Genomic DNA, 57,671 nt, shown 5'->3' with positions numbered 1-57,671 from the left:
GCGGCGGGAAGACCGAAGCCGCTTTCGGGGCTGCCGAGCTCATCGCGGCTGCACTGGGGGCACAGGGCCTGGTGGTGGCACTGCCCACTCAAGCGACCGCCAATGCGATGTTCGACCGTCTCGCCACATGGCTGCCGAACCAACCGCGCAAACCCTACGAGGCCGCTGCATGGGCCATCACCCTGGGGCATGGCAAGGCGATGCTCCAGGGCAGCTACGCCGCCATGATCGAGGAGGTTCGCCAGTTCGAAGCAGAGTTGGTGCGCAGCGATCAGGTCGCCGTCATGTACGACACCGAAACCGACGGGGAACCACCGTGCAATGCAGTCGCCCACCAGTGGTTCCTCGGCGCACGTCGCCGATTGCTGGCGAACTTCACCGTGGTCACCATCGATCAGATCTTGATGGCCGCCCTGCAACGCAAACATCTCGCGCTGGCTCACATCGCCCTGTCAGGCAAGGTCGTCGTCATCGATGAGGCCCACGCCTCCGACGACTACATGAACGTCTACCTGGATTCGGCTCTCAGCTGGCTCGGAGCGTACGGCGTTCCCGTCATCGTGTTGTCGGCAACGCTCACCACGGAGCGACGAAACGCCATGCTTGCGGCCTACGCCCCACAACGGCGTCGGGAGATCGAGGAGTTGGTCATCTCCGAGGAACACTACCCCCTCATCACGACGCTGCCGTCGTCGTCTGCACCGATTCGCACCTGCGTGGTCCCGGACCCGAATCCTCCACGCACCGTGTCCTGGAGCTGGCATCCCACCTCACTCGATGACGTCGTCGCGACGCTGACCCGATGCCTGTCGAACGGGGGCTGTGCACTGGTGGTCCGCAACACCGTCAAGGATGCACAGGAGACAGCCCGAGCTCTCGACACCGCTGGCCTTGGACCGGTGCTGCTCAATCATGCAGGTTTCATGTCCGCCGACCGTGCCGCCAATGACCACGAGCTCACCGAACTGTTCGGCCCTGGGGCAGGAGAGGAACGTCCGCACCGTCAGGTGGTGGTGGCAACACAGGTGGTGGAACAGTCCCTTGATGTTGACTTCGATGTCCTGATCACCGATCTGGCCCCGATGGATTTGTTGCTGCAACGGATCGGTAGGCTCCACCGTCACCCCCGAAGCCGTCCGGAAGGGCTGGAGCAGGCCCAGGTCCTGATCCTCGCCGATGACGACGGCTCCCTGCCAACAGGCAGCTCCGGCTCCCACATCATCTACGGCGACCATCATCTGCTCAGAACTGCTGGCACTCTGATCCTGCACGGAGAAACATTGGCCCTTCCGACCGACATCTCTCCGCTGGTTCAGAAAGCACTGGGCCATGAACCTCTCGGTCCCGTCGATTGGCAGTCCACCCTGCAGACAGCAGCTGAGGAGCACAGGAAGCTCCAGGATGGAGCACGCCACAAGGCCAGCACCTGGGTACTGCACCCCTACTCAGGGCGTGGTCCGGGCCATCTCGGCGAATGGATCGACCTCGCGAACGACCCCAAGGAGGCGCAGATGGGTGCCACCGTGCGTGACACCGATCCTTCACTCGAGGTGATCGTCGTTCCCCTCACTCCTGATGGCTCCGCCGCGATACGTCCACCCTGGCACACCGCTGATCCCAGCGTCGCAGAAGTGTTGGATGTCTCCACCCTGCCGAGCGACGACATCGCAAGGGAAATCGCGACCTGGGCGGTACGGCTACCCAGCAGGATCGTGCGCTGGGATCTCGACGAGTGCATCGCCGCCATCGCATCCGATCCACGCGTCAAACGCTGGGCCTGGAGAAAGCACCCGCTGCTCAAAGGGGAGTTGATCTTGCCCATGCAACAAGAAACAGAAGGAGGTTCAACCTTGCACGCAGAGATCAGGGTGGGAACCAGAATCCACACCCTCAGCTACTCACCCGAGAGAGGAATGGAGGTGACCACTGAATGAGTTTCAACCTGACTTCAGAACCTTGGATTCCGGTACTACGGGACGACGGAACGTCAGATCGGGTGTCGCTGCGTGAGTGCTTCGCCGAAGCAGACCAGATCAGGCGTCTCAGCGCAGAACTGCCGACCCAGTCCTTCGCTGTCCTCCGGATGCTGTTGGCCATCATTCATGATGCCATCGGAATTCACTGGGAGTCCGACCTGGAGGACATGCACGAGACGGGACTCGATCTGTCCCGGGTCGACGCCTACCTCAACGAATACGAGGACCGGTTCGACCTGTTCCACCCCACCCGCCCCTTCATGCAGGTGGCCACACTGAGGACGGCGAAGAATGAGGCTTCGGGGTTGGAGAAGCTCATCAGCGATGTCCCCAACGGCGACCCTTTCCTCACGACCCGCGCTGGGACTGGTCTCGCCCGGGTCGACGCAGCAGAGGCGGCTCTGTGGCTCATCCACTGTCACGCCTTCGACCCGAGTGGTATCCGCTCAGGAGCCGTCGGTGACCCGGAAGTCAAGGGAGGAAAGGGCTACCCCATCGGCCCGGGATGGTCTGGTCAGATCGGCGGCGTCATCCTGCATGGCAGACACCTTGCAGAGACGTTGTTGTTCAACCTCGTCCCCACGCCGGAGAGCCTGGATGATCGTCCGGTGTGGGCACGTGACGACGTCCAAACCGAGCGGCGGGAACTCGAAGCCCAGCCTCGCGGCCCCGTGGACCTGTTGGCCTGGCAGTCGCGTCGCATCCGCCTGGTCGGCGATGCCGAGAACGGGGTGACAGGGGTGGTGCTCTGTCAGGGCGACAAGGTGACCCCGCAGAACAGACAGGGTTTGGAGGCCATGACCGCGTGGCGGTACTCGCGGCCGCAGAGCCAGAAGTTCAAACAGGCGGTCTACATGCCCCTCAAGCACGACCCTACGCGGTCGGCGTGGCGCGGCGCTCCCGCCGTGCTGTCTCGCGCCGCGGCCCCGGTGGATGGTCACGAGGCGACGCTTCAACCGACCACCACCCGGATGCTCAAGGGTCTGGACCCACTGGGCTCCAAGGACCTCAGCGCCACGCTGGAGCTGGTGGGCATGGAGTACGGCCCGCAGGAGGCCACCGTCGCCGAGCTGTACCACGACACCCTTGATTTCAGGGTCTCGCTCCTGGGCGAGAAGGCTGCCCCCGTCGTGACCATGATCCACGACGCCCTCGTCACCACTGACCAAGCGGTGTGGGAATTGGGAAGGCTGGCGAGGAACCTCGACCTAGCAGCTGGCGGCGATGAGAAGTCAGGCGTAGGTGCCACACAGCGAACACAGCTGGCTGCCTGGTCCGCCCTCGACGTTCCCGCACGGGAGTGGCTGGCCGCCTTGACGGCCGCGACCGACACCGTCGAGGCCCACAGGGCCTGGCAGCAAGAGGTCCACCGGGCCCTCTCTTCAGAGGCCAGAAAACTCCTGACCACGTGCTCTCCGGCTGCCGTCGTCGGCCGACAGACGCGGCACGGATTCATGACAGCAGGGCTGGCGGAGAGCTACTTCCACGCTGCGCTCCGAAAGCAGCTGCCGTTGCTTGAACAACCAACTCAGAGAGGAGAAGAAGAGTGAACGAGGAGTTCACCTGTGGGAGGTTCGTGACCTCCCAGATCTTCCGACTCATCGGCCAGGATCCAACCAGCATGTCGCCTGCCGCCCGAGGTCTGCTGGCGCAGTTGCGCAGCGCCTTGGGCAAGGAACCTGCAGCAGTACCCACCGTCTGGGGCGTCACCCTCGACGGGATTCCTGACAGCCTGCCAGAGAAGCGGCGAAATCACGTGGAGACGGCAGTCCACCTGGCACTCACCCAGTTCGCCATGCACCAGCAGGGCCGGACCCGACCGATGCACTCCAAACAACCATTCGGGGTGGCCGTTCGGCAGCTGGCGGACAACATCAGTGGCGAGCTCGGGCCGCATGAGACTCCTGTGTACAAACGGTTCACCGCTCTTGCACAGTCGAGCACCTTGGCAGCACTCGAGGCGCACTCCCGTGGCCTCATCTCCCAGCTTCGCTCCCACGAGATCCCGTTCGACTACGGCCGCTACGCAGATGATCTCTACTGGTTCCAGGTCGGCCACCAGCGTGACGTCCAGCGCCGTTGGGGTCGCGATTTCCACCGTCTGACCCTCGCTCCCACCACCAACAACACCCCTGAAGGAGAACAGGCATGACCACCTACATCGAGTTTCACGCCCTGCAGTCCGTGCCTCCGGCCAACATGAACCGCGACGACTCCGGTGCGCCGAAGACCGCCATCTACGGCGGCGTCACCCGAGCGCGGGTGTCTAGCCAGTCGTGGAAGCGTGCAATGCGCACGCACTTCAACGAGACCGTCGACCCGACCTTGGTCGGCACCCGGAGCCGCATGATCGTGACCGACATCGCCAAGGCCATCACACAAAAGCGCCCTGATCTGGCGGAACGGGCCGAGAACCTGGCTGTCGATGCGATGGAAGCAGCCGGTTTCAAGCGTCCTGTTCCGAAGGCCAAGGCCAAGACGGTTACCGGAACCCCGGAGACGGGGTACCTGGTTTTCCTGTCATACCGGCAGATCGCCTCCTTGGCCGACGCCGCGATTGAAGCCAGCAGTGCTTCGAACCCCAAGGATGCGATGAAGGCCGCCAAGGTCAAGAGTCTCGTCGACGCCGGCCACTCCATCGACATCGCCCTGTTCGGGAGAATGGTCGCGGACTCCACTGACCTCAACGTCGATGCCTCCTGCCAGGTGGCACATGCCATCAGCGTCCATGAGGCCACCCCGGAGTACGACTTCTTCACCGCTGTCGATGACGCGAAGAGCCGCAACGATGCCGAAGAGGACGCTGGCGCTGGCATGATGGGCACCGTTGGCTTCATCTCCTCGACCTTCTACCGTTACGCCGTCATCAACGTGGATCAGCTCAGAGAAAACCTTGGGAACGAGGATGCCGTGGCCCTGGCCATCGAGGCCTTCACGAAGAGTTTCCTCGAGGCCATCCCGAGCGGCAAGCAGAACACCTTCGCCAACGGCACCCGACCGGCAGCACTGCTCGTGACTGTTGGTACGGGACAGCCGACCAGCCTCGTCGGGGCATTCGAGAGCCCGGTCACCCAGGATGAAGGGCTGCTGAAGCCCGCTGTGAAACGTTTGGCGACGCACGCCGGGGAGGTCTTCGAGACCTGGCGCAGGCCTGAGGTCGTGCTCGTGGCCGGGTTGCCCTCTGAGGTGACTGATCTTGCTTCTCTGGGTGAGGCCGTGCCCTTCGAGCAGCTGATCGAGGCTGTGAAGCAGCGGGTGCTGGAGGACCAGTGAGCGTCCTCAAGCTCCGCCTCGCGGGCCCACTGCAGAGTTGGGGAGCTGCCAGCCGTTTCACACGCCGCGACACCGAGGAAACTCCCACCAAGAGCGGTCTGCTCGGGCTGCTGGCTGCTGCCGAGGGCCGACGTCGCTCTGATCCGATCGAGGATCTGGTCGGCCTGGAACTCGCGGTACGTGTCGATCAACGCGGCAGCCTGCTGCGGGACTTCCACACTGCCCACCATCAGGTGACTGGCTCCTCCATGCCACTGACCGAACGGTTCTACTGGGCCGACGCTGTATTCACAGCCTTCCTCGGCGGGCCACAGCCGTTGTTGGAAGGCCTGGCTGAGGCACTCGCCGACCCGGCGTACCCGCTGTACCTCGGGCGTCGCTCATGTGTTCCTGAGGGCCGGGTTGTCCTGGGGATTGACGACGGTTCGGTGTCTGAGGCCGTTCAGGCATGTCCTTGGCAGGCTGGGCGCAGTGGCCGTCGCCGAATCCGTGACCAGCACACGGTGCGGGTGGCTGTGCAGGCGGACAGTTCCGTGTACCCGGACTTGCCGCCGTACCGCGAGTTGGACGACATCCCGGTCTCCTTCAGCCCAGAACATCGGCAGTATCGAAGCCGCATGGTCGTCTCAACCCATGTGGTACTCGACACGGGCGCAGAGAAGTCAGCTGGTTCCCCTGCCCATGACCCATTCACCGCCTTGGGAGGCGAATGATGTTTCTGACACGTACCTTCCTCAATGCCCGCCGGGCTGGCGCCCGAAAACTCATCCTGTCGCCACAGGCAATGCATGCTGCGGTTCTCTCGGGATTTCCGCCGGGCCCGGAGGAGCAACGCCCGTTGTGGCGTCTGGATTCCGACGATCCGTTGCGGCCAGCCCTGTACATCGTGAGCGAACGGTGTCCGGACCTGACTCACATCGAGGAACAGGCAGGATGGCCAACCCAACCGACCACGCAGTCAGCGGGGTACTCCGGGCTTCTCGATTCTCTCGGACAGGATCAGCAGTGGGGGTTCCGGCTGACCGCGAATCCAACCCACAGGGTGAGGTCGGGAGAGAAGTTCAAGATCTATGCCCACGTGACCGTCGCCCAGCAGACCGACTGGCTGCTGAGTCGTGCCGGAGAGCTGGGAATCGATTTCGGGAATCCGGAGTCTCCGGATTTCTTGGTGACTGAGCATCAGAGCAAGCGTTTCCGTCGCGGTGGCGGCACTGTCACGATTGGAACTGCCACCTTCAACGGTGTTCTCACCATCACTGATCCTGACAAATTGCGGCTCGCCCTGACCCAAGGCATCGGACGTGCCAAGGCATACGGCTGCGGGCTCATGACGTTGGCCAGGATCTGATGAAGGGGACAGCGCCTCCTCGATCGCAACAACTGTTCCGGGTGGAGGATCGGGTGACGTTCCTCCACCTGGAGCGTTGCACCGTGAGTCGAGACAGCAACGCGATCACCGCAACGGACCAGAACGGGACCATCCACGTTCCGGCTGCAACCGTGAGTGCGATCCTGCTCGGCCCGGGCACCCGGGTCACACATCACGCCGTGATGTTGATGGCTCAGTGCGGGGTCACTGTCGTCTGGGTCGGTGAGGCTGGGGTGCGGTACTACGCCCATGGATCTCCCCTGGCCACTTCGACTCGCCTGCTGGAGGCTCAGGCCGAGGCGGTGTCAAACACACGGAAGCGGTTGGCCGTTGCACGTCGGATGTACGAGTGGCGGTTCCCGGACGAGGTGGTGGAGGGCACCACAATGCAGCAGCTTCGCGGACGCGAGGGCGCCAGGGTGCGTTCCATCTACCGGCAGGAGTCGAAACGTACCGGGGTGGAGTGGAAGAGACGCGACTACGATCCGCTGGTCTTCGAATCGTCGGATCCGATCAATCAGGCGCTGTCCGCGGCTCATTCCTGTCTGTACGGGGTCGTACATGCCGTCGTGGTCTCGCTGGGGTGCTCTCCAGGCCTGGGATTCATCCACACCGGTCATTCCCGAGCCTTCATCTATGACGTTGCCGACCTCTACAAGGCCGAGGTGACCATCCCCATTGCCTTCGACGTAGTTGCACAGGGTTCCGACGACATCAGTGGGGACACGCGTCGGCGGGTACGCGATGCGATGCGGGAGGGGACGATCTTGGAAAGGTGTGTCCGAGACATCAAGCGGCTCCTCCTTCCTCATGATGAGATCGACTGGGACATCAACGTGATTCATCTGTGGGACGACAAGGCGGGAGCGGTGACAGGAGGTATCGACTACAGCGAGGTGGATTTTTGATTGTCCTGGTACTGAGCAAAGTTCCTCCCGGCCTGAGAGGACATCTCACCCGCTGGCTTCTCGAGGTCTCTCCCGGGGTTTTTGTCGGGAAAGTATCTGCTCGGGTACGAGATGAATTGTGGTCGCTGACAACCAGTGAACTGCGGGACGGGACAGCGATCATGATTCTACCAGCCCGAAACGAACAAGGATTTGAAATTCGGAACTCGGGTCACCGCTGGACTCCGGTGGATCTCGACGGTTTCGTCACCTTGAGGCGTCCTCCAGCCAACGACACCTCCTCACCCGCGGTCAAGGCCCCACTGCCCAAGGCCTCCCGCTACCGCTGGCTACGCTCCAGACGAAACCCATCGTAAAACGTGGCCCGTCATGGTATAGTACCTAGTCAACAAGTATGTTCCCCGCACCAGCGGGGATGATCCAGGGCCGCCTTGTTGAGTGCGTGCAGGCGCTTGATGTTCCCCGCACCAGCGGGGATGATCCTCAACGCCCTCAATTCGACGTTCGACCGTGCCGATGTTCCCCGCACCAGCGGGGATGATCCTAGCCAGCCTCTGCCAGGAGTGCCCCCCGTCCGATGTTCCCCGCACCAGCGGGGATGATCCGCTGCCGGACGACCAGGAGTTCACCGTCCAGGTATGTTCCCCGCACCAGCGGGGATGATCCGTGTTGCCACCGGAGTTGCAGACCCGATTCGTCATGTTCCCCGCACCAGCGGGGATGATCCAACAGCAATGAAACCATCAACGATTCCACCGACATGTTCCCCGCACCAGCGGGGATGATCCGGGCGAGGCTGTCCTGTGCTGGATGCTCGTAGTATGTTCCCCGCACCAGCGGGGATGATCCCGGCCCCCGCGTCGCCATCGCCTCCGCCGACATATGTTCCCCGCACCAGCGGGGATGATCCCCCTCAGCCCCTGGGGCGTGACACGGGGGACCCATGTTCCCCGCACCAGCGGGGATGATCCCCACTCTTCCACGTTCTCGACGATGGCGTCGTAATGTTCCCCGCACCAGCGGGGATGATCCCCGGTGGGCAAGGTCGCGTGCACGACCACCCGCATGTTCCCCGCACCAGCGGGGATGATCCGACGGCCCGGTCGGCGGGCACGTCGGGATGGGGATGTTCCCCGCACCAGCGGGGATGATCCGGGTGGCGATCTCAGAGCGACGCAGCCCTGCCCATGTTCCCCGCACCAGCGGGGATGATCCCGACGCCGCGATGCGTGGCGTGCCACTGAGTGTATGTTCCCCGCACCAGCGGGGATGATCCGTATTTCTCGTAAGGACGAAACGGCCCGACCGGATGTTCCCCGCACCAGCGGGGATGATCCGCGGCTCCTCGGACAGTGGAGCGGGCACACCCTATGTTCCCCGCACCAGCGGGGATGATCCGACGCGTGAGCTGGGGGCGGCGCGCCCGAAGGGATGTTCCCCGCACCAGCGGGGATGATCCTCCTGGTGCCGACGTTCAGCAGCTTGGTCTTCGATGTTCCCCGCACCAGCGGGGATGATCCCTCCTGCTGGTTGATGCCGACGACGCGCCTGATATGTTCCCCGCACCAGCGGGGATGATCCATCAGCGGAGCCGATGGAGGTCAGCAGCGATGCATGTTCCCCGCACCAGCGGGGATGATCCGTTCTCCCCCGTCGGTGTCGGCGTGCAGCTCGACATGTTCCCCGCACCAGCGGGGATGATCCCCCCGGCCGCCTGATCGCTGACCGGCCCCGGCCATGTTCCCCGCACCAGCGGGGATGATCCGACTTATGCCGGGAATGTCTGGGGTGCGATCAAATGTTCCCCGCACCAGCGGGGATGATCCGTGGTGGTGCTCATGGACGAAATAGTGTCAGCCATGTTCCCCGCACCAGCGGGGATGATCCGGTCGGAAACTCCTACGACAGCAACGCACAGCAATGTTCCCCGCACCAGCGGGGATGATCCGCCTCTCGACTCCTTCGCGGCCTGCTCGAGGGCATGTTCCCCGCACCAGCGGGGATGATCCTCCATCGGTTTCACCTCCCCTCTTGAGTTGTTGATGTTCCCCGCACCAGCGGGGATGATCCGTAGCAGGTGCGCAGCCTGATGGTGAGGGGTCGATGTTCCCCGCACCAGCGGGGATGATCCCATTTCCCCCTCTGCTGTCGCGCCAATCATTGGATGTTCCCCGCACCAGCGGGGATGATCCGCATCCGCAAGCCACGCGTGGACGGACGTTCCCATGTTCCCCGCACCAGCGGGGATGATCCGCGCCACGGCCTCGACAGGAAACCCGGCACGCAATGTTCCCCGCACCAGCGGGGATGATCCCCTCATCGTGCGGGTTGATGCAGCGGACGCCGCATGTTCCCCGCACCAGCGGGGATGATCCCGGTCTCGACAACGGTTTGGACAGACATGTCCCATGTTCCCCGCACCAGCGGGGATGATCCCTCCGCAACAAGCTGCATCACCTCACTGAGGCGATGTTCCCCGCACCAGCGGGGATGATCCTGGATGGTGTCTGTGCTGCCGGTGGCCGGGAGGATGTTCCCCGCACCAGCGGGGATGATCCCTCAGGGAGATGATGGGGCAGGTCATCGGCCTGATGTTCCCCGCACCAGCGGGGATGATCCGCTGATGTCGAGGGCGTTGCCGGGTGGCTGGACATGTTCCCCGCACCAGCGGGGATGATCCCCCTCGGTCCCCTCGGTGGGGGTGTTGATGGCGATGTTCCCCGCACCAGCGGGGATGATCCGCCCTCACCGCGTTGACGCCGTTGGGGCAGACCATGTTCCCCGCACCAGCGGGGATGATCCCGGTGCTGGATCGGATTCTCCACCGCGAGCAACATGTTCCCCGCACCAGCGGGGATGATCCGTCGTTGATGATGCTGGTGAGTTGTCGTCCAGCATGTTCCCCGCACCAGCGGGGATGATCCGACATGGGGAAGCTCCGAGAAGCTGCCTTGCAGATGTTCCCCGCACCAGCGGGGATGATCCGGTGGCGTTCTGGGTCCGGCCGAGCCGGTCGACATGTTCCCCGCACCAGCGGGGATGATCCGAAGCGCGGGACAAGGTCCGGGAGTGTTTCATCATGTTCCCCGCACCAGCGGGGATGATCCATGACCCATGCCTGCAACCAGCCCTCACGGGCTCATGTTCCCCGCACCAGCGGGGATGATCCCGGAACCTCATTACGATCACCCCGACGGAGTGGATGTTCCCCGCACCAGCGGGGATGATCCGGTTTCACCCCCATCCGGGGTAGCTGCTCAGGTATGTTCCCCGCACCAGCGGGGATGATCCCACCTTGTGTTGGCGCTCGGCGTGACCGACGATATGTTCCCCGCACCAGCGGGGATGATCCGTCCTCCTCGATTTCTGCCCCGGTGTAGTCTTCATGTTCCCCGCACCAGCGGGGATGATCCGTGGTGGTGCTCATGGACCGAAATGGTGTCAGCCATGTTCCCCGCACCAGCGGGGATGATCCGATCAGGTCGCGCCGCGCCGGATACGCGGCCGCATGTTCCCCGCACCAGCGGGGATGATCCGACGACGTGGTAGATGATCTTCCCCTCTCGGGGGATGTTCCCCGCACCAGCGGGGATGATCCCGGCAAGCTGGCGAAGGCAACCGGTGTCGGCTAATGTTCCCCGCACCAGCGGGGATGATCCCGGGCTGGTGATGGTGAGGGTCGCATGAGTCACATGTTCCCCGCACCAGCGGGGATGATCCCAACCTGAATCCTGCCGAGCGGTACGCCGCCCTATGTTCCCCGCACCAGCGGGGATGATCCTGCCGACGGGACCTCTCAGGCCGAGATCGCTGAATGTTCCCCGCACCAGCGGGGATGATCCGGCATCCCGCTCACCGACTCCCCCTGGGTCGATATGTTCCCCGCACCAGCGGGGATGATCCGTCATCCACTCGTGTCCCCAGGCGGGCTCGGGAATGTTCCCCGCACCAGCGGGGATGATCCCTCCTTGCCTCGGCCATCCGATGGATCGGATTGATGTTCCCCGCACCAGCGGGGATGATCCCTGCTGCTTGACGCCACTCATGTCCGCGGTGTCATGTTCCCCGCACCAGCGGGGATGATCCGGACTGGGTGGCCGACACGGTTGGCATTCCCCGATGTTCCCCGCACCAGCGGGGATGATCCGTGCACGACTTGCACAGTTTGGAGGCTTGACATATGTTCCCCGCACCAGCGGGGATGATCCGGCGTATCCGGTGACCGAGCCCATCGTCACCACATGTTCCCCGCACCAGCGGGGATGATCCTTGTCCCCGTTGAAATACATCCGAGGATTTCCGATGTTCCCCGCACCAGCGGGGATGATCCCGCAACGTCTGGATCGCCGACCAGCAGCCCGGCATGTTCCCCGCACCAGCGGGGATGATCCCCGATTCAACAACGTGTCTGACAGCCATGCCGGATGTTCCCCGCACCAGCGGGGATGATCCATGTCCGACGACATGACCAGTAACCGAGAGGTAATGTTCCCCGCACCAGCGGGGATGATCCAGGACCCATCATGATCTGGACCCGAGCCTTCTGATGTTCCCCGCACCAGCGGGGATGATCCGGGTGTCTCCGGGAGGGGTGCCAGTATGGGGCAATGTTCCCCGCACCAGCGGGGATGATCCGGTGACCACCACTTCCCCGATCGTGACGCGCCCATGTTCCCCGCACCAGCGGGGATGATCCGGCAGCGGGCGGGTGCGATAGCGCACCTTCACCATGTTCCCCGCACCAGCGGGGATGATCCCCTGAAGGCACATTTCCTTACCCGACTTGAGCAATGTTCCCCGCACCAGCGGGGATGATCCTCGCTGGATGAGGCGCCCGGCCCCGTCCAGCAGATGTTCCCCGCACCAGCGGGGATGATCCCGCCCGCATCGACCCCAGCCACGCGGCCCGAGTATGTTCCCCGCACCAGCGGGGATGATCCCGCCAGGTCATGCGCTCCCGGCGACACGCGACGATGTTCCCCGCACCAGCGGGGATGATCCGTGTGATGGTCTCAGGTTCGCCAGCCAGTCCGGATGTTCCCCGCACCAGCGGGGATGATCCGTGTGATGGTCTCAGGTTCGCCAGCCAGTCCGGATGTTCCCCGCACCAGCGGGGATGATCCCACTCGGGATCAGTCGAGCAAGACACTGATCCAATGTTCCCCGCACCAGCGGGGATGATCCCCGCAACCCCGAGGTTTTCGCCCCGGCGCGCCTATGTTCCCCGCACCAGCGGGGATGATCCGGGCATCGCGGACCAGTTCCGCAGCATCCTCGCATGTTCCCCGCACCAGCGGGGATGATCCGCGGCTCAAGAGGCAGCCGTGGGCGGGTGTGGTATGTTCCCCGCACCAGCGGGGATGATCCGCACACCGCCCACTCCAGGGTTTTCCCCGGCAAATGTTCCCCGCACCAGCGGGGATGATCCCAAGATCTGGAAGCGCCGCTACCGGGGGCAGGGATGTTCCCCGCACCAGCGGGGATGATCCCCCTCCCCCAATGCGACGAATCGTCCCGACGGGATGTTCCCCGCACCAGCGGGGATGATCCCGGATCGATCATCAAGCAGTGAGTCCCTTGTTTATGTTCCCCGCACCAGCGGGGATGATCCCACCACCTGCAAGACCTGACCAACTGGAAACTCATGTTCCCCGCACCAGCGGGGATGATCCGGAGATCGGCGGCCCATTTGATGGTGCGGATCGATGTTCCCCGCACCAGCGGGGATGATCCGTCCTAGGATATTGGCCATCACCACGGTTGCCAATGTTCCCCGCACCAGCGGGGATGATCCCAGCTTGGACAGGCGGCGCTTCCCTGCGGGACCATGTTCCCCGCACCAGCGGGGATGAACAGGAAAGGCCGGTTCCGAAAGACCAGCCGCAAGGTTGCTCCCCGCGTTGCGGGAACACCACTGGCTCTTCACCTCCGGTGGCTCACACCCGGAGCACAAGAGCGGAAGGACTGCCAGGTCGAGACTTGGACGGAGAACTTCATCGGACACTGCCCCCGGCCTCGCCACGGAATGCTGTCTCACGGTCCGTTGTGAGCAGTGACGGAGAGCAATCGGCAGGACTTCAGCCGCCCATCACCCCGGCGACCACGATCACGACTCCCACGACCACTCCCAGGAGGCCGAAGAACTGCATCGGGATGCCGTAGAGGGTGTGGTTGTTGCTCGTTGCCTGCCGGATGTCGCGCACCTCGCGGGCCAGCAACGCCTCGACCTGGTCGTGGCCCTCACGACGACTCGACGGGTCAGGCGCCGCCGGCGAGACCTGGAACTCTCCCGCATCCACCAGCTGCTGCAGCTGGGCGCGACGCGACGCCTCGAACTCCGCGACCCTGCGCCGCGGCCCCATCGTGTTCAGCCACATCCCCAACAGGTAGGCGCCGACCCCGCCCAGCAGGATCCCGAGCCCCGCGACCAGCGTGAACCACTGCGTGCCCACCCCGAGACCGGACGCACAGGCCAGCCCAACCCCCGCGCCCAGCAGCGGAAGTCCCAGCCCCGCACCGCCCCAGCCCCGATACACAAGGATCATGGGCCAAACCTACGCCCCGATCGGTGCCCCGTCACGCCGCGTTCCCACTCCCGCCGGTCCCCTCCCTCGACGACGGCACCGAGACCGCCTGGGCCTCCAACCCGTCGAGGGCATCCACGACGACGTCCGCCCCATCGGCCTCGATGAGCGCCATGATGTGTCCTCCGGCATCGGAGACCTGCACCTCGACGACCTGCGCCCCGGCATCGGTGACCCGGTGATCGACGTCAGCCACCGTCGCCAAGGTCGGCTGGCTGGTGGCGGGGACAACCTCGACGAGGTACAACTGGGACACGAGCAACTCCTGATGGATGAACCGTCCACGCTACGTCGCCCCGGGGTCAGGATCAATGCCCTGCCGGACCCCGGCGGTCCCCCGGATAGGGGACACCCGATCCGACACCCCGTCCCCATCACCCGAACCACATCTCCCACAACACCGCATAGCGGCCCTGCGACGCCAGCAACTCGGCGTGGCTCCCCTCCTCGACGATCCGCCCCTTCGCCATCACCACGATCCGGTCACAGACCGCCGCCTGCGACAACCGGTGCGCCACCACCAGGGCCGAGCGCCCCCGCAGCACCGCCTCCGCGACCTCCTCCAGCCACTGGGCGTCCGCGCTGCCCGCCTCCGCCGTCGCCTCGTCCAGCACGACCACCTCCGGCCCCGCCAGGTGCACCCTGGCCGGTGCCAGGCACTGCGCCATCGCCGACGACAACGCATGCCGACCCGCCCCGAGCCGGGTCTCCAACCCGTCCGGGCACTCCCGCAGCAGCACCTCCGCCCCGATCTCCCGGAGCCCTGCGACGATCCCCGTATCATCGCAGCCGGGTGCCGCCAGCGTGAGGGTCTCCCGCAGCGTCCCCTCGAACGCGTGTCCCTGCTGGGCCACCGACAGCACCCGGTCTCCCGGCGCCGCCACCCGGCTCGTCCCCGATCCGGGCCGCAGGATGCCTCCCACGGTGAGAGCCAGTGTCGACTTCCCCGACCCCGTCACCCGACGAGCAACCATCTCGCCGCCGGCACCCTGCAGCAGTGGCGCACCAGGAACCGACTGGTGCAGGCCCTCGGGATGCTCCGGGCCGGGGTCCTGATCGACGTGGCCGCGCACCGCGTCGGCTACCACGACCCGAGTGCGTTCCGCCGCGCCTTCAAAGCCCATTTCGGTGTGGCACCGAGCCGACATGCGGCGATCACGACTCCCCGAATTGAGTGAGTGAGGACTCACTCATACACTTGGCGACGTGATGTCCCGCGCCACCCCCATGCCTCCCGACGAGCGACGGGCGACCCTGATCGCCGTCACCCACCGCCTCATCCTCGACCACGGGCACGACGTCACCACCAGGCAGGTCGCCGAGGCCGCAGGGGTCGCCGAGGGCACCGTGTTCCGGGTCTTCCCCACCCGCGACGACCTCATCGTCGCCACCATCACCGATACGCTGTCCGGGCCCCGGCTGGCCACGCTCCTGGCGGACCTGCCCGAGGCCCACACCCTCGACGACACCGTCGAGGGCTGCATCGTCGCCATCGCCGACTACGCCCGCACCAACATGCAGCTGCTCAAGCATCCCGGGACCTTCCAGGACCCCAGCCCGCGCGACACCACGGCCTGCACGCCCTGGCAGACGTGGCGTGACCGCATCGCGGACCTCAAGGCCTGGATCCGCCGTCGCCTCACCCCGTTCGGGACCGAACTGGTCCCCACCCCCGCCGAGTTCGCCCACATCGTGCTCACCCTGGCGCTCGGGCACGCCCACAGCGACCACGGCCCCGACCAGCCCTCCCCGGCGATGCTGACCCGCCTCGCCCTCGACGGCGCCCGCCGCAAGGAGTCCTGATGCTGACACGTCTGATCAGACTGATCCTGACCTACCTCAGACCACACTGGGGTTCGCTCACCGCTGTGCTGGTGCTCCAGGTGATCGCGACGGCGATGGCGCTGTACCTGCCCACCCTCAACGCCCGGATCATCGACGAGGGCGTGATCGTCGGCGACGTCCCCGCCATCTGGCGCTCCGGCACCCTGATGCTGGTGTTCTCACTCGTCCAGGCGGTGGCCCAGATCACGGCCATCTGGTTCGGGGTCCGGATCGCGATGCGCATCTCCCGCGACCTGCGCGCGGACGTCTTCGACCGCTCACTCGACTTCTCCACCACCGAGGTGCGCCACTTCGGCGCGTCCTCACTGCTGACCCGCACCACCAATGACGTCCAGCAGATCCAGAGCATCGTGCAGACCAGCCTCACCATGCTCGTCGGTGCCCCCATCACGATGGTCGGCGGGTTCGTCATGGCGTGGCGCGAGGACCCCGGGATGTCCTGGATCATCGGGGTGGGGGTCGTGGTGCTGGGTGTGGCCCTGACCACCCTGGTACTGCAGGTCGCCCCGCTGTTCCAACGGTTGCAGACCAGTCTCGACGGCCTGAACCGGGTGCTGCGTGAGCAGATCACCGGCATCCGGGTGGTACGTGCCTTCGTCCGGGAGGAGTACGAGGCCGCCCGTTTCGACCGGGCCAACACCGCCCTCCACGACGTCTCCTTGAGGGCCGCCCGCCTCATGGTGCTGCTGTTCCCACTGGCGTTCCTCGTGATGAACCTCTCCCAGGTGGCGGTGATCTGGTTCGGCGGGCACCGCGTCGACGGCGGTGACATCCAGATCGGACAGCTGATGGCCTTCCTGTCCTACCTCATGCAGATCCTGATCTCGGTGATGATGTCGACGATGCTGGTGTTCATGGCGCCGCGCGCCGCGGTCTCCGCCGACCGCATCCTCCAGGTGCTGGAGACCGTCCCGAGCATCGCGGCACCGACCACCCCGGTGACACCGTCGCAGCTGAGCGGGGTCGTCGAGTTCCGTGACGTCACCTTCGCCTACCCCGGTGCCGCGGAGCCGGTGCTGGACCGCATCAGTTTCCGCCTGGAGCCGGGCCGCACCACCGCCGTCATCGGCTCGACGGGCTCCGGCAAGTCGACGCTGACCAACCTCATCCCGCGCCTGTTCGACGTGACCTCCGGACAGGTGCTCCTCGACGGCGTGGACGTGCGCGACCACGACCCTGACACCCTGTGGGCGCGGATCGCCCTGGTGCCACAGCGGCCCTACCTGTTCTCCGGCACCGTCGCCTCGAACCTGCGCCACGGCAACCCCGAGGCCACAAAGGAGCAGATGTGGGAGGCGCTCGGCATCGCCCAGGCCGCGGATTTCGTCGCCGACCTCGACGGTGGTCTGGAGGCCCCGATCTCGCAGGGCGGGACGAATGTCTCGGGCGGTCAGCGGCAACGCCTGTCGATCGCCCGCGCCCTGGTCAAGGATGCGGCCGTCAACGTCTTCGACGACTCCTTCTCCGCCCTCGACGTCGTCACCGACGCCCGGCTGCGTGCAGCCCTGGCCCCGGCGACGGCGGACCGCGCCACGCTCATCGTGGCGCAACGGGTGGCGACCATCCGCGACGCCGACGAGATCCTCGTGCTGGAGCACGGCCGGATCGTCGGACGCGGCACCCACGACGAACTGCTGGCCGACAACCCCACCTACCAGGAGATCGTCGAGAGTCAGCTGGGCATCCAGGAGGCGGCATGAGCAGCCCTGTCATCGCGAAACAACGCCCCAAGCACGGCCCGGGCCGGATCCAGAACGGCCCCGGCGGCCCGAGCGGCACGGGTGAGACCGCGGCCAGTCTCGGTCCGTCGCTGCGGCGGCTGCTGCGGCAGTTGCGTCCCCAACGGGTCGTGGTCGGCATCGCGGTCGCCTTGTCGGTGGCCTCGGTGGTGCTGTCCACGCTCGGCCCGAAGATCCTGGGGCACGCCACGGATCTGCTGCTGGCGGGCATCATCGGCAAGAACACCCCCGCCGGGATCACCAGGGAGCAGGCCATCGAGGCGGCCGAGGGGTCCGGCATGGGCGACATGCTGCGACGCGTCGACTTCACCCCGGGGCAGGGCATCGACTTCCACGCCATCGGCCTGGTCGCGCTGATCGTCGTCGGCGTCCACGTGATCGCCGGGATCGCCGCGTACCTCAGCAGTTTCCTGTTGATCGGGGCGGCGCAGCGGTCGGTGAAGCAGTTGCGCACCCAGGTGGCGGCGAAGCTGGAGCGGCTGCCGTTGTCGTACTTCGACCGGCAGCCCCGCGGTGAGCTGCTGAGCCGCACCACCAACGACATCGACAACATCCAGCAGACCTTCCAGCAGACCCTGCCCCAGTTCCTCAACTCGCTGCTGACGGTGCTGGGTGTGCTGCTGATGATGCTCTGGATCTCGTGGCCACTGGCGCTGGTGACCATCGTGTCCATCCCGTTGTCGATGGTGGTGGTGCCGTTGATCATGAAGCGCTCGCAGAAGCACTTCGCGGCGATGTGGCAGGCGACCGGAGAGCTGAACTCCGAGGCCGAGGAGGCCTACACCGGGCACTCGCTGGTGAAGGTGTTCGGCCGCAAGGCCGAGGTGGCGGCCAGTTTCCACGCCCGCAACGAGGAGCTGTACCGCTCGTCGTTCGGGGCGCAGTTCCTCTCCGCCGCCCTGATGCCCGTGATGTTCCTCGTCGGGAACCTCAACTACGTGGTGGTCGCGGTGTTCGGTGGCCTGCAGGTGGCATCGGGTGGGATGAACATCGGCGACGTGCAGGCCTTCATCCAGTACTCGCGGCAGTTCACCCAGCCGTTGACGCAGTTGGCGTCGTTGATGAACATCCTGCAGTCGGGGGTGGCCTCGGCGGAGCGGGTCTTCGAGCTGCTGGACGCCGAGGAGATGACCCCGGAGCCCGGAGGGGGGATGCAGGTGGAGCGCGGCGAGGTGGTCTTCGACCATGTGTCGTTCTCGTACTCACCGGGCAGGCCGCTGATCCGCGACCTGAACCTGGCGGTGCAGCCCGGTCAGACGGTGGCGATCGTCGGTCCGACGGGGGCGGGCAAGACCACGCTGGTGAACCTGCTGATGCGGTTCTACGACCTGGATGCGGGCCGGATCCTGCTGGACGGGGTGGACATCGCCACCGTCGACCGGGCGAGACTTCGGGCTGACATCGGGATGGTGCTGCAGGACACGTGGCTGTTCGGCGGCACGATCCGCGAGAACATCGCGTACGGCAGACCGGGCGCGAGCGAGGAAGAGATCCTGGCGGCGGCGAAGGCGGCCTTCGTCGACCGGTTCGTGCACTCCCTGCCGGAGGGCTACGACACGGTGATCGACGAGGAGGGCAGCAACGTCTCCGCGGGCGAGAAGCAGCTCATCACCATCGCCAGGGCGTTCCTGTCGGAGCCTGCGCTGCTGATCCTGGATGAGGCCACCTCGTCGGTGGACACCCGCACCGAGCTGCTGCTGCAGCAGGCCATGTCGGCGCTCCGGACGGGACGCACGTCGTTCGTGATCGCGCACCGGCTGTCCACCATCAAGGACGCGGACCTGATCCTGGTGATGGCCGACGGTGACATCGTCGAGCAGGGCACCCACGACGACCTGCTGGCCGCGAAGGGCCGCTACTTCGAGCTGTACCAGTCGCAGTTCGACGAGGCGGAGGAGTGATCGAACCTTTCGGCGGCTCCACACGTTGGGCAGGTGAGGGCAACGCAGCCCCGTGCTCACGGAAGGAGTCACTGAGATGTGTCGGAGAACTCTGTCGGCGACGGCGACCATCGTGGTCCTGCTGGGGATGGTCGCCACACCCCACTGGGCACTGGCCGATGACAATCCGTGCGACCCTGCCAACGGCAGGTACATCTGCGACGGCAGCGAGGACCAGCCCGAGGGTGACCGCCACCCCTGGAGACCCCCGAAGCTGCCGGACACCGGAGTGGCCGACCTCCCCGGCATCGTGCTGACACCCTGAGGGCTGTTCGGGGAAGCGATTGAGACGCCCTTGACCGGAGGGCTCGCTGTTCCCTGAACAAGCCTCCCTGGTCCGTGGGAGCCCTCCACGCATCGGACTGACACCCTGCCGGGAGCCTTCCACTCCACCCTGCACCCACCTCCACCCATCAACCTTGCCACCTCCACCCTGTGGTTTCGCCTGCCTTGTGACGGGTTTGCCTGCCTTGAGGAGGAAACGCCTGCCCAAAATCGAATTGCCTGCCCAATAAGACAGGCAATTCCGAACAAGACAGGCGAGCTGAAGTCAGGACAGGCGAACCGCACCCAAGACAGGCAAATCCGAACAAGGCAGGCGAACCGCATCCAAGACAGGCGAGCCGGTGGGGACGGTTGCCCGGGCACCCACACGCCCACGAGTTGATGCGCTGCCGGACTCCCGCGAAGCGCAGTTGGCCTCCTCCTTGACCGAGACGGGATAATGGCCCTCGGATGAGGGAGGTGAGCGATGAGTGACCAGGAGATGTACCTGGCGGTCCTCATCGCCTGCGGGGTCCTCCTCGCCGGGGTGGTGGCGGTGCGCGTCTCGTCGCGCAGTTCGATGCCCGGTCTGCTGCTCTACCTGGGGATCGGGCTCATCATCGGGGAGGCCGGGTTCGGCATCCGGTTCGACGACGCCCGCCTGGCCTACAACATCTCCGTCCTGCTGGTGGCGGTCCTGCTGTTCGACGGCGGCTTCACCACCCGCTGGTCCGAGTTCAGACCCGTCGCGTGGAAATCGGGACTGCTCGGCACGGTCGGGGTGCTGGTCTCCATCGCCGTCGCCGCCACCGTCGCGGTGCTGGTGCTCGGCGTGGACGTGCGCACCGGCATCCTGCTGGCCGCGATGGTCTCCTCCACCGACGCGGCCGCCGTGTTCGCGATCCTTCGACGCCTACCGCTGAAGGCCCGGGTCCGCACCACCCTGGAGGGCGAGTCGGGGGTCAACGACCCCCCGGCCATCATCATCGTCACCGTCGTGGTCTCGGACGCCTGGGACCAGATGGACATCCCGTCGATGATCACGACGGGGTTGTTCCAGCTGGCCGCAGGAGCCGTCGTCGGGCTGGTGATCGCCAGGATCGGGCAGTCGCTGCTGCACCGGATCTCCCTGCCGAGCGCCGGACTGTACCCGCTGGCGACTCTGGCCATCGCACTCACCGCCTACTCCACGGCAGGAACCCTGCAGGCCTCCGGGCTGCTCGCGGCGTACGTGGCGGGGCTGTGGCTCGGCAACCAGGCCCTGCCCCACCACGCCTCCACCGAAGGCTTCACCGAATCCCTCGGCTGGCTGTCCCAGATCATGCTGTTCGTGCTGCTGGGTCTGCTCGCCTCCCCGAAGGAACTGCCCGCCGCGATCATCCCCGCGCTGGTCATCGGCTCAGCCCTGATGTTCCTGGCCCGCCCCATCTCCGTCGCGGTGTGCCTGGCCCCCTTCCGGGAGAGGTTCCGGACCCAGGTCTTCATCTCCGCCGCCGGGATGCGCGGGGCGGTGCCCATCATGCTGGCGACGATCCCGCTCACCCAGAACCTGCCGGGTGCCACCCGGATGTTCCACGTCATCTTCCTGCTGGTGGCGACCTTCACCCTGATCCAGGCCCCGCTGCTGCCGAAACTCGCCCGCTGGGCCGGTGTGCTGGATGCGATCTCCCCACAGGCCCTGGCCTTCGACTCCTCCCCGCTCGAGGGGATCAACGCCTCCCTGGTGCAGTTCACGGTGCCGAGGAAGGGTCAGCTGGTGGGGATGTGGTGCACCGATCTGCGGCTGCCCCACGGCGCGGTGCTGTCGATGGTGGTGCGGGACAAACAGATCATCGTCCCGGACTCCGAACTCCGCATCCAGGGCGGCGACCACCTGCTCATGGCGGTCGAGTCAGGGCTGGTGGAGCTGGTCCAGGCCCGCCTCACCCTGCTCAACCAGCACGGCCCACTCGCCCGGTGGCTGATCTCCGGCCGCAACCGCCGTCGGCTCCTCGGTGACGAGTGAACCATCCATGTCATCGGAGCGATGATGCACCCTCATCACTCCGACGTTGCATGGAAGGCAGACGACCGTGGCCACACGGGAAGAGGCCAGATGGGGGTCCATCGGCGACGCGGTACCCGCCACCACCGGGCAGTCTGCTCGACCTCCTCACCATGACCGAGCGGAGGAGACCTCGGCCAGCTGGTAGACCATGTTCCCCCAACCGACGCTGAGCCGCCCGGTCACCTGACGACCGGCCCGGGCGAACAGGTCCCGCCACTGGGCATCGGTGCGCATCCCCGGCCTGCCGAGCGCGAACTCGATGAGCCCGTGCCCCAGGTCATGCGCATCGTCCTCGTCGTGCTCGCTCGCGACATCGGTGAACACGAACACCGCGCCAGGGGCCCGCCCCAGGATGTGCAGGGCATCCGCATCCGGCACCTCGTCCAGCACTCCGAGCAGCAGCACCGCGTCGAAACCCTCCGGGATGCCGAGCGGACTGCCCGGGACGGGGGTCACCCGCGGATGATCGACCTGCATCACCTCCAACTGGCTGGGGGCCGCCAGCACCGCGACCTCGAGGTCGTCACGGGCCGCGACCAGCGCCGTCGCCACGACCCCGGCCGCGGCACCGGAGATCAGCAGCCGCCCGATCCCGGCGAGCAGGGGACTCGACGCGAGGGTCGCGGCGTAGTAGCCGGCCTCCTCCTCCGCGACCATCACCCGGGAACTCGCCAGTTCCCGCGACGGTTCACCACCGAACCACCGCTCGGGGTCCCCCACCCCGGTGCGCACCGCCGCCAGCAACGACAGCAGCCCCGCCAGTTCGTCGTGGGCGATCGCCCAGTCCAGGTTCGTCATCGCACGCGAGTAGTCGTCGGTGAGCAGATCACCCATCCCGGTCAGCCCGTACCCGCTGTCCTGGTGCTCCAGCAGCCCGACGGCGGCCAGGTAGCCCGCCAGCAGGGCCACCCCACGCGGGTCACACCCGATCCGCCGCGCGAGGACCTCCACCGGCAGCGGCCCGTCCGTCAGGGCGTCGAACACACCCACGGTGACCCCGACCCGCACCGCGAACCCGGGAACCAGGTCGCACAGCTCATCCAGCTCGTGCTCGTCGCTCCCCTCCGGCTGCGGGATCGCCGGGTCCTCGACCGAGGCCACGACCTTCGTCCGCCGCCAGTACCCGGTCACCTCCACCGCGTCGCGCCCCAGCTGCTTCTCGTTGCGCAACCAGCGTCGGATCGGGGTGAGGGTCAGCGTCTCCCCCGCCACCCAGGCGAACACCGATCCCGGCCACCAGTCGGCTGCCCGGATCGCGTCGAACAGCAGGTCCGTCGTGCCGGGGGCCGCGCCGTGGCGGCTCAGCCACGTCACCTCGACCCCGTCGGGCACCACCAGGTCCTGCCGGTGCGAGTCCTCGGCGACCTCGATGAACACCTGGCCCCTGGCCCCGTCGGGCCACTGCTCCAGCCACCGGCCGATCGCGGGCAGCGCCGTCTCATCACCCGCCACCAAGGTCCAGTCCACCCCCTCGGGGTGTCCCGCCGACGACTTCGGACCTGCGACGTGGATGCGCTCGCCCGGCTGCACCCGGCCGGCCCAGGTGGAGGCCACCCCGACGCCGTGCCGCACGAAGTCGACGTCCACCTCACCCGCCACCGGGTCGAACCGGCGCACGGTGTAGGTGCGGAACCACAGCTTCTCGTCGTGGGGCCACACCAGCCGCCCGTCACCCTGGGTCGGCAGCAGGGGTTCGGTCAGGTCGGGGTGGGTGAAGAACAGCTTGAACTCGTCGTCGAACCCGTCGGAGCGGAACGCCCCCACCTCGAACCCGTTGTCGGCGACGTGCGCCGTGAGGCCCTCACCGCCGAGGGTGACGCGTCGCATCCCCGGGGTGACGTCGCTGACCCGCAACACCTCGAGTTCGCGGATGTGGATGGGGTAGATGTCGATGCTTCGCAGTGAATGTGCCATGTCAGTCCTCACGTGTCGTGTCGTGGTCGGTGTCGAGGGGGACGACGGTCGGGGAACCCGTGACGGGATCGGGGACCACCAGGCACTCCAGCCCGAAGACCTCCCCCACGAGGTCGGCGGTCAGCACCTCGTCAGGCGCCCCGGTGGCGACCACCGCACCGTCGTGCATGACGATGAGGTGGTCGGCGTAGCGGGCCGCCTGGTTGAGGTCGTGCAGCACCACCACGACGGTGTGTCCGTCGCGGTGGAGCCGCCGGAACAGGCCCAGCAGCTCGTACTGGTGGGCGATGTCGAGGAAGGTGGTGGGCTCGTCCAGCAGCAGCAGTCTCGTGCGTTGCGCCAGGAGCATCGCCACCCACACCCGTTGCCGCTGCCCGCCGGAGAGTTCGTCGACGAGTCGGCCGGACAGGTCCGTGGTGCGGGTCGCGGCCAGGGCCTGGGCGACGGCGGTCTCGTCGTCGGGTCCCCACTGCCGCAGCCATCCCTGGTGCGGGAACCGGCCGCGGGCGACCAGGTTGGCGACCCGGATGCCGTCGGGCGCGATGGAGCTCTGCGGCAGCAGCCCCAATCGTCTGGCCACCTCCTTCGCCGGGTGGCTGCGGATGTTGGCACCGTCGAGGATGATGCTGCCGCTGCTCGGTCTCAGCACCCGCGCCAGGGCCCGCAGCAGCGTCGACTTGCCGCACGCGTTCGGCCCGATGATGGCGGTGAACGAGTCGGCCGGGATCTCGACGTCCAGGTCGCGGGCCACGACGTGGTCGTCGTAGCCGATGGTGGCTCGTCGCGCCGCGAGTCGGGTCATGGTCACAGTCCCCTCCGAGTCTGTTGCACCAGCAGGACGATGAAGTAGCAACCACCCAGGCACACCGTCACCAGGCCGACGGGGATGGCCCGGCCGATCATCCCGAGTGCCACGGAGCAGCAGTGGGCCAGGCTGAGCAGCGCCGCCCCCGTGCAGGCGGAGGCGCTGAGGGCGACGCTGGGGGTACGGGCCAGGCGTCGCGCCATCTGCGGGGCGGCCAGGGCGATGAATCCGATGGGGCCGGCGGCGGCGGTGACGACGGCGGTGGTCGCGACCCCGAGGACGATCAGCAGGAACCGGTCCCGGGTGAGCCGCACCCCGTGGGCGACGGCGGCGTCGTCGCCGAGTTCCTGCTGCCTGAGCGACGGTGCCAGCAGCGCCACCGCGCCTGTCAGCAGGACGGCGAGGATGATGACGGGGGTGATGGTGACCCAGCTGGAACGGCTGAGGGTACCCGCGGCCCAGAACCCGACGGACATCGCGTCGCTCACATCGGCACGGGTGATGAGGTGGGAGTTGACCGAGCCCAGCATCGCGGACAGGGCGATGCCGACGATGATGAGCCGGAACCCGAGCAGGCCACGCCTGAAGGCCAGCGCGTGGACCAGCAGTGCGGCGACGAGGCCACCCAGGATGGAGACCGCCGCGATACCCCAGTGGTCGCGGATCCGGAACACCAGCATCGCCACCAGCACCGCGGTGTGGGCCCCGGCGTCGAAGCCGATGATGTCGGGGGAGCCCAGCGGGTTGCGGGTCAACGACTGGAAGATCGCCCCACCCAACCCGAGCAGTGCCCCGAGGACCAGGGCGGCCAGGGCGATGGGGAGTCGCCATTCCACCACGACGAGCCGGGTGAACTCGTCACCGCCACCGGTTGCGACGGTGACCACCTCAGCGGGGGTGACGGGGAACTCCCCCAGCCCCATCGCGAGCACGACGAGCATCACGGCCGAGGTGGCGAGCCCCAGGTTCACCCCGGCACTGCGCAGCGCGAACCGTTGCCCGGCGAGGGTGCGGTGGGCGTAGCCGAAGTCGATCACAGGCCACTCACCCTCCGCCGTCGGACCAGGACGATGAGCACCGGGGCACCGAGGATGGCGGTCACGATGCCGACCTGCAGCTCACCGCTGGGCACGATGACGCGGCCGAGCACGTCGGAGAGCACCACGAGGACGGGGGCCGACAGTGCGGAGCAGGCCAGCACCCAGCGCTGGTCGGGGCCGGTGAACCACCTGACCACGTGCGGCACCATCAGCCCGACGAAACCGATGCCGCCGGTCAACGCGGTGGCGGTCCCGGCGAGGAGGGTCACCGCGACGACGCCGAGCACCGCACCCAGGGCCACGCCCGCCAGCACGAGGGTGACGGGGGAGGCATCGAGGCGGCCACCGCTGCCGATGAGGTGCACCAGAACCGTCGTCACCAGGGCACCGGCCATCGCCCACCACATGAAGGCGGTGTGACCGGCGGCCCCGAAGCAGGCCACGCCCAGGGTGACGGCGAATCCGGCGCCGGCGTTGACCCCGAGGATGCCGGTGTCGGCCAGGGGGTTGCGGGTGATGGCCTGGATGAGGGCCCCGGCGATCCCGTAGGCGATGCCGACGACGACCGCCAGCACGGTCCTGGGCACCCGGAGGCTCCACACGATGACCGATGCCTGGGAGTCGTCGGGGTGGATGAGGCCCCGCCAGGTCTCGCCCAGGGGATGCATGGTGGAACCGACCATGAGGCTGAGCAGCAGCGAGAGCAGCAGGGCGGCGAGGATGAGCAGCAGCCCGAGGCCGCGACGCACCCGGGGCGCGTCCTGTCCTGCCATCCGTTGACCTTTCCCTGTCCGACCACCGGCCTTCCAAGTTAGCCTTCCCTTACCCGGAAGGTCGTGCAGGATCCGTCACGAAGCAGGTACTTTCCGCCTGCTCCACGCCTCGCGCCAGGCACCGTGCGCCCCCGCGCCTTCTTTCCCGTCCCGTTTTCTCACCGTCGCCACGAGCACGAATCGCGGGTGAAAGACGCCGGGCCCGTCGACGTTGAGCGGGCTTTTTGCCCACGGTTCGTGCTGTCCCCTTCCCTTTTGTCGCTGGTCGAGCCGAGACCGGAGCTTGCTGGAGGCCGTGTCGAGACCTCTGGCACATGGTGCTGGGACGTGAGGCGGGAGGAAGCCTCGTCGAGGTCCTCGTCGTGGGCACGAATCGCAGGTGAGGACGGCAGGACCCCGCCGGGTTCCACGACCAGGCAGAACGGCGATTCACGACCAGGGAGGACGCGGGGTGGACGTGAGAGAAGGGGTGGAGCCGTCGAGCGAGGGTGCCCGACTCACCGGACGTGGCTGGGCGGAGCGCTCGCCGGAAGCGCTGGCACGGGGTCGCGGGATCTGCCACGATGACCGGGTGAACCTCGCCGAGATCTTCGCCGCCGACCCGCCACCGACCTCCGAGAAGGACCTCCACGACCTCATCCTCGCCCGGCTCGACGCGATGTCCGCCGAGCGCACCGCCGTCGTCCAGGCGCTGAAGAAGGCCCTCCTCGACGACTCCGACGCCCGACCCACCTGGCACCAGGCCACACCACGCCGGGAGTGGCACCAGCCCGGCCCCTTCCCGATCGGTTCCCCTCACGAGGGCGACGGCTGGGGCGTGGTGCTGCTCATCGAACTCGGCGCGACCCCGGCCCAGGTGGTGAAGGCCATCGGTCGGCTCTCCTCCAGGTACGGCAGCGAGCGGCTCCGGCCCGACAGCGTCGCCGAGGCCCTCACCGCGCAGCCCCGCGACTGGGCGGAGCGGTTCGTCGCGAGTGCCGCCACGAAGAGCGCCCCGGCCGACGCGTGCTGGGCGGCCGACCTCCTCATCGAGCACCACCACCTCCCCCTGCCGGAATCCCCGACGTTGTGGATCAACTGGCTGAGGGACGTGCCGGTCCCCGGCCCGGGTTACCGCTGGCAGGAGCGCCTCCTCATGGCCTGCCGCCTGCCCGACGCGCTGCAGAACACCCACGACGGCAGCATCGACGAGCTGGCCCCGCGCATCCGCGAGGCCCTGGGCGACGACCTCCGGGGCGACGAACTCGTCGTGGCTCTCCTGGCGGTCATCGAACGTGGCGAGTTCCACGCCTGGCAGCGCAACGCGGTGGACTGGATCGCCGGGCTCGGCCTCACCGACCTCGTGGCCCGGCACAAGGGGATCGCCATCCCGGCCGTCCACAACGCCCGCACCAAGGCGCTGACCTTCCTCGTCACCCAGCTGCTCAAGGCGGAGCTGACGGATCCGGAGCTGACGGAGGTCGCGTTGGCGGTGCTGTCGGGCACCAGCAAACCGCTGCGCCGCACACTCCTCGCCGCCTGCGCCCGCATCACCCGACCCAGCGACGAACTGGTCGCGATGGTCGACGTCGCCGCAGCCGACGACGACCCCGGCATCGCCCAGGCCGGGAAGGACCTCCTGGCCGCCTGGGGCCGTGACGCGACGGCGACCGTCGTCCACGGGCTGTGGCGGGAACCCACCGGGGCCGCCCCCGAGCCACCCGCCTGGCAACCACGGGTGCTCGACGAGCCGTCCCTCCACGAGACCCTCCTCGGCATCACGTGGAGCCTCGACCCCGAGCCCTCGGAGTTCCGGCTGGCCGAGCTCGTCATCACCGCCGCCGCACGCGGCCGTGACGTCGTCGTCGACGCCATCCGCGCCGACATCGAAAGTCCCAGCAGCATCAACCTGTCCCTCTTGAGATTGCTGTGGCTGTGGGCCAACGACCACCTGGCGAACCCCCTCGAAAGCGACCGCCCCGGCGACCCCCACACCAGCTATCCCCTCGGGGAGCTCAACAACCAGCGGGTGCTCTCCCTGCTGGACGGCCTCGGCCGGGTCCCGACGGTCCTGTCCACCCCGGACGAGGCGATGATGCGGCTGTCCTGGCAGGCTCTCCAGGACCGCGTCGCCCAGTACCGCGACGCCGACTGCGCGGCCCTGGCAGCGGATGTCGCGGTGACGCTGGGGAGGCTCGACCCTCAGGCCGCCCCCGCCGACCTCTCCCCCTTCTCCCTGCCCATCGAGGGCGTGGACTCCGGCCTCGACGAGGTGCTCGCCGCCTGGCTGACCACCCCCGCAGCTCCCCCCAGCCTCGAGATCCAGGACCCTCCCCAGGAGGATGCGCGCCCCCGCCTGGTGGCCCGCGGGAACGAGGCGACGACCCACCGCCTGCTCGGGCTTTCCACCGCCTGGGACGAGGACTACGACTCCGGACACAGCGGGGCCAGCGGTGAGGAGGACTGGACCCTGGCGCTCATGCCGCACCATCTCCATCGCCCGGAGACCAACATCGTGGCCGAGAACCACGGGTTCTGGCCGGCGTTCGTGGGGACGTTCGTCAGCGTCGCCGAGGTGTCGTCGCGCTTCTCTCCCCTGCTCAGCTTCGCCGCGCTCTCCACCGCGTCGGACATTCCTGCCGATCAGCGTGCGTTCATGGCGCGGGCGCTCCTCGAGGCGTGGGACCGGGGCGCGGTCACGGCCGACGACCTGGTCCGGGCCCTCGACCACGACCTGCGCGACGGCTGGCCGCTGTCCCCGGCGAAACTCGCAGCCACGTGCCGGCAGGTCGCCGAGCTCGGCGGGCTGGCGCTGGTGTGGCCGCTGCTCGTGGCCGTCGCGGAGGAGGTCGCCGGGGCGGAGAAACTGACGGCCGCCGTCGGCACCGTGCTGGAGATCGTCCTCGCCCTCCTACCCGAGGTCCAGGCCGCCGGGGTTCCGGTCGCCCTGCCCACCGTCGCCACGCTCGCCGCCCGCAAGGGCAAGTCCAAGGCCATCGCCGCCGCCCAGGCCCTCACGAAGGCCCTCCGATGAGCACCTGGCGGACCGAGCGGTTCACCCAGCTGCTCGACGAGACCACGTGGCGCGACCTCCCCGAGCGACTCGCCACCCTCGACGACGAGCGTGCGGGTGCCGCCCGGGGCCTGCCGAAGGCGCTCCCCGCCTTACGGAAGGCCGTTGACAGGTCCGGACGTCCCGACCGGGGACTGAATCTGCTCCTGGCCGTCGTCCACCTCGACGGCACGGTGCAGCAGGCGATCACGTCCACCTCGTCGTGGTGGTTCCTCAGGCTCTCCCCCGAGCAGCTGGAGCTGGTGCGTCGCGAGTTGGCGGCGCGGGGCAAGGACTGGGTGGCCGCCTTCGTCGAGGTGGCCCTCGACGAGATCGCGTTCAACCCGCCCTTCGTCCGGGACCTGCTGGCCGACGTCGGCCTGCCGCAACCGCACCACCCGGGCCTCCTCATCGACCCCGGCTTTCAGGCCGACTGGCCCAGCCCCGGCCGCGCCTGGGAACGCAACTTCCTTGCCACCTGCTCCTTCCCCGATCTGTTGACCACACCGTGGTCAGCCACGAGGACGCAGGCGGAGTACCACGATCAGATCCGGCACCGTCTCGCGGAGCTGCGGCAGGTCGAGCCCTGGGACGACGAGACGCTGGCCGCCGCGCTCGTCGAGGCGCTGGGCCGCGACAAGGATCCGCGTCCCGCCATCACCTGGTTGGACCTGCTGGACCTCGGGCACCTGCTGGGCCCGCACCTCGATCGGCTGCTGACGCTGCTGCCGCAGCTGTCCGGGGCTCCCGCCACCTGGCTGCGCACCACGCTGCTCGGTCTGGAGCTCGACGACGACCAGGTCAGCGTCCTGGCACTCGACACCCTCGTCAGACGCGAGAAGGGGCCGAAACTCGCGGTGCTGGAGCGCCTCCGCTCCCTGTCCTCCCCGACGGCGGACCTGACCGGAACCGTCGCCGCCCTCCTCGACGACCGATCCCCCGACGTGCAGCGGGCCGCGCAGGCGCTGCTCGAGTCCTGGCAGGAGCCGGCGCCGACGACACCGGCACCGGAGCTGTGGCGCGCGCCGTCGGGACCTCCCGCGGTCGTCGCGGCCGCCGAGAACCCGGAGCTCCCGATCCTGCTGCAGGGGCTCTGCGCCTATCCCCACCCGTTCCCCGTCGAGGTGGACCGGGTCCTCGACGCGCTGGTCGCCGCCGCCGACGACGACGGCGCCGAGCAGGTTTCCGCCTTGGTCAGGCGGGAGTTCGACGGGCGCCGTGCCAGGCATCCGCTGTGGACGGTCCTGGACCACTGGAGCCGGGGCCGCGACCCGATGGCCGGGCTGCGGCTCGGCCCGTTCCAGCAGGTGGCGGCGCTGCGTGCGGCTGACGTCGTGGCACGGCTGGGGCGGATCCCCCGCCTGCTGTCGACGACCCACGCGGATCGGCCGTGGCTGGAGATCGGGGAGGTCGCCGCGCGGGCCCGTGATTGGGCGGAGGCCGGGGAGCCCCTGATCCGCTCGGATGTCGCCGTCGCCCTGTCCCGGCTGGACCCCAGGGAGCCGGGCGAGTGCCCGGCGGTTCCTCTCGACGGCGGGGGCAGCCTCGCTGACGCCGTCGCCCTGTGGCGGGCCGACGGCTGGGAGGCGGCGGAGCGCAGTCTCGTCCCCGAGTGGGCCGGTTATGCGCCACCCACCCATTTCGGTTTCGAGGGGGAGGCGGTGTGGCTGTGTCCGGCGCGACTCGGCCCCGTCATCCGGCGGATCGACACCGATCTGGGTCAGGACCGGACCGGGGAGGCCGCCGAGCGGTGCGCGAGGGCGGTGGATCTGGCCCGCCCCGTCACGGGGGCGCTGGCCGGGTGTGCGCTGCGGGTGGCGGCAGCCGTGCCCACCGGGCTGCGGGAACTCGTCGCGGCGGCCCTGCTCACGGCCTGGGATGAGGAACGTCTCGACGGGGCGAGCCTGGCCGCCGCCTGGCCGGGCGACGGCTCGCTGCCGGTGGCGCGGATCGTCTGGCTGCTGACCCGGATCGCGGACGAGGGCGGGCTGGCCGGGGTGTGGCCGCTCATGGCGGTGATGGCGGAGCAGGTCGCGGGGGCTGACCGGCTCCCACCGGGCGCCGCGCCCCTGCTGGAACTGGTGGCCCGCCTGGCCCCGTCGGTCCCGGAACCGACGGAGCTGCCGAAGGTCGCGGCACTGGCTGCCAGTGGCGCCAGGTCGAAGTCGGCGGCAGCGGCCCGGGCGATCGTCAAGGCACTTCGGTGACCCCTTGGCCGCCTGAGCGGTACCGGCAGCTCGCCTCGTCGGGGACCAGCGACGAGTTGATGGCCACCATCGAGGCCCTGGGGCCGGAGGAACGACGGGCTGCATCCGCTGGCCTTGACACTGCCATCCCCGCACTCGCCGATTCCCTGCGTGAGGGGACCTGGCTCAGTCCGCTGCTCGTCGTGCTGCTGCTCGATGGGTCTCCCCGGCAGTTCCTTCGGATTCTCGCGCGGGGTGGTCATTGGCTCGCCTGGGAAGTTCGCCACCATCCTGAACAGTTGGCTGTCCTCGCTCGCGTCGCTGTGTCCCGAGGGGCCACGTGGGGAGCTGGGTGCGTCGCCGACTCAGGACGACGCCATGACTCACATCACGTGGTTCTCCTCGACGAGCTGATCGTGGCCCACGACCTCGCGCTGCCCGTGCGCTCCAGTTTCTGGCGGGCCTGGCTGGGCACGAGGGAGCTGGCCGTGCCACGTCCACAGCGACGTTGGCAGGAGCACTACCTCACTGCTTGTCGCCATCCCGAAGCCTTCTCACAACTGCCACAGGAACCTTCCTTGGCTTCGATCATCGCTGAGGCGCTCGCGGCCCTCCATGCTGTCGAGCCCGTCGATCATTCGAGACTGGAGGCAGCAACCGATGAGGTTCTCAGCATGGTGCGACGACGAGACGCCCGACAGTTCGCCCTGACCTGGCGGAAGGCATTGACCACCTGGAGGAGCAGACCCTTCGGGCCGGGGAGGAGCGACTGACGTCTGCAAGGTGCACGCCCCGGGGCGAAGTCGGCGGCGGCCAGGGCGATCGTCAATGCTCTCGCCAGGCGTGTTTGACAGATACCATTGACAACCGTAAGATAGGAAACAATAGTCCCCCCGCTGCCTCTCTCCTTCCACGGTGATGCACCCTGCGGGGGTCCTTCTCTGTTGAGGGCTCATCCATGACGGTTCCACCATTCCTCACCACAGACCAGCAGGTTGAGGTTTAGTCAAAATGTGTTCTTGTAGAAGTGGAGTGCGAGTACCGTGGTGATTGTTTCGGTGAGTGTTTTGAAGGGTCTGCGGTAGTCCGTGTGGAGGATTCTCCAGGTTTTGAGGTTGGCGATGGCTCGTTCGATCTTGTGGCGTATCGTGTTGACTGATTTGTTGAAGTTCTTTTCTTCTTCGGTGTGTTGGTGGTTCGGTTGCGCTCGGACGGGGGTGATCATGCCGAGTCCGATGTATCCCTTGTCCCCGATGAGTTGTCCCGGGGTGATGTGGTCGAGCAGACCGGTTGCTCTGAGGGCTTTCGTGTCATGGGTGCGTCCGGGCATCGGGTCGGAGACGAAAGCGAGGCGCCCTGTCAGGTCGCATGCGACCTGGACGTTGACCCCAGTGGTCTTGTGCTTGCCGGAGAACAGTTCTGGCATGCTGCGCCATGACCAGGTCGGCAGCAGGGTACCGTCGATGATGAGTGGTTCGGTGGGGTCGAGGTCCTCGACCGTGGGGGTGTGGTCGGTCAGGATCTGACCGAGGATCGGGGTCAAGGACACGATGTTGCGAGAGACCGTCTTCTGCGACACACCGAACTGGTCAGCGATCGATGCCTGGGTGCGGTTGGAACGCAGGTAGATCAGGACCACGACAACACAGTCACGCAGACTCAACACTCGTTTCCTTCCCACCCGGGAGGCAGGCACCTCCACCACCTCATCAACACGTGCGACGATGTCATCGATCTGCTCGTCATGGAAACCTGTGCTAGAGTACATGTGAAGGCTCAACTTTCTATTGACTGTGTTGCTACTGTCAATTGTTCCGGAAGTTGAGCCTTCCTCACGTACATGACACGCGTAATTCTTCAATTCATCTTCACATTTTGACTAAGCCTCCAAGTCCGACAAGCCCCCTTGGTTGATGCAGTCCTGGGCGAGGTCCTGGACACTTTGTTGGAAATCCACGTCGGGCTCGGAGGCATTCACAGTCAGCTCGACCGGCGAGAATCGATGAAGTGGCACATCCCCGTCAGATTGGACCTTTTTCTTGACGTCAACATGAACGAACTTCAACGGCTCCTCGCCTGTGAATTCGACACCGACCCGGATGTCATACTCACCGCCGCCGGTCGCGGCCGCCGTCTCGCGCACCAGTGCCATGAGATCTGCAACAGCGCATTCGATGGCCGTGGCTTGGACCTGCCAGCCTTCCAGGCATACACCTGAAAAAGTGGGATAGCCCCCAACAATGCAGGCGATCGTGACTGATCCGTCGTGGTGGATGCTCGCCCAAGCCTCCTTGAACTTTGAGCCCGCGTTTTTCGCGCTGTTCACAGCGACCCAGCGACGCAACCCTGGGCGTGGATTCAGCTGGTCAACGCTCTCCAACGGGTGAAAGACGCTGCCTACATAAGACTCGGCAAGCCCATGCGCCTTCCCGAGAATACCGCGGGCATCGTCACGCGCGAGACGACTACCGACGCGAGGCAGGCGCGGGTGGGCTACTCCGATCAGCCACGCACGATTCCCTGAGTCTCGCCCAGCCGCTGCTTCTCTGTACAGCACATCAAGGGCCTCTCTGGCATGGCGGCGTTCATCGAAACGCGCGCGATACATCGCCTCAATCTGACGTTCCTTCATCCACACCGTGTCAGCATCGTTCCGAACGGGTGCGCCAAAGCATTCCCCCCTGTATATGAGGTGCGGCACATCGATGCTGGCAGGCACCTCGACGACGACGGCACGTTTCTCTCCTGGGGAACCGAGTCGGATCACGTTCAGGCCGAACACGGGTGGGGTGATCGCAGTGATCGCAGCACTACGAAGCGACCTCTCGTAGTTCTCATCGAACTCTCCCACATCGACGCGCTCAGTCGCCTTCTTCTGCGCCTCCTTCACCCCGAAGACGATGACGCCGCCGCCACTGTTCGCCATGGCTGCAACGTCCTTCGGGAAGTCGCCCTGCTTCAATTTGTCCTGAGGTGGGAGCTTCGACTTCCAATCCAGATCGGCAGTCTCAGACACACCCGTCGCAACCGCCTCATCGAGGAGTTCATCCGTCAACGGACCAGGAGCGCGCCCCAAAACGCGATGAAGGGCAGTGAAACTCATGCCACAAGAATAGCAGTGATCACCCACAATGAACCAACCCAGGGTTCCTGTTACCGTGATGCCCCACGCACCCAGATCGCCACCATTGGGTCAGGACGATCCGACCCCTGTGTTCTTCGCGTCGGCCCTCAGTCGAGGTCGACCATGGCCCAGCCGTTGACCAGGCCCAACGCCACGCCTCCCCCGGGCACCGCGCACACGTCGTGGACCATGTCCTCGTCCTTGCCGCGAACGGGGTAGCTGATGCTGACCGGGTCGAACCAGCGGCCGCTCATCGGGTCGAGGACATGAAGTTCCCGGCCGAAGAGGCAGACCCACCTCCGGGCCCCCTCGGCGTTCGTGCACGGCAGGACCCGCCACAGGTCAGCCGCCGGAGGGTCCACGCTGAGCAGGACCTCCCCGTCGGACAACCGGCGCGCCTGGAACAGGCCGCCATCCACCACCACCGCGACCGACCCGAACCCATCAGCCTCCGCGAGAACGAAGAATCCGGACGCCTCCCATGCCTCCAACGCCTCACCGGCGAGCAGGTTCCGACGTTCCAGACGGCCGCCGCTGTACGTCGCGGCCAGGCAGGGGGCTCCCGCCGCATCGACAAAACCCAGCACCTCCTTCTCCCCGGGCACGAGGGCGTCCTGGTCGAAGTACCTGATTCTCGGCATCACAGGCGAAGTCTATCGATAGGGTTTTCGGGCATCAGTGATGCGTTTTCGGGCAAACATGCCCGAAAACTCCCTGAAATGACATAACGTGACTCGACGGGTCAGGGGTCAACGGGTCGGGGTGGGTGAGGCGGATTCGGCGGCCCCGACGTTCTCCGGGGCGACCAGTTTGTAGCCGCGACCCTTGACGGTGAGCAGGTACCTCGGATGGGCCGGGTCCGGCTCGATCTTGCGCCGCAGGTTGAACACGTGCATGTCGATGGTGCGCTCCAGGGCCGGGCTGTCCATCCCGGCGGCCTCCTCCAGCAGGTGCGACCGCGTGAACACCCGCCCCGGATGCTCCGACAGCGTGATGAGCAACGTCATCTCGCGGCTGGTCAGGGCGACGGGGGCCCCGGCCACCCGCACCTCGTAGCGGTCCAGGTCGATGCGGAGATCACCGATGAGTCGCACCTGCTCGGTCTCGGCACGAGCGGTGCGACGCAGCACCGCCCTGACCCTGGCCATCACCTGACGAGGACTGTACGGCTTGGTGACGTAGTCGTCGGCCCCGAGACTGAAACCGAGCAGCTGATCGGCCTCGGCGGCCCGGGTGCTCAGCACGATCACCGGCACCTCCCCCAGCACCTCCAGCTGCTGCAGCACCTGCCAGCCGTCCACCGTCGGCATCATCACGTCCAGCAGCAGCAGGTCGGGGCGACGCTCCTGGATCCGCTCCAGCGCCTGCGCCCCATCCGTCGCCACGACGACGCGATGCCCCTCGGCCTGCAGATAGGCCTGGAGCAGGTGGGCCTGCTTGTGGTCATCCTCCGCGATGAGTATGTGAGCCATGTGAGTCCTTCGTGGTATCCGGGGCCCCGCCGAGGGGGGCAGGTGACGGGGCCCCGGAAGATCAGTTGTTGCGTGTGTACTCTTCCCAGAATTCAGCGACGACCTGCTCCGTCGCCTCGTCACGACCGTAATCGGTGTACTTCACCCCGTACCGACTGGTCTTGACCTCGCACTCGATGCCGCGTGCCCGCAGATGAGCCGCCAGTGCCTCCTCACCCCGGTTGTTCTCCTCGATCTCCTGCGGGGACATCGGGTTCTTCTCCCACTCGAACTCCTCCATCGCGATCCAGAGATCCACGTCGTCGAGATCCGCATCGACGCTGTGGCCATCCCCCACCTTGATCATCCTGGCCTCGAAACCCAGCGACGTCAGATGGTCGACGAGCGCCTGCACCTCGGCCTTCTCGGTCTCCGGATCGAGCGGGGGCAGGTGATCCGGTTCCTCGTGCTCGACACGCGTCACCTCCCCCTTCTCGACGAGGAAGTCCATCTCCGCGCCCCTCACCTGCGGGACCGCCCCCTTCGGGTCGAGGTAGGTCACCCCGTACCGGCTGCTCAGCACCTCGACCTCGATCCCCCGCGCCCTGAGGTACGCCGCCAGTTCCTCCTCCAGGGCGTTGCACTGCTCGACGCGCGACGCGGGCCAGGGTTCCTTCTCCCACAGGTACTCGTCGATGGCGATCCGTGCCGCGACCCCACCATCGCTGAGGCGGAAGGCGAAGTGGTCCTCCTCATCGGTGACCCTGGCCTCGTGGCCCAGGGAGTTCAGGTGCGCCGCCAGGGCCTCGGCCTCCTCCCGGGTGTCATGGAGCGACCGGTGCCGACACGAGGTCAGGTCCCACCGGGTGTCATCCTCGACCATCGGTGTCGCCGTGACCTCCGGTGCCTCGACCTCGGCGACGGGACTCACCGGAGCGCTGACCTCAGGGGTCGGGACCGTCGACGGGGTGTCCTCGGCCCTCGCCAGGTGGTGCCACACCATCGGGGTCACGACGGCGACGGCAGCGACCGCGACACCTGCCGCTGCCACACGCAGCTGTGTGTTCCTCACTGCCTTTCCTCCGTTCCCGCCCCCCTCCAGGATTCCTGGGGTCCCGCCGGTGAGGGGCAGACGCGACGGGACCCCAGAGACGTCAACTGCCGAACTCGTGGTTCGCCCAGAACTCCTCGACCGCCTCGGCCGTCTCATCCCTGTCGTGGTCGGCGTACTTCAGCCCGTAACGGTTGGTCTTGATCTCGACCTCGAAACCCTTCTTCCGAAGATGGGCCGCCAACGCCTCCGTGTCCCGGTTGTAGGCCTCGATCGCCTCGGGACGGTTCGTGTCCAGCGTCTCGTCCCACTCGAACTCCTCCTTGGCCATGAGGACGTCCACGTCGTCGAGGTCCGCGACGAGCCTGATCCCGAACTCCGTCTCCTCGATCCCGGCCTCGAGCCCCAGCGAGTGCAGGTGATCCACGAGCTCCTGTGTCCTGGCCCGTTCGGCATCCAGCTCGGCCTTCGTCGGGATGAACCAGAACAGGCCGTCCTCGTCGTACTTGCCGCGTCCCTTGGAGATCAGGAACTCCTGCTTCAGGTCCTCCAACGAGGCGGAGCCGGTCTCCACGGGGAATTCCACCCCGTCCTCGGTGGCCTTGATCTCCACCGGGATCCCCTTGCCGACCAGGTGTGCGGCGTACTCCGCCACGGCCGCGTTGTGTGCCTCGAGCTTCGGCCCACTCCACGGTTCCGCCGCCCAACGGGTCATCCAGCGGTACTTCTCGAGGAGCACGTCGAAGTGTTCAGCCCCGGGATCCGCCCCGTCGACGTGGAAGGTGAAGCTGGACTCCCCCACCGTCTTGTCCCGCAGCTCGGCGTTGACACCGTTGGCCCTGAGGTAGGCGACGAGCTCCTCCGCCTCTGCCCGGTTCCGGTAGTGCGGGATCGACATGCCGAGATCCACGATCGCGACCAGGTCCACCTCCTCCTGGACGGCTGTGCTCGACGTGGGGGCCGGTGTGGGTTCCGTGGTGGGGCTCACCGGGGCGCTGATCCTTGGGGTCGAGGTCGTCGACGGGGTGCCCTCGGCCTTGGCGGAGTGGTACCACACCATCGGGATCACCACGGTGACCGTCGCCACGGCGAGACCGGCTGCCGCAAGCCGTACTCCATTCATCACAGCACCTTCCTGTTCTCACCCGCTGTCCCCTTGTGGTCTGCCACTCTTGCACCCCTGCATCAAGACTGGATCAAGACCATGTTTGTCCCCCATCAATTTTCCTGGAACTCCCGGGTGAGGAACAGCAGCCGCTCCGGTCCGCGGTCCTCCCTGCGGATCTCGGCCATGGCTGCCTTCACCCTGAGATCCTTGAGGTCGACGTCCAGGTGTGCCGCGCCGTCGCTGCTGCTCCGCAGATCGGCCCTGACACCCTTGGCCCGCAACCGGGCGACCAGTTCCTCCAGATCCCGGTTCCGTTTCTCGACGTGTTCCGGCGACAACGTCTCATCCCGGTGCTCGAACTCGTGCAGGGCGATGGTCGTCGTCACGTCGTCGAGGTCCATCTCCGCGTACCTCACCCCGTGGGAGCTGGTCTTGACCTCGACCGTGACACCGCGTTGCCTGAGGAAGGCCACCTTCTCCTCCTCCTGTTCGTTGTGCTCCCTGATCTCCTGCGGGCTCATCGGGTCCTGCTCCCAGTCGAGTTCCTCCAGGGCGATCAGGACATCGGCATCACTCCAGTCGACCTCGAGGGCCAGACCACTTCCGACCTCCCTGACCCGCGCCCTCAGACCACGGGAGACCAGGTGGTCGGCGGTGCGTTGCATCTCCTTCCGGGTCTCCTCGTCGTCATGGGGTGGGCTCATGCCGATCTCGCCCCGGATCCGGTGAAGCGCCGCCCTGGCCTCCTCGTCGTCCTCGTCGACGACCACCTCCATGGTTCCATCGGTGATCTCGACGACGTGGGGCACCCCCTGCTCGAGCATCCGCTCGTGGAGGAGCTCCTGTTCGATCCGGGCATGCTCCTCACCGAAGATGGTGCAGGAGTCCTCGTCGGAGATCCTGACGACGTGGTCCACGTCCATCGGTCGGGGATCGGCGTGGGCCGGCCCGACCACGGGCAACGGGCCTGTGACTGCCACGACCACGGCCCCGGCCAGGGCACGACGAAACCTCGACACCGTTGTCTCCTTCCCACTCGAGGTGTGCCTCACCCCATCCCCACCGCCCCGGTCCTGTCAAGACCCGGGAGGGAGGTGAGCACTGACGTCGTCACCCCGGCAGGGGCAGGTCGACGGTGAAGGTGGTCCCCACGCCGGGGGTGGAGGCGACGGCGATGGTGCCGCCCTGGGCCCGGACCAGGGTGTCGGAGATGGCCAGGCCGAGCCCTGTGCGACCACTGTCGCGGTGACGGCTGGGGTCGGCCCGCCAGAACCGTTCGAAGACGTGCGGGAGGTGCTCGGCAGCGATGCCCTCACCGGTGTCGGAGACCTCCAGCCGGACCGCTCCCGGCAGCGTCATCACCCTCACCTCGACCTTCCCACCGGCCGGGGTGTGATGGATGGCGTTGCCGAGCAGGTTGGCCAGCACCTGCCTCAGCCGGGTCTCATCCCCCAGCACCGAGTGGATCCCCTCGGCGACGACCCGCAGCTCGACCCCCGCCGCCCTGGCGACGGGAAGATGCACCGCCACCGTCGCCGTCGCGAGCTCCGCCAGGTCGACCCTGGCCCTCTTGATGGGCAGGGTGCCGGTGTCCGCCAACGCCAGTTCCCTGAGGTCCGTCACGAGGCGCTGCAGGTGGGTGGCCTCCTCGGACAGGGAGCCGATCACCTCGGGGCTGGGTTGGTAGATGCCGTCCTGGATGGCCTCCAGGCCCCCGCCGATGGTCACCAACGGGTTCCCGAGCTCGTGCGCGATGTCCGCGATGAGCTGACGCCGGGCCTGCTCGCTGCGGTCCAGCGACTCGGCCATCGAGTTGAAGGTCTCCGCCAGGGTCCCGATCTCGGTGCGGTCGGGCACCTCGACACGGATCCCACGACCACCTTCACCCAGCTCGGTGGCCGCGGCGGTGAGGGTCCGCAGGGGTTTCACGATCCGTGTGGTCAGGACCAGCCCGGCCACCCCCGCGACGGTGATGATGCAGGTCGCGATGAGCGCGGTCTCCACCGTCGCGAGCCCCTGGAAGCTCAACGGGTCGTGTCCCTCGGAGCCGATGAACAGCTGCACCGGAGGGGCGCTGACATCGCTGCGGTGGGCCTCGATGCACTTGCCGATCGCCTTGACCACCCGCTCGTTGAACACGTCGTCGATGACCGTCGGCCCGGTCCCGGAGTTCACCCACCCGACCTCGCCCAGGGTGGGGGCCAGGCACTGCTGCAGCACATCCATGGTCAACCCCAGCTCGAGGCTGTCGTCCGGGAGGGGCTGCTGCACGGGGAGCAGACAGTTGAGGACACTGGGCCAGTTCTCGTCGCTGATGGGCTCCTTGAACGAGATGTCCGGGGCGTCGTCCCGGTAGCTGACGACGGCATCCGCGTGCAGGGCCACCAGACAGGCACTGATCCTGCCCTTCCGCTCGTCACGACCTTTCTGGTCATCGGTCTTGATGCTGATCACCGTCGGGTTCACCACCACCTCCGAGAACGGGTTGCGTGGGTCGATGACGGCCTGCGGGGACGCGTTGAGTTTTCCGGAGTCGATCCCGAGCAGCTCGTCGGAGTCGACGAAGACCCCCTCCGCCCCGGCGAGGGCGACGCGTTTCCCGTGACGCACGGCCAGGTCCTTCACCACCGGGGCGACATCGTCCCAGGAGTCGTTGGAACTGCCGTAGGTCAACAGGTCCTGGTAGATGACGGCGTCGTCACGCAGCGGCTGCTCGGTCTCCTGCTTCGCGGCCCGCTGCACCGCGAGGGAGACCGTGACGGCGGTGAGCACCACCACGGCGACGACGACGAGCGTGATGAGCGTGACGATCCGGGATCGAACAGTTCGGAACACGGCTCCAGCGTCCCACATCCGGGCAGGGACGGTCCCCTGTCCGTTCCCGGGTCACCCAGGGGTCAGTCCGTCGGGACCACGAGCTTGTAGCCTCGTCCCTTCACCGTCACCAGGTACATCGGATGGGTCGGGTCCGGTTCGATCTTGCGACGCAGGTTGAGCACGTGCATGTCGATGGTGCGTTGCAGGGAGAGGCTGTCGAACCCCGCCACCTCCTGCAGCAGGTACTGACGGGTGAAGACCTTCCCCGGCTGCTCCGCCAGCGCCACCAGCAGCGCCATCTCCCGGCTCGTCAGCTCGACGACCTCACCCGCGACCCGCACCTCGTAGCGCTCCAGGTCGATGCTGATCGGCCCCGCCTGCAGGACCCGTTCCTGCTCCGGCTGCGCGGTACGGCGCAGCACCGCCCTGACCCTCGCCACCACCTGACGGGGGCTGTACGGCTTGGTGACGTAGTCGTCGGCGCCGAGGCTGAACCCGAACAGCTGATCGGACTCCTCACTTCGGGCCGTGAGCACGATGACCGGCACCTCACCGGTCGGCCCCAGCTCCTGCAGCACCTGCCAGCCGTCCACCCGGGGCATCATCACGTCCAGCAGCAGCAGGTCGGGGCGGCGTTCCCGGATGCGTTCCAGCGCCTCCGCACCGTCCGCCGCCACCGTCACCCGGTGGCCCTCCGCCTCCAGGTAGGCCCGCAGCAGGTGGGCCTGTTTCGGGTCGTCCTCCGCGATCAGGATCCGAGACATCCGACTCCTCGCAATGTGTGGTTGGGGCCACCTCCCTCGTCCAACCATAGAGGCTCCGCCGTGGTGGGGAGGTCTCGGCTGGCCGGACGGGCAGGACATCGAGAACCGACCCGGTGAGGCCCTTGTCGCAGGACCTCACCGGGCCGGTTGGGGAAACTCCTCCACCTGCTCGGGGGGGTGGTCTGTGCAGTCACGTGGAGGAGGGGTCACTCACTCCTCGTAGGGCTGGGCCTCGGACGCGAAGAACTCGTTGATCGCCTCCTCCAGCTTCGGGTCGTCCCAGTCCCCGTTGACCATCTTCAGGCCGTGCCGGTCGGTCTCGACGGTGATCGTGAAGCCGCGGGCGGTCAGGTGGTCCGCCAGCCGCTGCTCCTCGGCATTGGCGGCCTCGATCTCGGCCTCGCTCATCGGGTCCTTCTGCCACCAGAAGTCGTCGACGGCATCGAGGATCTTGTCGTTCTCATCGGCGGCGGGGACCTCGACGGTGTTGAACTCGTTGACCACGACCTCGACGTCGAAGCCCCGGGACGCCAGGTACTTCTTCATCTCCTCGGCATCGGCCTTGGCCTGCTTGGCCACTTCCTCCCGGTCCGGCATCTGGCTGTTGTAGAACTCTTCCGTGGCCTTGATGACCTCTTCACTGATGACGTCGAAGACCACCGTCTCCACGCCGTCGACGACTTCCATCCGGTGCTCGATCCCCCGTTCGGTGAGGAACTTGTGGAACGCCTGCTCCTGGTCCTTCAGGTCCGGGGTGGCCACGCTGGCCTCGGCCGGATAGGTGGTGGACTCGGCCCTGGCCACGTCGGCGGTGAACACGGAGCCGGCGACGACGAGGGCGGCACCGAGACCGACGAGAGACTTGCGAATCAGTGACATCTGAATCACCTTCCTGGAGTTCCTGAGGGGCTTTCCCTCGTGTGATCCACCTTGCCCAGTCGTGTGTCAGGAAACTGTCAAGAAGCAGTCAGCTGTCGGTCAGATTTCAGGGAACCTCCTCCGGGGTCAGGGATTCGGGCAGGGTGATCGTGAAGGTCGTCCCCTCCCCCACCGTCGAGGCGACGGTGATGGTGCCGTCGTGGGCCTTGACCAGGGCCTCGGAGATGGCGAGTCCCAGGCCGGTGCGGCCGGCGACGCGGTGTCGGCTCGGGTCGGCACGCCAGAACCGTTCGAAGATGTGGGGGAGCTGCTCGGCGGGAATGCCCTCGCCGGTGTCGGTGATCGCCAGGGTGATGCCCTCTGCCGTCCTGCCGAGACGCAGCGACACCGTCCCGCCGTCGGGGGTGTGGTGGATGGCGTTGCCGAGCAGGTTGGAGATCACCTGCCGCAGCCGCGTGTCGTCGCCGTCCACCCAGTGGTCGGGCGCTGCGGTGGCCTCGAGCGTCACCCCCACCTTCGCCGCGACCGGGATGTGGGCGGTGGCGACGGCGGAGACGACATCGGCCAGGTCGAGGGGGAGTCGTTCGACGGTGAGCCGTCCCGTGTCGGCCAGGGCCAGTTCCCTGAGGTCCGTGACCAGGCGTCTCAGGTGGGTGGTCTCCTCCATCAGGCTGCCGATCACCTCCGGGGTCGGCTCGTAGATCCCGTCCTGGATGGCCTCCAGTCCCCCTCCGAGGGTCACCAGCGGGTTCCTCAGCTCGTGGGCGATGTCGGCCGTCATCTGCCGTCGGGCCTGTTCGCTGCGGGACAGGGACTCGGCCATCGAGTTGAAGGTCTCGGCCAGGGTCCCGACCTCGGTGCGGTCCGGGACCTCGACGCGCACGTCCAGCTCGCCTCGTCCCAGTCGGGTCGCCGCGGACGTGAGGGTGCGCAGCGGTCGGGCGATCCGGGTGGAGAGCACCATCACGGCGATGCCGGCGACGACGATGATGCACCCCACGATGCCCGTGGTCTCGAAGGTCGCCAGTCCTTCGAGACTCAACGGGTCGTGTCCTTCCGAACCGAGGAACAGCTGCACGGCCGGGGCCACCTTGGGGTGGGTCTGCTGGTTGACGCAGTCCAGCCAGGCCCGGGAGACCTGCTGGGTCGATCCTCCCGGTGACGTCGGTGCCGGTTCGGTGATCCCGCGTTCCCGCATGCACCGGTTCAGTGCTTCCTGGTCGATGTTCCAGGTCTGTTCCTCCGAGGGCAGGGGAAGATCCAGCGGGGTCAGGCAGTCGGCGGCCTGATCCCACTGGGTGTCGCTCAGCCCTGCTTCCTCGGACAGGAGCACATCCGTCAGTCCGGTCTCCTGGAGGACCGTCTCGTGGGGAATCCGGTGGGAGTCGAGGCAGGCGAGGCTCGCCTGGACGCGTTCCGCATGGACCCGACGGTCCTCCTCGGTGAGCTCGACGGGAGCATCGTCGGCCAGGTCGTAGTCGATGGGGAAGACCGCCGGGTCCTTGGGGTTGATGATCCCCTCCGGGTCGGGTCGCAGGGGTGCAGGTTGCCGGCCGAGCAGTTCGTCGGAGTCGACGATGAGCTGTCCCGCCGGGCTCTTCAACGCGATGCGTCGGTCGTACTGGGTGGCCAGTCTCTCCACGAGCGGCCCGACATCGGCCCAGGAGCTGTGCTGGATGCCGTGTTCCAGCAGGCTCTGGAAGATGATGGCGTCATGGTTGAGGGTCTGGACCGCCTCCTGCCGGGCCGCCCGTTGGACGGCGAGGGAGACCACGACGGCGGTCAGCACCACCGAGGTGACGACCACCAGTGCGGTCAGGACGACGATTCGGGCCCGAACGGTGCGGAACATGCCTACCTCCTCGGACAGCCTGCCACAGTCGCTGTCAAAAACCTGTCAAGTCGGCTCCGCCGACGTGGAGCAGCACCGCCCGCACGACCCCGAGCACGATGCGGGGGACGACCGGCCCAGGACGACGGCGACGGTGTTCCTCCTTCCCCGCAGGTCGAGCCGAGGGTGCCCGGGACGTCGAGACCCCGCGGGGGTCCGCAGGCCCCGTCACCTGGTCCCGACACGGGCCGTCCGCGCCGTGGCCGGATTCTTGTCGGGGCGGCACGCTACATTCATCCCCACCACATCCCCGATCGGAGGAAGCCCATGTCAGCGTGGCCCCACCAGCGGTACCAGGACCTTGCCGCCGGTTCCCTGACCGAGATGATCGACGCGGTCGCCGCCCTGTCCGCCGAGGAGCGGGCCGCCGCAGCGGCCGGGGCGGGCCGGGCCACGGCCCGGATGGACAAGGAGGCGACGGACCGCGACCAGAGGGTGGCCGTCATCGTGTTGGCCGTGGCGCTGGGGGTCACCCCGTCGCAGTTCCTCAAACTGATCAGTCCATCGGGCTCCTGGCTGCTGTACGACGTCGTCAACCACCGGTGCAACCGCGACCCCTTCCTGCGGGCCGCCGTCGCCCTCGGCCCCGGGTGGGCGGCCGAGCTGGTGGAGCGCTGTCCCCGCCGGGTGACCGGGTACCTGGCGGACCTGCTGCTGGAACTGGTCGTCGCGCACGACCTCCCGATGCCCACCCAGGCAGCCATCTGGGAGTCCTGGGTCAACGACGACGACCTGTCGCTGCCCCGCCCCGGACGCCGCTGGGTGGAGCAGTTCCTCGCCGCGTGCCAGGCCCCGGACGCCTTCGTCCAGTTCCACACCGACAAGGACTGGCACCGGGAGCAGGTCGCGCAGGGGATCGCCGAGGTCCGGGCCGTGGAGGAGGTCGACGACGTCGCCCTGGCCGAGGCACTGACGAGCGTCATCGAGCGTGGTGACCGGCCAGGCGCCCAACGGGCCGCCCTGCACTGGTCCGAGGCCCTGGGAGTGTCGCTGGTCACCGACCCGGACCGGATCATCGCGGCCCTGCCCCTGGCCGACGGCACGGTGGTCAAGGCCGTGCTGCCCGAGCTGCTCACCCCGGAGCTGCCCGCCGCGCAGCTGGACGCACTCGCCGTCGCGGTGCTGCCCCGCAAGGAGAAGGGCAACCGCCGCACCGTGCTGAAGGCCCTGGACCGGCTGGAGTCCCCTTCGCAGGAGCTCCGCGAGACCCTGGCCCAGCTGACCGGCAACCCCGATGTGGCCACCGCGAGACTCGCCACCGGCCTCCTCGAGCGCTGGGGGGATGTCGCTGCACCCAGCACGCTGGGGTTGTGGCGCGGTCCCGCCCTGCCCGCACCTGCCGCGTGCACGCTCGGGAGGGTGCTCGACGAGCCGTCGGCCCGGGAGCTGGTGGCCCGGCTGGACAACGCGCGCGAACCCGACCCGAACCTCCACGAGGAGGCCCTGGCGAGCCTCGTGCTGACCGGGCGGGAGATCGGTGCGGAGGCCACCCGCGGGCTGTTCTCGTCGATGGGACCGATGGGACCGGCGGACCTGCTGCGGCAGTGCCTGTACGCGTGGGCGACCGGCAGGCCACCGAGACCCAAGACCACCCCGCTGAGCGAGCTGGTGGCCCGCCGCCACCGCGAGGTGCTGGACGGTGTGGGCACCCTGCCCTGCGTGCTGTCGACCCCCACCCACGAGGGGTTGCGGATCGACGGTGAGGTGCTCGCCGCGCGGCTGGGCGCCCATCGCGACGCGGGGGTGCAGCCGTCTGCCGCCGACCTGCTGGTGGCGCTCAGTCGGGTCACCGGTGACCTTCCCCGTCTGGAGCTCACCGGTGCGGCCGCAACCGCCGTCGATGCGTGGCGGGACCAGCCCGTGACGGCGGCCCACCTCGACTTCCGCCCCTCCACCACCATCACCGATCCCGCCCGTCGGATGATCGTCGAGGGGCAGGAGCCCGCAGGGGCGAGGGAGCTCGGCATCGACGACGGCTGGACGCGTCCCTTCACCGGGATCAACGTCGGGGCGCACGGCTGGGAGCTCGCGATCCGGCTGCTGCCCTCCTGCCCGGCCCGGCCCGCCGTCGGGGTGCTGGGCATGCTGGCCTTCTCCACCACCCCACCGGTGGGTCGGCTGGCGGAGGTGATCGACGCGGCGCGCCCCGTCGATGCGGTGACCGCGTTCGCGGCCCTGGCGCTGGCGGGCGAGTGCGCCACTGGTCAGTTGCCGCCACTGGCCGCAGCACTGCTGGACGCGTGGGAGGAGGGCAGGCTGAGCCCACAGACACTGCACGACGCCTGGGACGACATCTGGGTCCACGAGTGGGAGCCGGACCGGGCGAAGGTCGCAGCACTGCTGGGTCTGCTGGCCGAGGAGGGCGCGCTGCAGCTGGTGTGGCCGCTGCTGGTGCGGATCGCGGAGCAGCGGGCCGGGACCCCGAGACTGCCCCGGGACACGGGAGCGGTGCTGGAGGTGCTGAACCACCGCCTGCCGGAGGTCCCGGAGGTCGCGGCACTGCCGAACATCCGGGCCCTGGCGGCGGGCAAGGGCAGGTCGAAGGCCCACCAGTTGGCGCGGGAGATCGTCGGGAAGCTGTGACGACGGGGGCTCCCGCCCTGCCTCACGCCACCGGGTGGCGGCGCGAGGAGTGGCGGGAGCCCCCGTCGGATCGATCAGAGGTAGTGCCGCTGATCGGCCTTCTTGCCCTCGTACCACTGGCGCGCCTGCTGGGTGGAGGAGATCCTGGAGGTCTCGGAGACCGGGACGTCCCACCAGCTGGACCCGGGCGGGTTCGGGCCGTACAGATCCGTCTCGATGTGGATCATCACCGGCACGTCCCCGGCCACGGCCTCGGCGTAGGCCTCACGGAACTCGGCGATGCTCTCCACCCGCAGCACCTTCAGCCCCCACGACTCCGCGTTCGCCGCGATGTCCACCGGCAGCAGCTCACCGTCGGCGTTGTGCGGGGTGTCCCCGGTGCGGTAGCGGGTGCCGAAGCGCTGCGACCCGTGGCTCTCCGACAACGCCCCGATCGAGGCGAAGCCGTGGTTCTGCAGCAGCACGTAGATCACCTTGAGGCGCTCCTGCACGACGGTGGCCAACTCCATCGGCAGCATCTGGTAGGTGCCGTCCCCGACGATCGCGACGACCTCCGCGTCGGGCCGGGCCAGCTTCACCCCCATCGCCGCCGGGATCTCGTATCCCATGCAGGAGAACGCGTACTCGACGTGGTACTGCTCCGGGGTGGAGGCCTGCCACAGGCACTGCAGATCACCCGGCATGGACCCGGCCGCGTTGATGACCACGTCCGTGGGCCCCATCAGCTCGTTGAGCGCCCCGAACACCTCCGTCTGGGCGGGCAGCGGGGTCTGACCGCGCTGGTAGCACTCCGTCGTGGCCTCCTGCCAGGCCTGCTTCAGCTCCGCGACCCGACGGCTGTGGTCCTCGTCGACGCGGTATCCCTCCAGTGCCCGGCCCAGCTGCTCCAGGCCGTCACGCGCATCGGCGACGACCATCTCAGCCGAGTGCTTCGCCGCGTCGAAGGCCGCCACGTTGATGTTGACGAACCGCACGTGAGGGTTCTTGAACTGGGTGTGGGAGGCGGTGGTGAAGTCCGAGTAGCGGGTCCCGATGCCGATCACGACGTCGGCCTCGTCGGCCAGCGCGTTGGCCGAGGCCGCCCCCGTCGACCCGACCCCACCGACGGCGCACGGATGGTCGTGGTTGATGGCCCCCTTGCCCGCCTGGGTGTCGGCGACGGGGATGCCGGTCGCGGTGGCGAAGTCCCGCAGCTGCTGCGACGCCCCGGCGTAGATGGTGCCGCCGCCGGAGACGATGAGTGGCTTCCTCGCCTCCTTGATGATCGCAGCCGCGCGTTCGATGGCGGCCCCCTCGGCGGGTGGGCGGCGCACGTGCCACACCCGACGCGCGAACAGCTCCTCGGGCCAGTCGTGGGCCTCCGCCTGGACGTCCTGCGGCAACGCGATGGTCACGGCCCCGGTGTCGACGGGGTCGGTCAGCACCCTCAGCCCCGCCATGAGCGACGGGATCAGCTGCTCGGGCCGTTCGATGCGGTCGAAGAACCGGGAGACGGGCCGGAAGCAGTCGGTGGCCGCCGTCATCGGCGAGACCGGGTCCTCCACCTGCTGCAGCACCGGGTCGGGGTGGCGGGTGGCGAACTGGTCGGAGGGGAACAGCAGCACCGGCAGCCGGTTCGTCGTGGCCAGGGCCGCCCCCGTGACCATGTTGAGGGAGCCGGGCCCGATGGAGGCGGTGCACATCCAGGTGCTCAGCCGGTTCGTGGTCTTCGCGAACGCCGCCGCCGCGTTGACCATGCCCTGCTCGTTGCGGGGCATGATGTAGCGCATGCGGCCGCCGTCGGGCCCGGGATCGAGGTCGTTCTGCAGCAGTGCCTGCCCGATCCCTGCGACGTTGCCGTGCCCGAAGATGCCGAAGGCACCCGCGATGAGGCGCTGCTCCACGCCGTCGCGTTCGCTGTACTGGTTGACCAGGAACCGGATGATGGCCTGGCCGACGGTGAGTCTCACGGTGTTCATGGATGTCCTTGCCGTTGTTGCGTCAGTTGTTCAGCGGGGTCATGGGAAGCCTGGGGTCGACCTGCTGGGTCTCCCAGGTGCCGCGGATCCAGGTGTGGGCGGGGTCGTCGGTCATGAGCCAGGTGGCGTCCTCCGCGGGGCCGGCCATCACGTTGAGGTAGTAGAGGTCGTAGCCGGGGGCCGCGACGGAGGGGCCGTGGTAGCCGTGCGGCATGATGACCACGTCCCGCGAGTGCACCTCGGCGCACACGTCGATGGGATGGCCCGACGGGTAGATCCGCTGGAGCGCGAAGCCCGGGGTGTCGTTGACGCCGCGCACCTCGTAGTAGTAGATCTCCTCCAGCACCCGTTCGACGTCGTTGTGCTCGTCGTGCTTGTGGGGCGGGTAGCTGGACCAGTTGCCGCCCGGGGTGAGCACCTCGCACACCAGCAGGTGGGAGGTCTCCAGGTCGTTGCCGAGGGCGTAGTTGTTGACCTGACGGGAGCAGTTCCCGGCCCCACGCAGCGTCGTGACGACCTCGCTGGCCGGGCAGTACCTCACCGGGAGGTCGCGGGTGGCCTTGGACGCGGGCAGCGCGAACCGACCGCCCTCCTCGCTGCGGATGGTGAAGTTCTGACCGCGGGGGATGTACAGGTGGTCGGTGATGGCGCTCCACACCTCGTCGCGACCCTGCAGCCGGTGGGTGTGGCCGTCGACCTCGACGGTGCAGCCGCCTGTCAGGGGCAGCACCAGCAGCTCGGCCTCACCGGAGGTGACCTCCTGCTGCCCACCCGCAGGCAGGGCCAGCACCCGGATGGAGCACCACTCCCAGCCGGCACGCTCGACGCTGACATCGGTCTCGAACTGGCCGTGGGCGGTGCTCCCGGCCTTGATGACATGGGTGTCGTTGTCCATCCTGTTTCCTTCCAGAGGGGGTCTCAGCGGTGCACCCGACTGACGACGGGTCGTACCTGGGGGTTGCTGTCCATGAGGCGTTCCACCTCGTCGGCCCGGGGCATCGCGGTGGAGCACTCGAGGCGGGAGGCGACGATGGCGCCGGCCGCCGAGGCGAAGGCGATGGTCTCGGCCAACCCCCAGCCGTGCAGCAGACCGTGGCACACGGCCCCACCGAAGCCGTCGCCGGCTCCCAGACCGTTGCAGACCTGCACGTTCGTGGCGGGGACGTGGACCCGTTCGTCGACGGTGCGGGCGAGGGTTCCCATCAGGCCCTGCTTGACGATGGCGATGCGGACGCCGCGTTCCAGCAGGGCGCAGGCCGCGGCGTCGGGCTCCTCCTCACCCACGGCGATGCGGCACTCCTCCAGGTTCCCGATCGCCACGTCGACGTGGTCGAGGGCGGCGTGGACCTGCTCGGTGGCCTTCTCCTCACTCGCCCAGAACCGGGGTCGGTGGTCGAGGTCCAGCACGGTCCAGCCGTGGCCGTCCCGTCGTCGGAGTGCCTCGTGGTGGGCGCTGCGGGAGGGTTCGACGGACAGGCCGCTGAGGGTGAGCCACAGGATGCGGGCCGTCGCGGCCTCGGCGGGCAGGTCGTCGATGCTGATCTCCAGGTCCGGGGTGGTGGGTTGGCGGTAGAAGAACAGGGGGAAGTTGTCGGGTGGGAAGACCTCACAGAAGGTGACCGGGGTGTTGAAACGAGGGTTGACCACGACGTGGCTGGCGTCGACGCCGAGGCGGGTCATCTCGGCCTGGACGAAGCGACCGAAGGGGTCGTCGCCCACTCCGGTGACGGTGCAGGCGGTGTGGCCGAGGCGGGCCGCGGCGACGGCGACGTTGGTGGCTGATCCGCCGAGGAACTTGCCGAAACGGGTGACGTCCTCCAGGCGGGTGTTCATCTCCAGTGGGTAGAGGTCGACGCCACACCGACCGATGGTGCACACATCGATGACTGGCTCATCCACGGCGATGACTCCTTGGGGCTGGGACCGTTCCCCAAGTCTGCCCTTGGTCACCTCCTCAGTCAACCAATGTCCTGACAAATCTGCAGGTATGGCGTTACCATGATGACGTGACAGCGCCATATGGTCGGGAGGGCTCCTGACCATCGACACAGTGAGGAGTCAGCGTGGACCGCACGTATGAACCCGAGATCTCCTTGGACCGTGACTCCCAGGTGCCGCTCTACCAGCAGATCGCCGAGCCCATCGAGGCCGCCATCCTCTCCGGTGCCCTGCCCGCCGGGGCGATGATCGAGGACGAGGTGTCGATGGCAGCGCGGCTGGATGTCGCCCGACCGACGGCCAGGCGGGCGTTGCAGGAACTGGCGTCGCGGGGGTTGTTGACCAGACGGCGTGGCGTCGGCACCCGCGTCACCCCACCGCACGTGCACCGTCCCATGAAGCTGTCCTCCCTCAACGACGACCTCTCGGAGGCCGGTTTCACCCCGACCACGAAGGTGCTGGAGTACACGGTGCGGGAGTCGTCGCCGTCGGAGGCGGAACAGCTGGGCATCGCCCGGGGGGAGGGGCTGTTGGCGATCCGGCGGCTGCGCTACGCGGACAGTCATCCGCTGGCGCTGTTGACCAATTTCATCCCGCTGGACATCGCCCCGACGTGGCAGGAACTGGGTGACCACGGTCTCTACCGTTGCTTCGCGATGCGGGGCGTGGAGGTGACCTCGGCCCGTCAGGTGATCGGTGCACGTGGCGCGACGGAGGAGGAGGCCGAGGCCCTGGGCGAGCCGATGGGCGCACCGTTGCTCACGATGGAGCGGACCGGGCACGCCACCTCGGGCCGGATCATCGAGGTCGGCACCCACGTCTACCGCCCGTCGCTGTACTCGTTCCACTTCTCACTGTTCACGTCCTGACGAGCACGAAGTGTCGTCCTGTCCTCGTGGCAGCGGGCGTCGGCGGGGTGGTCGAGCGTGATGTCCCGAGCACGCAACAGAGGCGAAAACGATCAGGACGTCAGCAGGCGATGCTGCCGTTCGTGATCCGCAGTTCGTGCCGGGTGGGATGGGGACGCTGGCATCGGCACGTCATGCAGGCATCCCGCCAGTTCGTGCCCGGCGCACCACGCCCGCCTCGCGGCTCGAACGGCGGATCGTGGTTCAGAGCAGAACTCAGCGTTCCCGGTTCCCGGGGTAGCCGACGTCGATCCTGAGGCTCTTGATCGACTCGTCGACCATGGCCTCGGCGGCCGCGTCACCTTCACCGAAGCAGTAGGTGGCCTCGTAGTAGTAGCCGTTCTTGCCCAGGACCATGGCCACCGTGCAGGCGAACCGGTCGATGCCCGGGAACTCCTGCCGGGTGTCCTCGGTGGCAGGTTCCACCCAGGTCAGTGACGTGGCCTCGCGGGCCCCCTGAACCGTGATCGGCTGCCTGGCAACACTCCAGCCCTTCTCCTCGAGCGCCTTGCTCGTCTTGGCGGCGAGGTCATCGACCCCTGCGAAGTCAAGGCCCTCTCCCACCTGGTTGTCACCCATCCAGGAGAACACCACCAACGCATCGACCCCCTCCGGGTGGAACCGGAGATCCCAGGACAGGCTCTTCTTCTGCGGACTGTCATGGCCGCTGCCAGGGGGCAGGACGAAGCCCAGACCGGAGTAGTCGAAGCTGACGGCGCCATCCGCAGTCTCGGTCCTGGTGATCTCCATGCTGGTGACGGTGTTCGAGGAGGAACTGCTCGGCCTGCTGCTCGGGGAGGCGCTGCCAGGAGCCGTCGAACTGCTCGACCCATCTGCGGCCGGGGTGGCGGCCGCTGACGTCTCCACCGCAGGGGCAGGCTCCGGGCTGCTCGGAGCACAGGACACGACGGCACACAGGGTCACAACTCCCAGCAGGACAGTTCCACGTCGTCTGTTCACGGCAGTCTCCAATCATTGAAGTTCCCGCGACGCTAACATCCGGCGAGGTCACCGCGTCAGAATGCGAGCACGAACTTGCGGGTTGCTTGCATGACCCAGGCGATGAAACGTTCCAAGGCAAAGCAGAACGGCGATTCGTGCCCACGGGTGGTCGGGTCCGGAGCCAACACGTCCCACCCCTGGCCGAGCCGGACCGTGAACGCAGTGAACAGTCCGAGTCGAGACCCCGATCACGGTCCTTGCGGAACAGGGGATGAGAACAGGTCCACAGCCATGTTGAAAGCACCCTCACCGACATCTCCGATACGGTCTCCGATCGATTTGTCATCTCCTGTCGGGATGCTCATGGCCACCCCGACAGCCAACCCGACCACCAGTCCAACTGCGGTTCCACCGACGGGGAGGGCGGAGCCGATCGCGGCACCGGCGACTGCGGACACCAGGATCTGGGACCCGCCCCGCGCAGCAGCCGTCCCTGCTGCATGGGCGAATCTCTCATCATCGGAGAGCTCGGGCCTCTCCTCCTTGAGTCTCTGGTCCGCCTGTTCGTATTCCGAATGCAGGAGAAGGGCAGTACCGGCAGCCCCAAGAGCTCGCCCCAGACCACGACCCACACTCGACGCCGCGGTCCTGTGATTCATGCGACCCTCTGTCGTGTGGCCAGTGGTGTCACTGTGGACCCTGTTGGTGACACCGCCGTGGCGTTCGACCATGTTCGGCGGAGTGACGAAAGAGCCCTTCAGATTCCTCCTGAAACGCTCCAGGTAGGATCCGTTCTTCACATTGTCAGTCTCGATCAGACGCCGCCAGTCCATTCGATGGTGCCGATCGACGTAACGATTCCGAGGTCGCACACGTCTCGGAATCGTCTCGCCATTGGGGCCGGTGTCGTAGTGTCGAATCGTGGTCGTGCAGGTGTCAACGACCCACGCGGCTGCAGCGGCCTTCAGGCCCGCCATCCCGACATTGACACCGAAGCTCGCGAGGAAGTCCAGCCAGGCGGCGGAGTCCTCGGAGGGCAGACCGTCCTCACTGATCCCGTTCAGCAGGTCATTGCACTTGTCGATGGCTTCCTCGTACCTCTTGACGAGGTCATCGATGCGTTGCTGCAGATCCCTCCCCTGCTCCTGCCTCGCCCGCTCCTCCTCAGCAGCTGCTTCAGGGGTGCCCGGCTCATCGGATGCAGATCTGGTGTAGCTGTTGTACGCTTCAGCCTCCTGCTCGAGGGCGGGTATGTACGTGCGCAGCACACCGATCTCCCCACCGAACACCGTCAAGGCCCCAGCGACGAAAGTCGTGGAATTCTGGACACTCGCCGCCGAGACGTCAGCTGGGTGATTGAGCGCCGCATAGAGATTCTCGGCACTTTCTGTCCAGTAGTGCGCACTGAGTTCCCTCCAGATGTTGCGTGCAGCGCCGACCGCCTCGAAGAACTCACCTCCGGCTGCCTGCAGATTCGAGGCCCCATCGTGTATCGCATCGGGATCTGGCCAATCCTTGAGCCCCTCTGCGTTGATTCTCATACGCGCTTCCCATCCGTGATCCTGAACTCGTCGAGCTCGAAGGCCTCCCGCTCGAATCGCCGGACATTTCCTTCCATCTCGGCATTCGCCTGCACATGGACACCGAGGATGCTCCTTCCGGCAGAAACCGCGTTGTCGATCTGGGTTTCAGCCCCAGTCATGCTCCTGGTGATGACCCTGTTGTACAACGCATTCAATCGGGAGCCGATCTTTGCACTCTTCCCGATGCAGGCATTGCCCACCTCGTCCACACTGGAAGAGACCTTGTGGTGGACATCCTTCACTTCGTCATTCTGCATCTCCACCCGAGAAAGCACGGCATGGCAGGCAGAGTTTTCAATCCGCCAATTTCCTACACCCATCTCATTCCTCTCCTTCCTTCACCATTGCTTCGATCACTGTCCACCAGAACGGTTCTGATGGGTCCTGTTCGATGAGGATCGTGTTGTCCAGTCGGGATCCGTCCCGGACCATCGCGTCGCCCCGGGTCCGGGTGTGGACCCAGGTGAGGATGCTGCCGTTCGGCCCTGACAAGGAGGTGAGCTGCCAGTCCTCGGTCAGGAACTCGGCGGCGTCGCCGTCGTGGCCCTCCGGGACCACGCCGTGGTCGGCCTTGGCGCGGAACACCCCCTCCTCCAGTTCGAGCCTCACCTCCATCGGCCACGACAAGGTGAGTCCTGCCCAGGACAGGACCAGCCGGAACAGGTCGTTCGACGGGCAGAAACCCAGCAGGCTGTGCCCCTCCTGCTCCGGGTGGGGGATGACGAAGACGGCACTGGGGTCGGTGAACCAGAACCTGACAGCATTGCGCCCAGGCCCCGCGAACGAAATCTTCCGGGACTGGCCGCTGAGGATGTGGTCGACGTACCAGAACCCGTCCGGGGTGAGGTTCCCCGTGTCGTCGACGATCCCACCGGCGGCCAGCTCCTGTCTGACCTCTCCCGTGACCGGCGCGAACACCCGATTGGCCGCATTGGCCAGGAAGTGCTCCGCCGTCTGGTTGCTGAGCACGATCGGTGGGGCCTGGAGCACCAGCTCCGTCGGCGGTGCTCCGGAGAGCTGCTCCCGCGGCACCCCATCCCTCGCCGTCGCCCACTCGTCCAGCTCCGCCGCCGCGACCTCCGTCATGCCCAGCGGTTTCATCCGCTCCCCGCTGGGCAGCGGGCGGAGTGTGTCGAGCATGGCGTGGTACCCGTCCCCCGGGCTCCACCCCACCAGCGGCACGGTCACGGTGAGCTCCGCCACCACCTCGTCCACGACGGCGATCTCCTGCATGCCCAGCACACTCAGCACGTTGCCGTGCAGCGCCTCCAGCTGGAGGGGCAGCAGGAACCAGAGGCGACGGTGTTCGACGTCGTGACGCACCAGTGCCTGCACGCCCAGGGGCAGCGTGCCCGGCAGCAGGTTCTCCGACGCGCGGAGCCTGGCCTGGCTGACCGCCGCGAGGGCATCACCGGTGTCCTCGATGCGGGACTCCCGCAGCACCGCGTTGGGCGCGAACCCCAGCACCGGGGTCGGCGAGGCCGCGATGACGTGACCGGGCCGGTGCGTGCTCTCCCAGTCGTCGGGGACATCGAAGCAGAAGGTCATTCCCTTCAGTTGCATCTCTCCTCCTCAGGTCCAGGGGTCCGGGTCACCTGCCCCAGGCGTCGAGCAGGTCGTCGCCGATGTCCGCCACGTTTGAATAGGTCGCATTGGTGTTGAGGGAGGTCACCATCACCACTCCGCGGTGGATCTCGGTGACGCAGGCCGTCGAGTCGGTGCCGTTGGCCTTGACGACACCGCAGGTCCAGATGTCCATCTTCTCCGCCTTCTTCATCTGTTCCACGTGCCGCTTCATCTCGTCCACCTCGGTCAGGTAGTGGACGGTGATGTGGCGCGACCCGGTTCCGGAGTAGATGACGAAGGCGGAACTGCCGGGGTCCTCGGTCGCCTTGAAATCGCCGAACTCCTGCGGGAGCGAGGGAGCCTCACCACCGCCGTCGTCGCCACGTCGTCGTTGATCGGGCTGCTCCTGGCCGCCCTGCTCAGCACCCGGGGTCTGCTCCCGCGCGCTCTCCTGCCCACCGGGCGGAGTGTTTCCCCCAGGTGGGGTCGTCCTCTGCTCCTCGGGTGGTTCGCTGGGTTGCCGTGCCGACGGCGTGGTCTCCACCGGAGCCGGGGACGTCTCCTCGGTGGGGGTCGCGACGGTGACCGGTTCCAGTGGAACCGTCGCCGCCTGCTGGTTCTGCGTGATGATCAACCACACCCCGCCACCGACGACCGCGACGATGGCCACCACCAGGGCGATGATGATCCCGGTGCTGCTCCTGCGCTGCAGCGGACCGTGGTACTGGGGATGATTCGGATCGATCATGGTCATTCGTCTCCCGTCACTTCCACACCGCCATCAGACTGTCGCCGATGCCCGCGATGTCCTGGGGGCTGTAGTTGTCGGCAACTGCTCCGAGAAAGACGACCCCTTCGTAGGCAGGACCACCACATGCCACAGTGTCTGTCTGCCCTTCCTTCTTCTGCGTGAAGCAGCTCCAGTCACCGATGGGGCGGGCCCCGTCAAGCTCGAGTTCGTCGAAGGTGACGTAGTCGGCATAGGTGACGGTGACTGACGTGCCGTCCTCAGCCCTGTACCTGGCCGACTCCCCCTTGCTCTGTTTTTCCTCCTCAAAGGTGAACTGGGCAAAACGCTTCGGCAGCGGTGGGGCCGGGGTGCTGTCCTGCCGACTCTTCCCCGTGTCCTGGCCCGACGGTTTCCTGGACACCTTCGGTTCCTCCGGCTCGACCTCGGGCTGCTCCTGGGTCGGAGGCTGACTCTGCCCCTGGGACGAGGGCTGAGGCTGACTCTCCGGCTGCTGGCCCTGCGGCTGTGCCTGTGTCTGCGTCGGGGCAGGGGACTGGTCCCGGGGCTGCGTCGGCACCACGGCCGTCGGTTGGGGCTGGGCCTGCTGTGAGTCCTGGTTGCCGAGGAACCACCACCCACCGAACCCGACAACCGCCACCACGATGGCCACCACCAGGGCGATGA

47 protein-coding genes and 1 CRISPR repeat array (1 of these 48 running past the window's edge) are annotated in these 57,671 nt (G+C 67.3%); of the genes, 20 read left to right on the top strand and 27 right to left on the bottom strand.

The window, feature by feature from the left end:
• The 8 genes in view from cas3 to cas2e are tightly spaced (each overlapping or abutting the next) and all read left to right on the top strand, a layout consistent with a single transcriptional unit that may run on beyond the window.
• On the top strand, positions 1–1,934 hold the 3' portion of the coding sequence (cas3, locus tag EII34_RS13380) for a CRISPR-associated helicase Cas3' (protein WP_124845671.1). 976 nt of this gene lie to the left of the window's left edge; 1,934 of the gene's 2,910 nt are visible here — the last part of the coding sequence; its start codon lies beyond the left edge, outside the window; its stop codon occupies positions 1,932–1,934.
• Positions 1,931–3,526 carry a type I-E CRISPR-associated protein Cse1/CasA gene (gene casA / locus EII34_RS13375; protein WP_124845670.1) on the top strand — a complete coding sequence of 532 codons (1,596 nt, stop codon included), beginning with the start codon at positions 1,931–1,933 and terminating at the stop codon, positions 3,524–3,526. The genes cas3 and casA overlap by 4 nt, the downstream gene beginning before the upstream one ends.
• Positions 3,523–4,128 (top strand): type I-E CRISPR-associated protein Cse2/CasB, encoded by a 606-nt coding sequence (gene casB / locus EII34_RS13370; protein WP_124845669.1) that lies wholly within the window; start codon positions 3,523–3,525, stop codon positions 4,126–4,128. The genes casA and casB overlap by 4 nt, the downstream gene beginning before the upstream one ends.
• Complete coding sequence (gene cas7e / locus EII34_RS13365) at positions 4,125–5,249, top strand: type I-E CRISPR-associated protein Cas7/Cse4/CasC (RefSeq protein WP_124845668.1); 1,125 nt, start codon at positions 4,125–4,127, stop codon at positions 5,247–5,249. Before casB ends, cas7e begins: the two co-directional genes overlap by 4 nt.
• Positions 5,246–5,962: a type I-E CRISPR-associated protein Cas5/CasD gene (gene cas5e, locus EII34_RS13360; RefSeq protein ID WP_124845667.1), complete on the top strand. Its 717-nt coding sequence runs from the start codon at positions 5,246–5,248 to the stop codon at positions 5,960–5,962. Before cas7e ends, cas5e begins: the two co-directional genes overlap by 4 nt.
• On the top strand, positions 5,959–6,597 hold the full coding sequence (gene cas6e, locus EII34_RS13355; RefSeq protein WP_221620308.1) for a type I-E CRISPR-associated protein Cas6/Cse3/CasE: 639 nt from the start codon (positions 5,959–5,961) through the stop codon (positions 6,595–6,597). The genes cas5e and cas6e overlap by 4 nt, the downstream gene beginning before the upstream one ends.
• On the top strand, positions 6,597–7,526 hold the full coding sequence (gene cas1e / locus EII34_RS13350) for a type I-E CRISPR-associated endonuclease Cas1e (protein ID WP_124845666.1): 930 nt from the start codon (positions 6,597–6,599) through the stop codon (positions 7,524–7,526). The genes cas6e and cas1e overlap by 1 nt, the downstream gene beginning before the upstream one ends.
• Positions 7,466–7,882, top strand: coding sequence for a type I-E CRISPR-associated endoribonuclease Cas2e (gene cas2e / locus EII34_RS13345; protein WP_260425158.1), 417 nt, complete (start codon positions 7,466–7,468; stop codon positions 7,880–7,882). Before cas1e ends, cas2e begins: the two co-directional genes overlap by 61 nt.
• Positions 7,883–7,920: 38 nt before the next feature.
• A CRISPR array of direct repeats spans positions 7,921–13,381; the repeat unit is 28 nt; unit sequence ATGTTCCCCGCACCAGCGGGGATGATCC.
• Between the two features lie 222 nt (positions 13,382–13,603).
• Here the strand turns inward: cas2e and EII34_RS13340 are convergent.
• The 3 genes from EII34_RS13340 to EII34_RS13330 form a co-directional block, all read right to left on the bottom strand.
• On the bottom strand, positions 13,604–14,071 hold the full coding sequence (locus tag EII34_RS13340) for a hypothetical protein (RefSeq protein ID WP_124845664.1): 468 nt from the start codon (positions 14,069–14,071) through the stop codon (positions 13,604–13,606).
• 31 nt (positions 14,072–14,102) lie between these two features.
• Positions 14,103–14,366: a hypothetical protein gene (locus EII34_RS13335; RefSeq protein ID WP_124845663.1), complete on the bottom strand. Its 264-nt coding sequence runs from the start codon at positions 14,364–14,366 to the stop codon at positions 14,103–14,105.
• A 118-nt stretch (positions 14,367–14,484) separates the two neighbouring features.
• Entirely contained in the window at positions 14,485–15,198 is a 714-nt protein-coding gene (locus tag EII34_RS13330; protein ID WP_260425157.1) for an ATP-binding cassette domain-containing protein, read from the bottom strand.
• On the opposite strand from EII34_RS13330, the gene EII34_RS16835 reads away from it, so the two are divergent.
• The 6 genes from EII34_RS16835 to EII34_RS13300 all read left to right on the top strand — a co-directional run bounded on the left by EII34_RS16835 (position 15,145) and on the right by EII34_RS13300 (position 21,903).
• Positions 15,145–15,288, top strand: coding sequence for a helix-turn-helix domain-containing protein (locus tag EII34_RS16835; protein WP_395858092.1), 144 nt, complete (start codon positions 15,145–15,147; stop codon positions 15,286–15,288). The genes EII34_RS13330 and EII34_RS16835 overlap by 54 nt on opposite strands.
• Positions 15,289–15,319: 31 nt before the next feature.
• Positions 15,320–15,913: a TetR/AcrR family transcriptional regulator gene (locus EII34_RS13320; RefSeq protein WP_148092634.1), complete on the top strand. Its 594-nt coding sequence runs from the start codon at positions 15,320–15,322 to the stop codon at positions 15,911–15,913.
• A complete protein-coding gene (locus EII34_RS13315; RefSeq protein WP_124845659.1) occupies positions 15,913–17,655 on the top strand; it encodes an ABC transporter ATP-binding protein in 1,743 nt (580 codons plus the stop codon). The genes EII34_RS13320 and EII34_RS13315 overlap by 1 nt, the downstream gene beginning before the upstream one ends.
• Positions 17,652–19,595: an ABC transporter ATP-binding protein gene (locus tag EII34_RS13310; RefSeq protein WP_124845658.1), complete on the top strand. Its 1,944-nt coding sequence runs from the start codon at positions 17,652–17,654 to the stop codon at positions 19,593–19,595. Before EII34_RS13315 ends, EII34_RS13310 begins: the two co-directional genes overlap by 4 nt.
• Positions 19,596–19,671: 76 nt before the next feature.
• Positions 19,672–19,899 (top strand): hypothetical protein, encoded by a 228-nt coding sequence (locus EII34_RS13305; protein ID WP_124845657.1) that lies wholly within the window; start codon positions 19,672–19,674, stop codon positions 19,897–19,899.
• Positions 19,900–20,385: 486 nt separating this feature from the next.
• Positions 20,386–21,903, top strand: coding sequence for a potassium/proton antiporter (locus EII34_RS13300; protein WP_124845656.1), 1,518 nt, complete (start codon positions 20,386–20,388; stop codon positions 21,901–21,903).
• A gap of 147 nt (positions 21,904–22,050) precedes the next feature.
• On the opposite strand, the gene EII34_RS13295 is transcribed toward EII34_RS13300, so the two are convergent.
• The 4 genes from EII34_RS13295 to EII34_RS13280 are packed head-to-tail and all read right to left on the bottom strand — an operon-like array spanning position 22,051 to position 26,477.
• Complete coding sequence (locus EII34_RS13295; RefSeq protein ID WP_124845655.1) at positions 22,051–23,859, bottom strand: SIP domain-containing protein; 1,809 nt, start codon at positions 23,857–23,859, stop codon at positions 22,051–22,053.
• A 1-nt stretch (position 23,860) separates the two neighbouring features.
• Positions 23,861–24,661, bottom strand: coding sequence for an ABC transporter ATP-binding protein (locus tag EII34_RS13290; RefSeq protein ID WP_124845733.1), 801 nt, complete (start codon positions 24,659–24,661; stop codon positions 23,861–23,863).
• Between the two features lie 2 nt (positions 24,662–24,663).
• Positions 24,664–25,701 (bottom strand): FecCD family ABC transporter permease, encoded by a 1,038-nt coding sequence (locus EII34_RS13285; protein ID WP_124845654.1) that lies wholly within the window; start codon positions 25,699–25,701, stop codon positions 24,664–24,666.
• On the bottom strand, positions 25,698–26,477 hold the full coding sequence (locus EII34_RS13280; RefSeq protein ID WP_124845653.1) for a FecCD family ABC transporter permease: 780 nt from the start codon (positions 26,475–26,477) through the stop codon (positions 25,698–25,700). Before EII34_RS13280 ends, EII34_RS13285 begins: the two co-directional genes overlap by 4 nt.
• A 451-nt stretch (positions 26,478–26,928) precedes the next feature.
• Here EII34_RS13280 and EII34_RS13275 point away from each other — a divergent pair, with 451 nt between their 5' ends.
• Genes EII34_RS13275 through EII34_RS13265 form a run of 3 tightly spaced genes read left to right on the top strand, consistent with a single transcriptional unit; the run spans position 26,929 to position 32,467 of the window.
• The gene (locus EII34_RS13275) at positions 26,929–29,490 is read left to right on the top strand and encodes a hypothetical protein (protein ID WP_124845652.1); all 2,562 of its coding nucleotides are present in this window, start codon (positions 26,929–26,931) and stop codon (positions 29,488–29,490) included.
• Positions 29,487–31,715: a hypothetical protein gene (locus EII34_RS13270; RefSeq protein ID WP_124845651.1), complete on the top strand. Its 2,229-nt coding sequence runs from the start codon at positions 29,487–29,489 to the stop codon at positions 31,713–31,715. The genes EII34_RS13275 and EII34_RS13270 overlap by 4 nt, the downstream gene beginning before the upstream one ends.
• Positions 31,712–32,467 carry a hypothetical protein gene (locus tag EII34_RS13265; protein WP_124845650.1) on the top strand — a complete coding sequence of 252 codons (756 nt, stop codon included), beginning with the start codon at positions 31,712–31,714 and terminating at the stop codon, positions 32,465–32,467. Before EII34_RS13270 ends, EII34_RS13265 begins: the two co-directional genes overlap by 4 nt.
• A gap of 233 nt (positions 32,468–32,700) precedes the next feature.
• On the opposite strand, the gene EII34_RS13260 is transcribed toward EII34_RS13265, so the two are convergent.
• From EII34_RS13260 to EII34_RS13210, 11 genes are all read right to left on the bottom strand, one after another.
• Positions 32,701–33,555 (bottom strand): transposase family protein, encoded by an 855-nt coding sequence (locus EII34_RS13260; protein ID WP_221620307.1) that lies wholly within the window; start codon positions 33,553–33,555, stop codon positions 32,701–32,703.
• 18 nt (positions 33,556–33,573) lie between these two features.
• A complete protein-coding gene (locus EII34_RS13255) occupies positions 33,574–34,797 on the bottom strand; it encodes an AlbA family DNA-binding domain-containing protein (protein ID WP_124845649.1) in 1,224 nt (407 codons plus the stop codon).
• Between the two features lie 128 nt (positions 34,798–34,925).
• On the bottom strand, positions 34,926–35,459 hold the full coding sequence (locus EII34_RS13250; RefSeq protein WP_124845648.1) for a hypothetical protein: 534 nt from the start codon (positions 35,457–35,459) through the stop codon (positions 34,926–34,928).
• Positions 35,460–35,567: 108 nt separating this feature from the next.
• Complete coding sequence (locus EII34_RS13245) at positions 35,568–36,290, bottom strand: response regulator transcription factor (RefSeq protein ID WP_124845647.1); 723 nt, start codon at positions 36,288–36,290, stop codon at positions 35,568–35,570.
• 61 nt (positions 36,291–36,351) lie between these two features.
• Entirely contained in the window at positions 36,352–37,341 is a 990-nt protein-coding gene (locus EII34_RS13240) for a hypothetical protein (protein WP_124845646.1), read from the bottom strand.
• Between the two features lie 82 nt (positions 37,342–37,423).
• Positions 37,424–38,443, bottom strand: coding sequence for a hypothetical protein (locus EII34_RS13235; protein ID WP_124845645.1), 1,020 nt, complete (start codon positions 38,441–38,443; stop codon positions 37,424–37,426).
• A gap of 95 nt (positions 38,444–38,538) precedes the next feature.
• Positions 38,539–39,447 carry a hypothetical protein gene (locus EII34_RS13230; RefSeq protein WP_124845644.1) on the bottom strand — a complete coding sequence of 303 codons (909 nt, stop codon included), beginning with the start codon at positions 39,445–39,447 and terminating at the stop codon, positions 38,539–38,541.
• Positions 39,448–39,538: 91 nt separating this feature from the next.
• On the bottom strand, positions 39,539–41,263 hold the full coding sequence (locus tag EII34_RS13225) for an ATP-binding protein (protein ID WP_124845643.1): 1,725 nt from the start codon (positions 41,261–41,263) through the stop codon (positions 39,539–39,541).
• A gap of 62 nt (positions 41,264–41,325) precedes the next feature.
• Positions 41,326–42,009, bottom strand: coding sequence for a response regulator transcription factor (locus EII34_RS13220; RefSeq protein WP_124845642.1), 684 nt, complete (start codon positions 42,007–42,009; stop codon positions 41,326–41,328).
• A gap of 210 nt (positions 42,010–42,219) precedes the next feature.
• The gene (locus tag EII34_RS13215) at positions 42,220–42,888 is read right to left on the bottom strand and encodes a hypothetical protein (RefSeq protein ID WP_124845641.1); all 669 of its coding nucleotides are present in this window, start codon (positions 42,886–42,888) and stop codon (positions 42,220–42,222) included.
• Positions 42,889–42,994: 106 nt separating this feature from the next.
• Positions 42,995–44,740, bottom strand: coding sequence for a sensor histidine kinase (locus EII34_RS13210; RefSeq protein WP_124845640.1), 1,746 nt, complete (start codon positions 44,738–44,740; stop codon positions 42,995–42,997).
• 306 nt (positions 44,741–45,046) lie between these two features.
• Here EII34_RS13210 and EII34_RS13205 point away from each other — a divergent pair, with 306 nt between their 5' ends.
• Entirely contained in the window at positions 45,047–47,362 is a 2,316-nt protein-coding gene (locus EII34_RS13205; RefSeq protein ID WP_124845639.1) for a DUF7824 domain-containing protein, read from the top strand.
• A 74-nt stretch (positions 47,363–47,436) separates the two neighbouring features.
• Here the strand turns inward: EII34_RS13205 and iolD are convergent, their stop codons facing one another.
• Genes iolD through iolC form a run of 3 tightly spaced genes read right to left on the bottom strand, consistent with a single transcriptional unit; the run spans position 47,437 to position 51,219 of the window.
• Complete coding sequence (gene iolD, locus EII34_RS13200; protein WP_124845638.1) at positions 47,437–49,320, bottom strand: 3D-(3,5/4)-trihydroxycyclohexane-1,2-dione acylhydrolase (decyclizing); 1,884 nt, start codon at positions 49,318–49,320, stop codon at positions 47,437–47,439.
• A gap of 22 nt (positions 49,321–49,342) precedes the next feature.
• Entirely contained in the window at positions 49,343–50,215 is an 873-nt protein-coding gene (gene iolB, locus EII34_RS13195) for a 5-deoxy-glucuronate isomerase (RefSeq protein WP_124845637.1), read from the bottom strand.
• Positions 50,216–50,238: 23 nt separating this feature from the next.
• On the bottom strand, positions 50,239–51,219 hold the full coding sequence (iolC, locus tag EII34_RS13190; protein ID WP_260425156.1) for a 5-dehydro-2-deoxygluconokinase: 981 nt from the start codon (positions 51,217–51,219) through the stop codon (positions 50,239–50,241).
• Positions 51,220–51,383: 164 nt separating this feature from the next.
• Here iolC and EII34_RS13185 point away from each other — a divergent pair, with 164 nt between their 5' ends.
• Positions 51,384–52,127 (top strand): GntR family transcriptional regulator, encoded by a 744-nt coding sequence (locus EII34_RS13185; protein ID WP_124845635.1) that lies wholly within the window; start codon positions 51,384–51,386, stop codon positions 52,125–52,127.
• Positions 52,128–52,382: 255 nt separating this feature from the next.
• On the opposite strand, the gene EII34_RS13180 is transcribed toward EII34_RS13185, so the two are convergent.
• Positions 52,383–52,916, bottom strand: a complete 534-nt coding sequence (locus tag EII34_RS13180; RefSeq protein ID WP_124845634.1) for a hypothetical protein — start codon at positions 52,914–52,916, stop codon at positions 52,383–52,385.
• Here EII34_RS13180 and EII34_RS13175 point away from each other — a divergent pair.
• The gene (locus EII34_RS13175) at positions 52,915–53,145 is read left to right on the top strand and encodes a hypothetical protein (RefSeq protein ID WP_148092633.1); all 231 of its coding nucleotides are present in this window, start codon (positions 52,915–52,917) and stop codon (positions 53,143–53,145) included. The two genes, EII34_RS13180 and EII34_RS13175, sit on opposite strands and share 2 nt — an antisense overlap.
• Positions 53,146–53,356: 211 nt before the next feature.
• Here the strand turns inward: EII34_RS13175 and EII34_RS13170 are convergent, their stop codons facing one another.
• The 5 genes from EII34_RS13170 to EII34_RS16045 all read right to left on the bottom strand — a co-directional run.
• The gene (locus tag EII34_RS13170; RefSeq protein WP_124845632.1) at positions 53,357–54,649 is read right to left on the bottom strand and encodes a hypothetical protein; all 1,293 of its coding nucleotides are present in this window, start codon (positions 54,647–54,649) and stop codon (positions 53,357–53,359) included.
• Positions 54,646–54,933 carry a hypothetical protein gene (locus EII34_RS13165; protein WP_124845631.1) on the bottom strand — a complete coding sequence of 96 codons (288 nt, stop codon included), beginning with the start codon at positions 54,931–54,933 and terminating at the stop codon, positions 54,646–54,648. The genes EII34_RS13170 and EII34_RS13165 overlap by 4 nt, the downstream gene beginning before the upstream one ends.
• 79 nt (positions 54,934–55,012) lie before the next feature.
• Positions 55,013–56,254, bottom strand: a complete 1,242-nt coding sequence (locus EII34_RS13160; RefSeq protein WP_124845630.1) for a hypothetical protein — start codon at positions 56,252–56,254, stop codon at positions 55,013–55,015.
• 28 nt (positions 56,255–56,282) lie between these two features.
• Positions 56,283–57,011, bottom strand: a complete 729-nt coding sequence (locus EII34_RS13155) for a hypothetical protein (protein WP_124845629.1) — start codon at positions 57,009–57,011, stop codon at positions 56,283–56,285.
• Positions 57,012–57,021: 10 nt separating this feature from the next.
• The coding region (locus tag EII34_RS16045; protein ID WP_221620306.1) for a hypothetical protein at positions 57,022–57,671 on the bottom strand (650 nt) is incomplete at its 5' end.

This window comes from Arachnia propionica (assembly GCF_003859805.1).
Taxonomy (GTDB): Bacteria; Actinomycetota; Actinomycetes; order Propionibacteriales; family Propionibacteriaceae; genus Arachnia; species Arachnia propionica_C.
Note: the sequence above shows the minus strand (reverse complement) of the source record. Positions and strands in the feature narration are given on the sequence as shown.

Coding starts and splice junctions, on each gene's coding strand:
- casA (WP_124845670.1), top strand. CDS start 1,931: ATGAGTTTCAACCTGACTTCAGAACCTTGGATTCCGGTACTACGGGAC.
- cas7e (WP_124845668.1), top strand. CDS start 4,125: ATGACCACCTACATCGAGTTTCACGCCCTGCAGTCCGTGCCTCCGGCC.
- cas6e (WP_221620308.1), top strand. CDS start 5,959: ATGATGTTTCTGACACGTACCTTCCTCAATGCCCGCCGGGCTGGCGCC.
- cas1e (WP_124845666.1), top strand. CDS start 6,597: ATGAAGGGGACAGCGCCTCCTCGATCGCAACAACTGTTCCGGGTGGAG.
- EII34_RS13340 (WP_124845664.1), bottom strand. CDS start 14,071: ATGATCCTTGTGTATCGGGGCTGGGGCGGTGCGGGGCTGGGACTTCCG.
- EII34_RS16835 (WP_395858092.1), top strand. CDS start 15,145: ATGCTCCGGGCCGGGGTCCTGATCGACGTGGCCGCGCACCGCGTCGGC.
- EII34_RS13320 (WP_148092634.1), top strand. CDS start 15,320: ATGTCCCGCGCCACCCCCATGCCTCCCGACGAGCGACGGGCGACCCTG.
- EII34_RS13315 (WP_124845659.1), top strand. CDS start 15,913: ATGCTGACACGTCTGATCAGACTGATCCTGACCTACCTCAGACCACAC.
- EII34_RS13310 (WP_124845658.1), top strand. CDS start 17,652: ATGAGCAGCCCTGTCATCGCGAAACAACGCCCCAAGCACGGCCCGGGC.
- EII34_RS13305 (WP_124845657.1), top strand. CDS start 19,672: ATGTGTCGGAGAACTCTGTCGGCGACGGCGACCATCGTGGTCCTGCTG.
- EII34_RS13300 (WP_124845656.1), top strand. CDS start 20,386: ATGAGTGACCAGGAGATGTACCTGGCGGTCCTCATCGCCTGCGGGGTC.
- EII34_RS13295 (WP_124845655.1), bottom strand. CDS start 23,859: ATGGCACATTCACTGCGAAGCATCGACATCTACCCCATCCACATCCGC.
- EII34_RS13290 (WP_124845733.1), bottom strand. CDS start 24,661: ATGACCCGACTCGCGGCGCGACGAGCCACCATCGGCTACGACGACCAC.
- EII34_RS13280 (WP_124845653.1), bottom strand. CDS start 26,477: ATGGCAGGACAGGACGCGCCCCGGGTGCGTCGCGGCCTCGGGCTGCTG.
- EII34_RS13270 (WP_124845651.1), top strand. CDS start 29,487: ATGAGCACCTGGCGGACCGAGCGGTTCACCCAGCTGCTCGACGAGACC.
- EII34_RS13255 (WP_124845649.1), bottom strand. CDS start 34,797: ATGAGTTTCACTGCCCTTCATCGCGTTTTGGGGCGCGCTCCTGGTCCG.
- EII34_RS13250 (WP_124845648.1), bottom strand. CDS start 35,459: ATGCCGAGAATCAGGTACTTCGACCAGGACGCCCTCGTGCCCGGGGAG.
- EII34_RS13245 (WP_124845647.1), bottom strand. CDS start 36,290: ATGGCTCACATACTCATCGCGGAGGATGACCACAAGCAGGCCCACCTG.
- EII34_RS13235 (WP_124845645.1), bottom strand. CDS start 38,443: ATGAATGGAGTACGGCTTGCGGCAGCCGGTCTCGCCGTGGCGACGGTC.
- EII34_RS13220 (WP_124845642.1), bottom strand. CDS start 42,009: ATGTCTCGGATCCTGATCGCGGAGGACGACCCGAAACAGGCCCACCTG.
- EII34_RS13215 (WP_124845641.1), bottom strand. CDS start 42,888: ATGTCACTGATTCGCAAGTCTCTCGTCGGTCTCGGTGCCGCCCTCGTC.
- EII34_RS13210 (WP_124845640.1), bottom strand. CDS start 44,740: ATGTTCCGCACCGTTCGGGCCCGAATCGTCGTCCTGACCGCACTGGTG.
- EII34_RS13205 (WP_124845639.1), top strand. CDS start 45,047: ATGTCAGCGTGGCCCCACCAGCGGTACCAGGACCTTGCCGCCGGTTCC.
- iolD (WP_124845638.1), bottom strand. CDS start 49,320: ATGAACACCGTGAGACTCACCGTCGGCCAGGCCATCATCCGGTTCCTG.
- iolB (WP_124845637.1), bottom strand. CDS start 50,215: ATGGACAACGACACCCATGTCATCAAGGCCGGGAGCACCGCCCACGGC.
- EII34_RS13175 (WP_148092633.1), top strand. CDS start 52,915: ATGCTGGTGACGGTGTTCGAGGAGGAACTGCTCGGCCTGCTGCTCGGG.
- EII34_RS13180 (WP_124845634.1), bottom strand. CDS start 52,916: ATGGAGATCACCAGGACCGAGACTGCGGATGGCGCCGTCAGCTTCGAC.
- EII34_RS13170 (WP_124845632.1), bottom strand. CDS start 54,649: ATGAGAATCAACGCAGAGGGGCTCAAGGATTGGCCAGATCCCGATGCG.
- EII34_RS13160 (WP_124845630.1), bottom strand. CDS start 56,254: ATGCAACTGAAGGGAATGACCTTCTGCTTCGATGTCCCCGACGACTGG.
- EII34_RS13155 (WP_124845629.1), bottom strand. CDS start 57,011: ATGACCATGATCGATCCGAATCATCCCCAGTACCACGGTCCGCTGCAG.